At 52.7% G+C, this 49229-nt stretch carries 38 protein-coding genes; 28 read left to right on the top strand and 10 right to left on the bottom strand.

Annotated elements, in window-relative coordinates:
• The coding region (locus tag ACSZO4_RS06995) for a transposase (RefSeq protein ID WP_437888167.1) at positions 1-280 on the top strand (280 nt) is incomplete at its 5' end.
• 147 nt (positions 281-427) lie between these two features.
• On the opposite strand, the gene trxB is transcribed toward ACSZO4_RS06995, so the two are convergent.
• Positions 428-1396 carry a thioredoxin-disulfide reductase gene (trxB, locus tag ACSZO4_RS06990; protein WP_437888166.1) on the bottom strand — a complete coding sequence of 323 codons (969 nt, stop codon included), beginning with the start codon at positions 1394-1396 and terminating at the stop codon, positions 428-430.
• A 551-nt stretch (positions 1397-1947) separates the two neighbouring features.
• Here trxB and lrp point away from each other — a divergent pair.
• The 7 genes from lrp (at position 1948) to ACSZO4_RS06955 (ending at position 13737) form a co-directional block, all read left to right on the top strand.
• Positions 1948-2442 (top strand): leucine-responsive transcriptional regulator Lrp, encoded by a 495-nt coding sequence (gene lrp / locus ACSZO4_RS06985; RefSeq protein ID WP_002439523.1) that lies wholly within the window; start codon positions 1948-1950, stop codon positions 2440-2442.
• 110 nt (positions 2443-2552) lie between these two features.
• Positions 2553-6188 (top strand): DNA translocase FtsK 4TM domain-containing protein, encoded by a 3636-nt coding sequence (locus ACSZO4_RS06980; protein ID WP_437888165.1) that lies wholly within the window; start codon positions 2553-2555, stop codon positions 6186-6188.
• A gap of 120 nt (positions 6189-6308) precedes the next feature.
• Positions 6309-6920, top strand: a complete 612-nt coding sequence (gene lolA, locus ACSZO4_RS06975) for an outer membrane lipoprotein chaperone LolA (protein ID WP_437888163.1) — start codon at positions 6309-6311, stop codon at positions 6918-6920.
• 9 nt (positions 6921-6929) lie between these two features.
• Complete coding sequence (rarA, locus tag ACSZO4_RS06970) at positions 6930-8273, top strand: replication-associated recombination protein RarA (protein WP_437888161.1); 1344 nt, start codon at positions 6930-6932, stop codon at positions 8271-8273.
• Between the two features lie 93 nt (positions 8274-8366).
• Positions 8367-9659: a serine--tRNA ligase gene (serS, locus tag ACSZO4_RS06965; protein WP_437888159.1), complete on the top strand. Its 1293-nt coding sequence runs from the start codon at positions 8367-8369 to the stop codon at positions 9657-9659.
• Positions 9660-9858: 199 nt separating this feature from the next.
• The gene (dmsA, locus tag ACSZO4_RS06960) at positions 9859-12300 is read left to right on the top strand and encodes a dimethylsulfoxide reductase subunit A (RefSeq protein ID WP_437888157.1); all 2442 of its coding nucleotides are present in this window, start codon (positions 9859-9861) and stop codon (positions 12298-12300) included.
• A gap of 288 nt (positions 12301-12588) precedes the next feature.
• Entirely contained in the window at positions 12589-13737 is a 1149-nt protein-coding gene (locus tag ACSZO4_RS06955; protein WP_437888155.1) for an MFS transporter, read from the top strand.
• Positions 13738-13768: 31 nt separating this feature from the next.
• Here ACSZO4_RS06955 and ACSZO4_RS06950 read toward each other — a convergent pair whose 3' ends face one another.
• The 8 genes from ACSZO4_RS06950 to ycaO form a co-directional block, all read right to left on the bottom strand.
• The gene (locus ACSZO4_RS06950; RefSeq protein ID WP_437888153.1) at positions 13769-14155 is read right to left on the bottom strand and encodes a hypothetical protein; all 387 of its coding nucleotides are present in this window, start codon (positions 14153-14155) and stop codon (positions 13769-13771) included.
• Complete coding sequence (locus ACSZO4_RS06945; RefSeq protein ID WP_437888151.1) at positions 14136-14696, bottom strand: LemA family protein; 561 nt, start codon at positions 14694-14696, stop codon at positions 14136-14138. The genes ACSZO4_RS06950 and ACSZO4_RS06945 overlap by 20 nt, the downstream gene beginning before the upstream one ends.
• Positions 14693-14938, bottom strand: a complete 246-nt coding sequence (locus tag ACSZO4_RS06940) for a hypothetical protein (RefSeq protein ID WP_437888149.1) — start codon at positions 14936-14938, stop codon at positions 14693-14695. The genes ACSZO4_RS06945 and ACSZO4_RS06940 overlap by 4 nt, the downstream gene beginning before the upstream one ends.
• Positions 14939-14990: 52 nt before the next feature.
• On the bottom strand, positions 14991-15422 hold the full coding sequence (locus ACSZO4_RS06935; RefSeq protein WP_437888147.1) for a hypothetical protein: 432 nt from the start codon (positions 15420-15422) through the stop codon (positions 14991-14993).
• Positions 15423-15688: 266 nt separating this feature from the next.
• Complete coding sequence (gene pflA, locus ACSZO4_RS06930; RefSeq protein WP_437888145.1) at positions 15689-16429, bottom strand: pyruvate formate lyase 1-activating protein; 741 nt, start codon at positions 16427-16429, stop codon at positions 15689-15691.
• 204 nt (positions 16430-16633) lie between these two features.
• Complete coding sequence (pflB, locus tag ACSZO4_RS06925) at positions 16634-18916, bottom strand: formate C-acetyltransferase (protein WP_437888143.1); 2283 nt, start codon at positions 18914-18916, stop codon at positions 16634-16636.
• Positions 18917-18967: 51 nt separating this feature from the next.
• Complete coding sequence (focA, locus tag ACSZO4_RS06920; protein WP_437888141.1) at positions 18968-19825, bottom strand: formate transporter FocA; 858 nt, start codon at positions 19823-19825, stop codon at positions 18968-18970.
• Between the two features lie 407 nt (positions 19826-20232).
• Positions 20233-21993, bottom strand: coding sequence for a 30S ribosomal protein S12 methylthiotransferase accessory factor YcaO (ycaO, locus tag ACSZO4_RS06915; protein WP_437888139.1), 1761 nt, complete (start codon positions 21991-21993; stop codon positions 20233-20235).
• 454 nt (positions 21994-22447) lie between these two features.
• Here ycaO and serC point away from each other — a divergent pair, with 454 nt between their 5' ends.
• The 13 genes from serC to ACSZO4_RS06850 all read left to right on the top strand — a co-directional run bounded on the left by serC (position 22448) and on the right by ACSZO4_RS06850 (position 37464).
• Positions 22448-23536: a 3-phosphoserine/phosphohydroxythreonine transaminase gene (serC, locus tag ACSZO4_RS06910; protein ID WP_437888137.1), complete on the top strand. Its 1089-nt coding sequence runs from the start codon at positions 22448-22450 to the stop codon at positions 23534-23536.
• Between the two features lie 71 nt (positions 23537-23607).
• Positions 23608-24891 (top strand): 3-phosphoshikimate 1-carboxyvinyltransferase, encoded by a 1284-nt coding sequence (gene aroA / locus ACSZO4_RS06905; RefSeq protein WP_437888135.1) that lies wholly within the window; start codon positions 23608-23610, stop codon positions 24889-24891.
• Positions 24892-25025: 134 nt separating this feature from the next.
• Positions 25026-25790: a M48 family metallopeptidase gene (locus ACSZO4_RS06900; RefSeq protein WP_437888133.1), complete on the top strand. Its 765-nt coding sequence runs from the start codon at positions 25026-25028 to the stop codon at positions 25788-25790.
• Between the two features lie 171 nt (positions 25791-25961).
• On the top strand, positions 25962-26645 hold the full coding sequence (cmk, locus tag ACSZO4_RS06895) for a (d)CMP kinase (RefSeq protein ID WP_437888131.1): 684 nt from the start codon (positions 25962-25964) through the stop codon (positions 26643-26645).
• A gap of 111 nt (positions 26646-26756) precedes the next feature.
• Positions 26757-28433 (top strand): 30S ribosomal protein S1, encoded by a 1677-nt coding sequence (rpsA, locus tag ACSZO4_RS06890; protein WP_437888129.1) that lies wholly within the window; start codon positions 26757-26759, stop codon positions 28431-28433.
• Positions 28434-28649: 216 nt separating this feature from the next.
• A complete protein-coding gene (gene ihfB / locus ACSZO4_RS06885; protein ID WP_437888128.1) occupies positions 28650-28937 on the top strand; it encodes an integration host factor subunit beta in 288 nt (95 codons plus the stop codon).
• Between the two features lie 219 nt (positions 28938-29156).
• Positions 29157-31421: a ComEC family protein gene (locus ACSZO4_RS06880; RefSeq protein ID WP_437888126.1), complete on the top strand. Its 2265-nt coding sequence runs from the start codon at positions 29157-29159 to the stop codon at positions 31419-31421.
• 36 nt (positions 31422-31457) lie between these two features.
• Positions 31458-33206, top strand: coding sequence for a lipid A ABC transporter ATP-binding protein/permease MsbA (msbA, locus tag ACSZO4_RS06875; protein WP_437888125.1), 1749 nt, complete (start codon positions 31458-31460; stop codon positions 33204-33206).
• Positions 33203-34180 carry a tetraacyldisaccharide 4'-kinase gene (lpxK, locus tag ACSZO4_RS06870; protein WP_437888123.1) on the top strand — a complete coding sequence of 326 codons (978 nt, stop codon included), beginning with the start codon at positions 33203-33205 and terminating at the stop codon, positions 34178-34180. The genes msbA and lpxK overlap by 4 nt, the downstream gene beginning before the upstream one ends.
• Before the next feature lie 40 nt (positions 34181-34220).
• Positions 34221-35450 carry a winged helix-turn-helix domain-containing protein gene (locus tag ACSZO4_RS06865; protein WP_437888122.1) on the top strand — a complete coding sequence of 410 codons (1230 nt, stop codon included), beginning with the start codon at positions 34221-34223 and terminating at the stop codon, positions 35448-35450.
• Positions 35451-35504: 54 nt separating this feature from the next.
• On the top strand, positions 35505-35687 hold the full coding sequence (locus tag ACSZO4_RS06860) for a Trm112 family protein (RefSeq protein WP_437888120.1): 183 nt from the start codon (positions 35505-35507) through the stop codon (positions 35685-35687).
• Complete coding sequence (gene kdsB, locus ACSZO4_RS06855) at positions 35684-36430, top strand: 3-deoxy-manno-octulosonate cytidylyltransferase (protein ID WP_437888119.1); 747 nt, start codon at positions 35684-35686, stop codon at positions 36428-36430. Before ACSZO4_RS06860 ends, kdsB begins: the two co-directional genes overlap by 4 nt.
• A gap of 140 nt (positions 36431-36570) precedes the next feature.
• Positions 36571-37464, top strand: a complete 894-nt coding sequence (locus tag ACSZO4_RS06850; RefSeq protein WP_437888118.1) for a YcbJ family phosphotransferase — start codon at positions 36571-36573, stop codon at positions 37462-37464.
• Here the strand turns inward: ACSZO4_RS06850 and elyC are convergent.
• Entirely contained in the window at positions 37441-38220 is a 780-nt protein-coding gene (gene elyC / locus ACSZO4_RS06845; RefSeq protein WP_437888116.1) for an envelope biogenesis factor ElyC, read from the bottom strand. The two genes, ACSZO4_RS06850 and elyC, sit on opposite strands and share 24 nt — an antisense overlap.
• Before the next feature lie 118 nt (positions 38221-38338).
• Between elyC and cmoM the strand changes: the two genes are divergently transcribed.
• From cmoM to ACSZO4_RS06810, 7 genes are all read left to right on the top strand, one after another.
• Positions 38339-39133 (top strand): tRNA uridine 5-oxyacetic acid(34) methyltransferase CmoM, encoded by a 795-nt coding sequence (cmoM, locus tag ACSZO4_RS06840; protein WP_437888114.1) that lies wholly within the window; start codon positions 38339-38341, stop codon positions 39131-39133.
• Positions 39126-40448, top strand: a complete 1323-nt coding sequence (gene mukF / locus ACSZO4_RS06835) for a chromosome partition protein MukF (RefSeq protein ID WP_437888113.1) — start codon at positions 39126-39128, stop codon at positions 40446-40448. The genes cmoM and mukF overlap by 8 nt, the downstream gene beginning before the upstream one ends.
• The gene (gene mukE / locus ACSZO4_RS06830) at positions 40429-41133 is read left to right on the top strand and encodes a chromosome partition protein MukE (RefSeq protein WP_437888112.1); all 705 of its coding nucleotides are present in this window, start codon (positions 40429-40431) and stop codon (positions 41131-41133) included. Before mukF ends, mukE begins: the two co-directional genes overlap by 20 nt.
• A complete protein-coding gene (mukB, locus tag ACSZO4_RS06825) occupies positions 41133-45581 on the top strand; it encodes a chromosome partition protein MukB (protein WP_437888110.1) in 4449 nt (1482 codons plus the stop codon). Before mukE ends, mukB begins: the two co-directional genes overlap by 1 nt.
• A gap of 179 nt (positions 45582-45760) precedes the next feature.
• Positions 45761-47623 (top strand): L,D-transpeptidase, encoded by a 1863-nt coding sequence (gene ldtD, locus ACSZO4_RS06820; protein ID WP_437888109.1) that lies wholly within the window; start codon positions 45761-45763, stop codon positions 47621-47623.
• Between the two features lie 185 nt (positions 47624-47808).
• Positions 47809-48357, top strand: a complete 549-nt coding sequence (locus ACSZO4_RS06815) for a DUF882 domain-containing protein (protein ID WP_437888107.1) — start codon at positions 47809-47811, stop codon at positions 48355-48357.
• A gap of 28 nt (positions 48358-48385) precedes the next feature.
• On the top strand, positions 48386-49033 hold the full coding sequence (locus ACSZO4_RS06810; protein ID WP_437888105.1) for an MBL fold metallo-hydrolase: 648 nt from the start codon (positions 48386-48388) through the stop codon (positions 49031-49033).
• The last annotated feature ends 196 nt before the right edge of the window (positions 49034-49229 follow it).

Raw genomic sequence — 49229 nt, 5'->3', positions numbered from 1 at the left:
AGAGGCAAAAGAAGAGGCAAACGCGCTGCGGCTGACGAAATGGGGCAAAAAGGTGTATGCCCGGCGTAAGGAAACGGTGGAGCGGAGCTTCGCGGATGCGAAACAACATCACGGGCACCGGTACGCGCGGTTCCGTGGCCTGATGAAAGTGCAGATGCAGTGCCTGCTTGCGGCGACGGCGCAGAATATGAAGAAGATGGCGCTGCTGGCGCTTCTTTATCAGTTTTTACTGGTGTTGGCGGGTTCAGCGGGACATAAGAGGCTGAAAACAGCGCAGTAGAAAAGCCGGGGCAGAAAGACAGGAAAATATCGCGATCGCGACCTGCGGTCGCTACAAAAACAAAACCCCACGAAAAACGTGGGGTTCGTCAGCAATCTGAGGCGACTTATAGTCGCCTTATTTACCTTTGTTACTGACTTGTAAAGATTATTTACTGTTCTGCGCCAGTCCGTCGAGATAGCGTTCAGCATCCAGCGCGGCCATACAACCGGTACCGGCAGAGGTGATCGCCTGACGATAAATATGATCCATTACGTCACCGGCAGCGAAGACACCCGGAATACTTGTTTGGGTCGCGTTGCCATGAATGCCTGACTGGACTTTGATATAGCCGTTTTCCAGCTCTAACTGGCCTGCAAAGATAGCGGTGTTCGGGCTATGGCCAATAGCAACAAACAGACCTGCTACCTCCAGTGACTCAACGTTGTCACTGTTTTGCGTGTCACGCAGACGCAGTCCGCTGACCCCCATCTGATCGCCGGTCACTTCTTCCAGCGTACGGTCGGTATGCAGCACGATATTACCGTTTGCCACTTTTTCCATCAGACGTTTGATCAGGATTTTCTCTGCACGGAAAGAATCACGGCGGTGAATCAGATGCACTTCAGAAGCGATATTTGCCAGATACAGTGCTTCCTCAACGGCGGTGTTACCCCCACCGATAACGGCAACTTTCTGGTTACGGTAGAAGAAACCGTCGCAGGTCGCACAGGCGGAAACGCCACGGCCCTTAAAGGCTTCTTCTGAAGGTAAGCCCAGATAACGTGCGGATGCTCCTGTCGCGATAATTAACGCATCGCAGGTATATTCACCGCTGTCGCCCGTCAGGCGGAAAGGACGATTCTGCAGATCAACCGTATTGATATGATCGAACAGAATTTGCGTCTCGAATTTTTCGGCATGTTCATGCATGCGCTCCATCAGCAGCGGCCCGGTCAGGTGGTTCGGATCCCCTGGCCAGTTTTCCACTTCGGTCGTGGTGGTGAGCTGACCGCCTTTCTCCATCCCGGTAATCAATACCGGTTCCAGATTGGCGCGTGCAGCATAGACCGCAGCGGTATAGCCCGCAGGGCCTGAACCCAGGATAAGCAGCTTACTGTGTTTGGCCGTACCCATGAAATCCTCATTTTTATTTGCAGACATGGCTCAGGATTGTAGGGAATTTGTGGGCGTAAAAAAAGAGTTCAGCGGTTTTGTTAACGATATGTGTAATAGATAAAGCCGATGATAAATTTCAAGCTAAGAATCGAAATATAACAATTTCTACTGAAAATTGGTCAGTTATAAGGTGATAACATGAGTATTCACTGAGCGTGATGATGAATATCTGGCATGTTGTACTAAAAAAAGATGTTTTGCTTTGACAATCCCCTGCGCATTTGCGAAAACATCAAAGGAAGAAAAAAGCAGTGTTTCGCGCGTGACGCAAATTCATGCATGCAAATACCAATTTTACCGGGCTAGTGAAATCTACGCATGGTGTGGACAGATGCCATTCGTGATGTCGATAGCTGCCGTCAGGCAACGGACTTCTTAATACTGACCCTGGGATTACGTCGTGTTAATTCAATAACACAGTGCACGTAAAGCGACGGGCAAAGACTCTGAACAGTGAAGTGCACAGGGTCAAGACAGGAGTAGGGAAGGAATACAGAGAGACAATAATAATGGTAGATAGCAAGAAGCGCCCTGGCAAAGATCTCGACCGCATTGATCGTAATATTCTGAACGAATTGCAAAAAGATGGGCGTATTTCCAACGTCGAGCTTTCTAAGCGAGTGGGACTTTCCCCAACGCCGTGCCTTGAGCGTGTGCGTCGACTGGAAAGACAGGGTTTTATTCAGGGCTACACAGCGCTGTTGAACCCGCATTATCTGGATGCATCACTTCTGGTTTTTGTTGAGATTACTCTGAATCGTGGCGCACCGGATGTGTTTGAGCAATTTAACTCCGCAGTACAAAAACTTGAAGAAATTCAAGAGTGTCATCTGGTATCAGGTGATTTCGACTACTTGTTGAAAACACGTGTGCCTGATATGTCTGCCTATCGTAAGTTGCTGGGGGAAACTCTGCTGCGACTGCCTGGCGTGAATGACACCCGTACTTATGTGGTGATGGAAGAAGTCAAACAGAGCAATCGTCTGGTTATCAAGACGCGCTAATACGGAACAGGTGCAAAATCGGCTTTTTTTGATTACACTCCTGTTAATCCATACAGCAACAGTGCCGGGGTTTCCCGGCGCTGTTGCCCGTTTTAGCTGGAGCGCCTTACTTGAGCCAGGAATACACAGAAGACAAAGACGTCACACTTACCAGGTTGAGCAGCGGGCGTCGACTCCTTGAGGCATTACTGATCCTCGTAGCCTTGTTTGCCCTCTGGTTGACGGCAGCACTTATCAGTTTTAATCCCTCCGATCCCAGTTGGTCACAAACGGCCTGGCATGAGCCTATCCATAATCTGGGGGGGCAACCAGGCGCATGGCTGGCTGATACCTTATTCTTTATTTTTGGCGTCATGGCCTACACCATTCCGCTGATCATTATCGGTGGCTGCTGGTTTGCTTATCGTCACCGGGCAAGTGAAGAATATATCGACTATTTTGCCGTCTCTTTACGGTTGATTGGGGCGCTTGCCTTGATCCTTACCTCCTGCGGTCTCGCCGCTATCAATGCTGATGATATCTGGTACTTCGCCTCTGGCGGGGTCATTGGCAGCCTGCTTAGCACCACGTTGCAACCCCTTCTGCGCAGCAGTGGAGGCACTATTGCGTTGCTTTGCGTCTGGGCGGCGGGGTTAACGCTATTTACCGGTTGGTCGTGGGTCACCATCGCAGAAAAAATTGGTAGCGTGATCTTAAGTATTCTGACCTTTGCCAGCAATCGTACCCGTCGGGATGATACCTGGGTCGATGAAGAAGAATACGAGGACGAAGATTATGAGGATGACGATGAATCCGCCAAAGCGCCTCACCAGTCACGTCGTGCTCGTATTATGCGTGGCGCGCTGGCACGGCGTAAGCGGATAGCTGAAAAGTTCAGCAATCCAATGGGACGTAAGACCGATGAGGCCTTGTTCTCCGGTAAGCGGATGGATGATGAAGAGAACGACGAGGTTGAATATTCTACCCGTGGTGTTCCGGCAGATGCTGATGACGTGCTCTTCTCCGGCAATAGCGCCATCCAGGCGCAAACAGATCCTTATGATCCCCTGCTCAGTGGATACCGGGTAACCGAGCCTCTGGCCGCTGCCGCTGCCGGGATGATCGCAGCGCAAAGCCATGCCGCGCCCTCTGCGCCTGTGGCCTATGCTGTGGAGCAAACGACGACATGGCAGCCGGAAACGCCGGAGCCATTGCCGCAATCCGCCGCCGTTGTCGGGCAAGTGCCGCTTTCTCACTATGTCGCGCCGGAGCAGGAAGGGGAGTGGCAGCCGCCTCAGCCGGTTGTGGCTGAGCCGGTGGAGTATCAGGCTTATCAACCTGAGCCGGAATATGTGGCACCTGAGCCGCTGATGGAGCCTGAACCTGAACCAGAGATGGCAGAGGTTAAACAGACGCGCCCTCCGCTGTATTATTTTGAAGAAGTGGAAGAGAAACGTGCTCGTGAGCGCGAACAACTTGCCGCCTGGTACCAGCCAGTCCCTGACCCTGTTCAGGAGCCCGTTCATCCGGTTGCGCCTGCGCCTTCTGTGAGTGCGCATGTGGTACCTGTTGCAGCGTCCGCTGTTGCGGCCAGCGTCCATGAAACATCCCCAGTGGATGGCGTCAGCCCTGTTTTCAGCCTTGCTGAAGGCGGTGCGCCGCGTCAGCAGGTCAAAGAGGGCATTGGTCCCCAACTGCCGCGTCCTAACCGGGTACGTGTGCCGACGCGTCGCGAGCTGGCCTCATACGGTATTAAATTGCCTTCCCAGCGAATGGCAGAGGAGCGCGCGCGCGCGGAACAGCGCCAGCATCATGAGCCGATGAGCGATGATGATGTTGAGATGCTGCACCAGCATGAGCTGGCGCAGCAGTTTGCCGCCAGCCAGCAGAATCGTTATGGCGAAGAGTATACCCACGACACGCCGTCAACGCCTGTTCCCCCGGCCCTGACGGAGGAGGAAGAAGCTGAAGTGGAACTGGCTCGCCAGTTTGCTTCCAGCCAGCAACAGCGTTATGCCGCAGACAGTTCTCTTCCGCCAGGGATGTTCTCGCTGGATGATTTTGAGTTTTCGCCGACCAAAGCGCTGGTCGATGACGGCCCGAGTGAACCGCTGTTCACACCGGGCGTGATGCCGGAGACAGAAGCCCAGTATGCGCCTGCGCGACCAGTCGCCGCGCCTGCTGCGCAGCCTGTTGCTCAGGTATCCACACCTGCGCCGAAAGAGAGCCTGATCCACCCGTTGCTGATGCGCAATGGCGACAGCCATCAATTGCAGAAACCCACCACGCCGCTGCCATCGCTGGATTTACTTACGCCGCCGCCTTCTGAAGTCGAACCGGTGGATACCTTTGCTTTGCAGCAAATGGCGCGTCTGGTTGAAGCCCGACTGGCCGATTTCCGCATTAAAGCCGACGTGGTGAACTACTCCCCAGGGCCTGTTATCACCCGTTTTGAATTAAACCTTGCGCCTGGGGTGAAAGCGGCGCGTATTTCCAACCTCTCCCGTGACCTTGCTCGTTCACTGTCGACCGTTGCCGTGCGCGTGGTGGAAGTTATCCCGGGCAAACCTTATGTCGGGCTGGAGTTGCCGAATAAGAAACGTCAGACCGTCTATCTGCGCGAAGTGCTGGACTGCGCAAAATTCCGCGAAAGCCCGTCGCCGTTAACCGTTGTGCTGGGCAAAGATATCGGTGGCGAGCCGGTGATTGCCGATCTGGCGAAAATGCCGCATCTGCTGGTGGCGGGTACAACCGGCTCCGGTAAGTCTGTTGGGGTGAATGCCATGATCCTCAGCATGCTGTACAAGGCACAGCCGGAAGACGTTAAGTTCATTATGATCGACCCGAAAATGCTGGAGTTGTCGGTTTATGAAGGCATCCCGCATCTGTTGACTGAAGTGGTCACTGATATGAAAGACGCGGCCAACGCCTTGCGCTGGAGCGTGAACGAAATGGAGCGTCGTTACAAACTGATGTCAGCGCTGGGTGTGCGTAACCTTGCGGGTTATAACGAGAAAATTGCTGAAGCGGCGAAAATGGGCCGCCCGATTCCGGACCCGTACTGGAAGCCGGGAGACAGTATGGATGCGGTGCATCCGGTACTGGAGAAACTGCCTTATATCGTGGTGCTGGTGGATGAATTTGCCGACCTGATGATGACCGTTGGCAAGAAAGTGGAAGAGCTGATTGCGCGTCTGGCCCAGAAGGCGCGTGCCGCGGGGATCCACCTTGTACTGGCGACGCAACGTCCTTCTGTCGACGTTATCACCGGTTTAATTAAAGCCAACATTCCAACCCGTATCGCCTTTACGGTTTCCAGTAAGATTGACTCGCGTACGATCCTCGACCAGTCCGGTGCGGAATCACTGCTTGGGATGGGTGACATGCTTTACTCTGCGACCAGTTCGAACAGTTCTCCGGTACGTGTCCATGGTGCCTTTGTGCGTGATCAGGAAGTCCATGCCGTGGTTCAGGACTGGAAAGCGCGTGGTCGCCCGCAATATATCGATGGCATCACCTCTGACAGTGACAGCGAAGGCGGTGGCGGCGGTTTTGACAGCGGCGAAGAGTTAGATCCGTTGTTCGATCAGGCGGTCAACTTTGTGACAGAAAAACGCAAAGCCTCTATCTCGGGCGTCCAGCGTCAGTTCCGCATCGGCTATAACCGTGCGGCGCGCATTATTGAGCAGATGGAAGCCCAGGGAATTGTTAGCGAACAGGGGCATAACGGTAACCGTGAAGTCCTGGCGCCGCCGCCGTTCGAATAAATGCAAAGATGGGTAAATCGGTAAAAATTAAGTCTTTTCTCCTGTCGCTCCGGGGCTGCGGCTTTTAGAGTGACAGGCAGGCTCTCCCATTTCGGGAGCGATGTATTTTAAGGAAAAATAATGAAAAAAATCGCGATGGCTTGTGTGTTAATTGGCAGCTTTATGGCCAGTAACGTATGGGCAGATGCCTCCAGCGACCTGAAAAGCCGCCTTGATAAAGTGAACAGCTTCCATGCCAGCTTTACCCAGAAAGTCACTGACGGTAGCGGCGCGGCGGTACAGGAAGGGCAAGGGGATCTGTGGGTAAAACGCCCAAGCCTGTTTAACTGGCATATGACCCAACCGGATGAAAGCGTGCTGGTTTCTGATGGTAAAACGCTGTGGTTCTATAATCCGTTTGTCGAGCAGGCTACGGCGACCTGGCTGAAAGATGCCACCGGCAACACCCCTTTTATGTTGATTGCGCGTAATCAGAGCAGCGACTGGCAGCAATACAACATCACCCAAAACGGTGATGATTTTGTCCTGACGCCGAAAACCGGCAGCGGTAACCTGAAACAGTTCACCATCAATGTGGGACGTGACGGCACCATCCATCAGTTCAGCGCCATTGAGCAGGATGACCAGAAAAGCAGCTATCAGCTTAAAGCGCAGCAAAACGGCAGCATTGATGCAGCAAAGTTCACCTTTACTCCGCCGAAGGGCGTAACGGTTGACGATCAACGTAAGTAAGAGGCATTCGTGGGCAACCTGTCGCTCGATTTTTCCGATAATGCGTTTCAACCCCTGGCCGCCCGCATGCGGCCAGAAAATTTAGCGCAGTATATTGGCCAGCAACATTTGCTGGCGCCGGGTAAGCCGCTGCCTCGTGCCATCGAAGCCGGGCATCTGCACTCTATGATTTTATGGGGGCCGCCGGGGACAGGAAAAACGACGCTGGCGGAAGTGATTGCCCGTTATGCCAGCGCAGATGTTGAACGTATCTCCGCTGTCACCTCCGGCGTCAAAGAGATCCGCGAAGCCATTGAACGGGCACGGCAGAATCGTAATGCCGGAAGGCGAACGATTCTGTTTGTGGATGAGGTCCATCGCTTTAACAAAAGCCAGCAGGATGCCTTTCTACCGCACATTGAAGATGGCACCATCACCTTTATTGGTGCCACCACGGAAAACCCTTCCTTTGAACTCAACTCGGCATTGCTCTCGCGTGCCCGCGTCTATTTGCTCAAATCTTTGACCACCGAAGATATTGAGCAGGTCCTGAGCCAGGCGATGGAAGATAAAGCTCGTGGCTACGGCGGCCAGGATATTGTGCTGCCTGTTGAAACGCGCAGCGCTATCGCTGAACTGGTCAACGGTGATGCCCGTCGGGCATTGAATACTCTGGAAATGATGGCCGATATGGCCGAACTGGATAATTCCGGCAAACGCGTGCTGCAAAAAGCATTGCTGACCGAAATTGCCGGTGAGCGTAGCGCGCGCTTTGATAACAAAGGCGACCGTTTTTACGATTTGATTTCGGCGCTGCATAAATCAGTACGTGGAAGCGCACCCGATGCCGCTTTGTACTGGTATGCCCGCATTATCAGCGCAGGCGGGGATCCGTTGTACGTTGCCCGCCGCTGCCTGGCGATTGCATCTGAGGATGTCGGCAATGCGGATCCGCGCGCCATGCAGGTGGCTATTTCCGCCTGGGACTGCTTTACCCGCGTTGGCCCGGCAGAAGGGGAGCGCGCCATTGCGCAGGCCATCGTCTATCTTGCCTGTGCGCCGAAAAGTAACGCAGTCTATACCGCTTTTAAAGCCGCGATGGCGGATGCCCGTGAGCGTCCGGATTACGATGTGCCGGTGCATCTACGCAACGCGCCCACTAAGTTGATGAAAGAGATGGGCTACGGTCAGGAGTATCGCTACGCCCATGATGAACCCAATGCCTATGCGGCTGGCGAAGTCTTTTTCCCCGAGGAAATGGCGCAAACACGCTATTATTATCCGACAAATCGGGGGCTGGAAGGAAAGATTGGCGAAAAGCTCGCCTGGCTGGCCGAACAGGATCATAAAAGCCCCATAAAACGCTACCGTTGAGAGTGTCCTTGCGGTAATGTTGTCGTTCGATCTCTGTGGCCGCAGGCTGTGGTCACTTTCTCATTATTTCAATTCGATAAGCACAGGATAAGCATGCTCGATCCCAATCTGCTGCGTACCGAGCCAGACGCAGTTGCAGAAAAACTGGCACGCCGGGGTTTTAAGCTGGATGTAGATAAGTTACGCGCGCTCGAAGAGCGTCGTAAGGTCTTGCAGGTCAACACTGAAAATTTGCAGGCAGAACGTAACTCGCGATCGAAATCCATCGGCCAGGCAAAAGCACGCGGGGAAGATATCGAGCCATTACGCCTGGAAGTGAACAAACTGGGTGAAGATCTGGATGCGGCGAAAGCCGAGCTGGAAACACTGCTGGCTGAAATCCGCGAAATCGCGCTGGCTATCCCCAATACGCCGGACGACAGCGTCCCGGTTGGCAAAGACGAAAATGACAACGTTGAAGTAAAACGCTGGGGCACCCCACGTCAGTTCGACTTTGAAGTCCGCGACCATATCACGCTGGGCGAAATGCATGCCGGGCTGGATTTTGCCGCTGCCGTTAAGCTGACCGGTTCCCGCTTTGTGGTGATGAAGGGGCAGATTGCGCATCTGCATCGTGCCCTGGCGCAGTTCATGATTGATCTGCACACGGAGCAGCATGGTTACAGCGAAACCTACGTTCCCTATCTGGTAAACCATGACACGTTGTACGGCACAGGGCAGTTACCGAAATTCGCCGGTGACCTTTTCCATACTCGTCCGCTGGATGAAGAAGCCGATAGCAGCAACTATGCGCTGATCCCGACCGCTGAGGTGCCGCTGACCAACCTCGTGCGTGATGAAATCATCGACGAAGATGACCTGCCAATTAAACTGACGGCGCACTCTCCGTGCTTCCGTTCTGAAGCGGGTTCCTACGGCCGCGATACCCGTGGTCTGATCCGTATGCACCAGTTCGACAAAGTTGAAATGGTGCAGATTGTTCGCCCGGAAGAATCGATGGCGGCGCTGGAAGAGATGACAGGGCACGCTGAAAAAGTACTGGAACTGCTGGGTCTGCCGTACCGTCGTATGGCTCTGTGCACCGGTGACATGGGCTTTGGCGCCTGTAAAACCTTCGATCTTGAAGTGTGGGTTCCTGCGCAAAATACCTATCGCGAAATCTCTTCCTGTTCGAACGTCTGGGACTTCCAGGCGCGTCGTATGCAGGCGCGTTGCCGTAGCAAATCAGACAAGAAAACCCGTCTGGTTCATACCCTCAACGGTTCTGGCCTGGCAGTTGGCCGCACCCTGGTTGCGGTGCTGGAAAACTATCAACAAGCCGACGGTCGTATCGAGATCCCGGAAGTTCTGCGTCCGTATATGCGCGGCGTCGAGTTTATCGGCTAAGTTTCACTTCTGTCCATATCAAGCGCCTGCGGGCGCTTTTTTTTTGTTCGCGTTGACCCCCGGCAATAAACCATCACAATATTTCGTTAATAATCCCTGCTGCAATTCAGGATAAAAAACTAAAAATTTCGGAATTTGTCATATCTGTATCTGCTTGACGATTCCGGTTTATTCCTATCTGTGAGCAAAGAGAGTCTTTATGGAATCGAAAAACTCTGATGGTCTGCTGGAGGCGGAAGTTACCCGGCGTGGGCTGGTTAAAACCGGCGTAATGGGTGGTCTCGCGCTGGCGAGCAGCGCCTTTACCCTTCCTTTTTCACGCAATCTCTGTGCGGCTGACCCCTTATCGGCAGCATCATCTGAACGCGTTGTCTGGAGTGCCTGCACCGTTAACTGTGGTAGCCGTTGTCCGCTGCGTATGCATGTACAGGATGGCGAAATCAGGTACGTTGAAACGGATAATAGCGGGGACGATAGCTACGACGGATTGCACCAGGTCCGGGCTTGTCTGCGCGGACGTTCAATGCGTCGCCGGGTCTATAATCCCGATCGGTTGAAATATCCTATGAAACGGGTGGGCAAACGCGGCGAAGGTAAATTTGAGCGCATTAGCTGGGAAGAGGCCTACGATCATATTGCCAACAATATGAAGCGCCTGATTAAAGATTATGGTAACGAATCCATCTATCTGAATTACGGAACCGGTACGCTGGGCGGCACGATGACCGTTGCTAACTGCCCAAATAAGACTCTGATCGCCCGGTTGATGAATTGCTGCGGCGGTTATCTGAATTTTTACGGCGACTATTCTTCTGCACAAATTACGGCGGGGCTCAATTATACCTATGGCGGTTGGGCCGACGGCAACAGTCCGTCCGATATTGAAAACAGTCAGCTGGTGGTGATGTTCGGCAATAACCCCGCTGAAACACGTATGAGCGGTGGTGGCGTCGTTTATCACCTTGAGCAGGCCCGGCAGAAATCAAACGCGCGGATGATAATCATTGATCCTCGGTACACGGATACGGGGGCAGGGCGCGAAGATGAGTGGATACCAATTCGCCCTGGCACCGATGCAGCCCTGGTTTCGGCGCTGGCGTGGGTGATGATTGACGAAAATCTGGTTGATCGGGCGTTTCTTGACAAATACTGCGTCGGTTTTGATGAAAGCACCATGCCTGCGGGTGCGCCAGCAAATGGTCACTACAAAGCGTACATTATGGGGCAGGGTAATGATGGTATCGCCAAAACCCCGCAATGGGCAGCGGCAATTACCGGGATCCCCGCTGCCAGAATCGTGCAACTGGCGCGAGAAATCGCGGGCGCAAAACCGGCCTTTATTTGCCAGGGCTGGGGTCCGCAACGTCATGCTAACGGTGAGTTGACCTCGCGTGCAATTGCGATGCTGCCCATTCTTACTGGCAACGTCGGTATTAACGGGGGAAACTCGGGCGCACGTGAAAGCACCTATGAAATGCCCTATGAATTTATGCCAATACCGGATAATCCAGTACAGGCTGGTATTTCGATGTTTATGTGGACTGATGCGATTGAACGTGGCCCGGAAATGACTGCGACACGTGATGGCGTTCAGGGGAAAGATAAGCTTGATGTGCCCATTAAAATGATCTGGAACTATGCCGGGAACTGTCTTATCAATCAGCATTCGCAGATCAACCGTACCCATAAGATTTTACAGGATGATAAAAAGTGCGAGCTGATAGTGGTGATCGATTGCCATATGACTTCCTCGGCAATGTATGCCGATATTTTGTTGCCGGACTGTACCACTTCCGAACAGATGGATATCGCGCATTCGGATTCTTGTGGAAATATGGGATACGTTATTTTTGCCGGGCAAGCGATCAAGCCGCGCTTTGAATGCAAAACCATCTATGAAATGACCAGCGAAGTGGCAAAGCGGATGGGCGTTGAGCAGGCGTTCACTGAAGGGCGTACCCAGGAAGAATGGCTGCGGCATATTCATGAACAGTCCCGTCAGGCTATTCCCGATCTGCCGTCATTTGAGGCCTTCCGCCGACAGGGAATCTTCAAACAGCGTGACCCTGAAGGGCATCATGTTGCTTACAAAGCGTTCCGTGACGATCCCGCAGGTAATCCACTCACAACCCCGTCCGGGAAAATTGAGATTTATTCAAGCGAGCTGGCTAACATTGCCGCTACCTGGGTGTTGCAGGATGATGATGTTGTCGATCCCTTGCCTGTTTATGCGCCGGGATTTGAAAATTATAGCGACCCGTTAAGTAACGAATATCCGCTACAGCTGACTGGTTTTCACTACAAATCACGCACCCATTCAACCTACGGCAATGTTGATGTGCTCAACGCTGCCTGTCGTCAGGAAATGTGGATCAACCCCATTGACGCACAACTGCGCGGGATTGCGAATGGCGACCGGGTTCGCATTCGTAACGATCGTGGCGAGGTGCACATCGAAGCTAAGGTTACGCCGCGTATCATTCCTGGCGTTGTCGCCCTGGGGGAAGGGGCATGGTATGCGCCTGACGGTAAGGGCATCGATCAGGGCGGATGCATTAACGTGCTGACTACCCAGCGACCTTCGCCGCTGGCGAAGGGGAATCCCTCACACAGTAATCTTGTTCAGGTTGAGAAGCTGTAAATCGTCGCCGATGGCCATCTAATAACCGGGTCTGGTCGGGTGTGAGATCCCGGCCAGCCAGCGAAAATCATCATGAATTTTTTCAACTAAACTTTTTGGCAGGAATGGTAAATAAATCTTATTAATCAAAAGAATGATGATAAGTCAGCATCCATAATCGGAGCGCAGGATTAGTTTTATATATCGTCGCTGAATAAAAGGCGCTGCCGCCTAAAATCGGTGGATTGACAATGTTTTTGCCAGTGGCATGATGCGCACGAATATTGAACTTCCTCACGGTTTTTATCCATGACCACCTATACCCGGCCAGTGCTTTTATTGCTCTGTGGCCTGCTTTTGTTGACTCTGGCGATAGCGGTTCTGAATACGCTCGTCCCCCTCTGGCTCGCCCATGAAAACATGCCGACATGGCAGGTCGGGATGGTTGGCTCTTCGTATTTTACCGGTAATTTGCTCGGTACTGTTATGACCGGCGGGCTGATAAAGCACCTTGGTTTTAACCGCAGCTACTATATTGCCTCGTTGATCTTTGCTGTCGGATGTGCGGGCCTTGGCCTGAATATTGGCTTCTGGAGCTGGTTAATCTGGCGATTCGTCGCCGGTATTGGCTGCGCGATGATTTGGGTGGTGGTAGAAAGCGCGCTGATGCGCAGTGGAACCACGCATAATCGTGGGCGTCTGCTCGCGGCCTATATGATGGACTATTACGTGGGTACCGTGCTGGGGCAGGTGATGGTCAGTAAATCACCGACTGAGCTGATGAGCGTATTACCCTGGTGTGTAGGTCTGGTGCTGGCGGCTATTTTACCTCTGCTGTTCACCCGCATTACCGGGAAGAGCGATGAAGTGCAGAGCTCAACATCGGTATGGCCGATGTTTCGTCTGCGCCAGGCGCGGCTGGGAGTCAATGGCTGCATTATTTCCGGCATTATTCTTGGCTCGCTGTATGGCCTGATGCCGCTGTACCTGAACCATAAAGGTATCAGCGATTCGGGGATTGGTTTCTGGATGGCGTTGATGGTCAGTTCAGGGATTATCGGGCAGTGGCCGGTCGGGAAACTGGCCGATCGTTTTGGTCGTTTGTTGGTTCTGCGCGTACAGGTATTTGTAGTGATCCTCGGTTGCGGGGCGATGCTCAGTAATGCCGCGATGGCGCCAGCGCTCTTTGTCCTTGGCACCGCCGGATTTACGCTTTACCCGGTCGCAATGGCATGGGCCTGCGAGAAAGTGGAGTATCACCAGCTGGTGGCAATGAACCAGGCTCTGTTGCTTAGTTACACCATCGGCAGCCTGCTGGGGCCAACATTTACCGCCATGTTGATGCAAAGCTATTCTGACAGCCTGCTGTTTATCATGATAGCCAGTGTCTCCTGTATCTACCTGATGATGCTGATGCGTAAAGCGGGTCAGCATCCTACGCCCGTGGCGCATGCCTGATAGCTTATGACGGTCGCAATCAGGAGTATTATTAGCGCCTGCGCGACCGTTTTTTTGTTCTGCCAGGCGCTACAACCTTGCCTGGCTTATCGTCGACGTTGTATTCGTGGTAAATGACAGCAAGATGTCGATGGTTAAAGACAACAAAACTCAGGATCCCTGTCAGCATTACCAGCCAGCATAAAAATATCTTTACCCCGCTAATCCCACTGAACATCATGATGATGGTCATTCCTGCTCCTGGAAACCAGGCGATGGCGATGGCTGCCGCACATACGGCTGACAGCCATTTCAGCCACGATATCTGCAAAAAGGAACCGAAGAATAAAAGGGCGGGTACCGGGCCAAATGCGGCTATCAACACTGCATATACGGGCTCCTTTTCCATAAACATCAAATCAAAAGGTAAGGCCAGCATACTGAGTCTCTGTTGATGAAATTTCTAATAACGGCTTTGGTTGATAACGCATCAGTTTTGCCATGATCAAATTGGGAAATTCATGAATACCGATGTTGTAGAGGGTTACGCTCTCATTAAAAAACTCACGCCGATCGGCAATCTGCTCTTCCAAAGCTGAAATACGCTGCTGGAGCTGAATAAATCCACGATTGGCCCTTAATTGCGGGTAGTTTTCTGCCACCGCAAATACGCCTTTCAGGGCATGATTTAAGTCATTACTGATAGTCACCTTATCCTCAAAGCGATTGCTGGCAAGCCATGCCGTTCGTAGCGCGGTAAGCTGCTGTAGCGTCTCTTTTTCATATTCTGCGCTGGCTTTGACGACTTTCAATAATTCGGGGAGTTCATCGACACGTTGTTTGAGCAGTACATCAATATTGGCAAAAGATTTATCGACATTGTGGCGCAGCATCACCAGTCGGTTATACAAAGACACCAGCATGCCGCCACAGCCGATAACCACAAAGACGACAATAAGAAGTGCGATTAAGTTATTCATTGCCCGGAACCTTCATAAGGTGAAGACACATTAAAGAATGACAGCAGATGTGAGTAATGAATAATCACCTGCCGATGCTGAACATCAATGGGGAGCACAAGCACTAAGGCAATAAACAACGCGATGGCAATACAATAATAGCGAGCGCGGGCCAGCACGATATTTAACTTGTCACGTCGCTTAAGGTTGCCAACGGGCGCGATACCAAAAACACGGCGCAGTGCGTCCCGCGTAATGACCATCTCACTATTGCGACGTATCGCCTTGCCGATAAGTAAATAGTCCTCGCCGTTTTCAAGGCGATACTCGCGAAGGATCTGCCTCCTGGTGCGTATTTCTTCCTTTGCGGGGAGCAGAAAAAAAATCGAGATTACTGGCGTCAATTTGCACTTTTCCCGTCGCATCCTGCAGCAGAAAAGCATTGCAACGCTTCTCTTCAAAGATAAGCCTGTAGTTTGTTTTACCGTCAGAATCCCGCTCTTCCTCCATCACCGTATGGTAATAGCCGATGCAGTTCTTGCCGCTCATAGGGGCACGAATGAGTTGCTGACTAACCAGTCTCCCTTCCAGCTCTACCAGGCCTGTCGCCATCGAACGTACCTTGCTGGTGGGGAGGCTTTGTTGATAGCGCATAAAACGGCGCTGGGGCGTGGGTAGCATAAATTTCAGCGCCACGAGCCCGACAAAAAAGAGGATGCCGTAGATGCCTGAAAAAGGGATCAGCAAAAATAATATCGCAGTGAGGAGGATAAAACCGATTCTGCCCGGTGAGTTTGAGGAGGGATTTGGGGGCATAAGCTCAACGTTCCTGTTGTCAAATGATCATCCTGATCGGTTATTCGCTCGCCGTTAAACGAATCAGGCGCTTACTATGACGAAAAAAAAAGCGTAGCGATAGCCACCAATAATGATGAATCGGGGACTTAAGGTCATGAAGACAGGCGTTACGGGCAGTCCGGATAAGGCCGTTGGCCCCATCCGGATGGCTATGATTAGTACATCACCTTGTGACCATACTGTTCCAGAATACCTTTCACGCGCTCCATGGTCTCTTTCTTCGGCGGGTGAATACCGTCAAGTTTGTACTCTTCACCCATTGCCACCCATTTGTGTTTGCCCAGCTCGTGGTAGGGGAGCAGCTCAATTTTCTCGACGTTGCCCATATCGCGGGTGAATTCACCCAGGCGGTGGGCAGAGTCGTCATCGTCGGACCAGCCGGGTACCACGACATAGCGGATCCAGACATTGATGTTCTTGTTCGACAGATATTTTGCGAATTCCAGTGTGCGGTGGTTAGAGACCCCCACCAGATTCTGGTGGATCTCATCGTTCATCTGTTTCAGATCAAGCATCACCAGGTCGGTGACTTCCAGCAATTCATCGACCACCGGATCGTAGCGACGCACAAAGCCGTTGGTATCAAGGCAGGTGTGGATGCCTTCTTTTTTACAGGCCCGGAACCAGTCACGGACAAATTCCGCCTGTAGCATGGCCTCACCACCTGATGCGGTGACGCCGCCGCCGGAGGCGTTCATAAAGTGGCGATAGGTCACCACATCTTTCATTAACTCATCAACGGTTATCTCTTTGCCGCCGTGGGTGTCCCAGGTGTCACGGTTGTGGCAATACAGGCAGCGCATCAGGCAGCCCTGGAAGAAGGTGATAAAACGGATCCCAGGGCCATCGACGGTGCCACAGGATTCAAAGGAGTGGATGCGACCAATCACTGACATTGCGGTGTATTCTCCAGATGTGACCCATCCAGGGTCTGTATTGATGCACAGCTCAATCCGGCTGTGTTAAATCTGTTTTGGCAGATATCCATGAGTATAGATAACCGACGAAGCAGACTGGTGTGGGGCGGGGTGTTAAAAAGGCCCCACTGACGTGGAGCCTTCATTGTACGCTTATTACTTCGCGATTTCAGTCAAACCGAATTACATAGTCTGAGTGAAAGTACGGGTGATAACGTCCTGCTGCTGTTCTTTAGTCAGGGAGTTAAAACGTACTGCGTAGCCAGATACACGGATGGTCAGCTGCGGATATTTTTCCGGGTTTTCCATCGCGTCGAGCAGCATTTCGCGGTTCATCACGTTCACGTTGAGGTGCTGACCACCTTCAATGGAAGACTCATGATGGAAGTAACCATCCATCAGGCCTGCCAGGTTGGTTTTACGCACTTCGTCGTCTTTACCCAGCGCATTTGGAACGATAGAGAAGGTATAAGAAATACCATCTTTAGCGTAAGCAAACGGCAGTTTAGCAACGGAGGTCAGAGAGGCAACAGCACCTTTCTGGTCACGGCCGTGCATTGGGTTAGCACCTGGTCCGAATGGCGCGCCAGCACGACGACCGTCTGGGGTGTTACCGGTTTTCTTACCATACACAACGTTGGAAGTGATGGTCAGAACAGACTGAGTCGGGATAGCGTTGCGATAGGTAGTCAGTTTCTGAATTTTTTTCATGAAACGTTCAACCAGGTCAACCGCCATGTCATCAACGCGAGCGTCGTTGTTACCAAACTGCGGGTATTCGCCTTCGATTTCGAAGTCGATAGCCAGACCGTCTTCGTCACGAATTGGTTTAACTTTCGCATGTTTGATTGCAGACAGGGAGTCAGCAGCAACGGACAGACCTGCGATACCACACGCCATAGTGCGGATAACGTCACGGTCATGCAGCGCCATCAGAGAGGCTTCGTAGCTGTACTTGTCGTGCATGTAGTGGATGACGTTCAGTGCGGTGACGTACTGTTTAGCCAGCCAGTCCATAAAGTGATCCATACGATCCATTACTTCGTCGAAGTTCAGAACGTCGCCTTTGATAGGATCAGTTTTCGGACCAACCTGGATTTTCAGTTTTTCATCAACGCCGCCGTTGATTGCATACAGCATGGTTTTCGCCAGGTTAGCGCGAGCACCGAAGAACTGCATTTGTTTACCAACAACCATCGGGCTTACGCAGCAAGCGATAGCGTAGTCATCGTTGTTGAAGTCAGGACGCATCAGATCATCGTTCTCATATTGCAGAGAAGAGGTATCGATGGAGACTTTAGCCGCGTATTTTTTGAAGTTCAGTGGCAGTTTTTCAGACCACAGAATGGTGATGTTCGGCTCCGGAGACGGCCCCATGGTGTACAGGGTGTTCAGGAAGCGGAAGCTGTTTTTGGTAACCAGGGTACGGCCATCAACGCCCATACCGGCGATAGATTCAGTTGCCCAGATCGGGTCACCAGAGAACAGTTCATCATATTCTGGGGTACGCAGGAAGCGAACCATACGCAGTTTCATGACCAGGTGGTCAACCATTTCCTGCGCTTCTTGCTCGGTGATTTTGCCTGCTTTCAGGTCGCGTTCGATGAACACGTCCAGGAAGGTAGCGGTACGACCGAAGGACATTGCTGCGCCGTTCTGGGATTTAACTGCAGCCAGGTAGCCGAAGTAAGTCCACTGAATCGCTTCCTGAGCGGAAGTTGCCGGAGCAGAGATATCGCAGCCATATTTTGCTGCCATTTCTTTGATCTGGCCCAGAGCACGATGCTGCTCGGAGATTTCTTCGCGCAGACGGATGGTGGCTTCCAGGTTAACGCCGTTTTCCATGTCAGCTTGCAGAGACAGGAACTGTGCGTATTTGTCTTTCAGCAGGAAGTCGATACCGTAGAGTGCAACGCGACGGTAGTCACCGATGATACGGCCACGGCCATATGCATCAGGCAGACCAGTCAGAACACCGGATTTACGGCAGTTCAGGATGTCTTTGGTGTAAACATCAAACACGCCCTGGTTGTGAGTTTTGCGGTAGTCGGTGAAGATTTTTTTCAGCGCAGGATCCAGCTCGCGGTTATACGCTTTGCAAGAACCTTCAACCATTTTGATGCCACCAAACGGGATAATCGCACGTTTCAGCGGAGCTTCAGTCTGCAAACCAACAATTTTCTCGAGGCTTTTGTTGATATAGCCTGCATCGTGAGAAGTAATGGTGGACGCAACAGAGGTGTCGAAATCAACAGGCGCATGAGTGCGGTTTTCCTGTTTAACACCTTCCATAACTTTGTCCCACAATGTGGTGGTCGCATCAGTTGCGCCAGCCAGGAAGGACTCATCACCTTCATATGGGGTGTAGTTTTTCTGGATAAAGTCACGTACGTTTACTTCTTTCTGCCAGTCACCTTTCGCAAAACCTTCCCAGGCTGTGGCTAACTTTTCATTAAGCTCGGACATGTAACACCTACCTTCTTAAGTGGATTTTTTATTTACTGCCTGAGACAACCATTAATGATGGTTATCGCCACGCAGGTAAATGACCCAGTATGTCAACCCAACTAACAACCCTCCACCAATGATATTCCCAATTGTTACAGGAATCAGATTATCGGTGATGAAATTTGCAATAGTCAGGTGAGAAAAGTTTTCCGGGCTGGAACCAACTGCGGTCCAGAACTCCGGGGTCGCAAAGTTACGAATCAGGATACCCATCGGGATCATAAACATGTTTGCGATACTGTGCTCAAAGCCGCTGGCAACGAACATGCCCACCGGCAGCACCATAATTAACGCTTTATCTGTCAGGCTACGACCAGAGTAGCTCATCCATACTGCCAGACAGACCATCAGGTTTGCCAGAATACCTAATGCGACAGCTTCAACAAAAGTGTGGTGCAGTTTATGGTCGGCTGTCTGCAGGACGTTTAAGCCCCAACCGCCATTTGCCACCATATATTCGCCAGATAACCATATCAATAGCACGAACAGCAATGCGCCAATCAGGTTACCGATATAGACGTTTGCCCAGTTACGTGCCAGTTGGCCCCAGGTAATACGTCCGCTGGCTTTGGCCACCACAATCAATACGGTTGAAGTGAAGAGGTCAGCGCCACAGATGACGCAAAGAATCAGCCCTAATGAGAAACAGATACCGCCAACAAGTTTAGCAATGCCGAAAGGCATCGATGCTGTACCCGTGGTGGCCGTAATATAGAAAACAAAAGCGATGGAGATAAAGACGCCCGCAGTAATGGCCAAAAAGAACGTGGTCAGCGGTTTCTTTGTTGCTTTATAAACACCTGCATCTTCGGCAACTTTTGCCATCGCAGCTGGAAGTAATAGATCAAAAGGGTTGTCAGCTTTCACACTAACTCTCTCTTTGTTTTAAGTCGGCGAGGAGATACTAACAAAGCATTATAGAAGAGAATTTGATATGGATCATATCTCGCCTGGCTAATAGGACCGCAAAGCGCGTGGTTTTACAGCGAATGCGAGTTAACTTGTTGTTTATAATTATAAAAATAAATTTTAAATTTTGCAAAAAGTGTTGAATTTTTTTATGTGGCCTCCCGAAAACCGTTAACTAAAATGGAGTAATTGCCATAAAAAGTAACAATGAGCCCTGGGTAGCTATATATGCATTTACCCATAATTAACTTAATTATTACAATTGGCACTCATTGCCGAAATATTAATAAAATGGGGCAATGAAATTGCCCCATAATATAGCGTAGACCTGTCATTAAGCCTACATATTGTCGTACTACTTGTTGTTAATTCGACCAGAACGTCCGTTTAGCACGTTGTAATTTTTCGTAAGCAGCTAACAACGCCTGATGGGCCGGGAACGCTTCCAGAGAACCATCTGCAGGCTGAAGCCCATAGAAAGGCGCTTCGCCGCTGAGGGCGGCGCTGGCAGCATCGACGGCATCGGCACCGTACATCCGCACAAAGGCATTCAGATACTGCAAAGGCTGACGCTCATCTTCCTGCGCCAGCAGCAGTAAGGTCTGCAGGCAGCGATAGTAATTGATGCGCTCTGCGCTAAAGACCGAGCCATTGAACTCAATGGTCCACTCAGCCCAGGATAACGCCTGATCCAAATCACCGCCTGCGAGGGCGAGCATGGCTTTCAGTTCACCAATACGCAGTGTGAACCAGCCGTTATCTTTGCCGGTTGCGATACCCAGCAGTTCACGGACGCGGGTGAAGTCGTCATGACCTTCTTCATCAAGCTGCTCGATAAGGTTCAGGTAATCTTCTTTCTCCCACTCACTGCCTGGCAGGGAGAGGATTGTTTCGCGCAGATGAGTACCCATGGCATTGTTGGCCAGCCACAGATCTTCCGCCGGATAGATGTCGGACATACCCGGCACCAGGATACGGCAAGCGTAGACGCCCAGATGCTCGTAGTCGGCGATGTACACTTCTTTGTCTTCTGCGTTGAAGATGGCCATCAGCGTGGCGAACTCTTCTTCGGTTGTCCCGGCGAAGCTCCAGTCAGCGAAAGGATAATCCGCATCCTGCTTAAACAGATCCCAGGAGATAGAGCCGCTGGAATCGATAAAGTGGGTTTCAAGATTGGTGTGTTCTGCCACTTCTTCATCATCGAAGGTCGGAGGCGTAAAGACATCCAGATCTTTCAGACCGCGGCCCTGCAACAGTTCCGTCACCGTACGCTCCAGCGCCACGCCAAAATCAGGGTGTGCACCAAAGGAGGCAAAGCAGGTGCCGTTAGCCGGGTTGAATAACACAACACAGATAACCGGGTATTTACCGCCAAGCGAACCGTCATACGCGAAGATCGGGAAACCTTCAGCTTCCAGTTTTTCAATAGAGGCAACGACGCCATGATAGCGCGCCAGAACTTCCGCCGGGATTTCCGGCAGGCTGATGCGTTCGCTGATAATGCGGTTTTTGATATGGCGCTCAAATACTTCGGACAGACCCTGAACGCGGGCTTCGTTCGCGGTGTTACCAGCAGACATGCCGTTGGACACATACAGGTTGCCGACGATATTCATCGGAATATAGACGGTTTGCGCGTCAGACTGACGGGTAAACGGCAGGGCGCAAATACCCCGCGCTTCATTGCCAGACTGCAAATCGACCAGCATGCCCGCAGTCAGTTCATTCTCCGGATCGTAAAATGCGCGCAGGCGGGCATCCAGGATACCTTCCGGCAGCGTCTCATCTTCTGGCAGCGGGAACCATTTTTCATTCGGATAGTGAACGAAGGGGCCATCAGCAATGGCATCGCCCAGCCAGAAGTCGGCAAAGAAATAGTTGGTGGACAGACGCTCGAAATATTCACCCAGCGCAGAAGCCAGGGCCGCTTTTTTGGTGGCGCCTTTGCCGTTGGTGAAGCATAGCGCGCTGTCTTTATCACGGATATGCACGGACCAGACGTTTGGCACCGGGTTCAGCCAGGAAGCCTCTTCAATATTAAAGCCGAGATCGAGCAGTTTTTGCTGGAAGCGAGCGATGGAATCTTCCAGGGCGGCGTCTTTGCCGGGGATATAGGTTTGCGTCATAGCAGCAGTCACTTTTTTGTACGTAAAGCGGGCGATCATACGGGTTTTATGTGACTGGCGCTATCTTCGCCGGGCGGTCGGCGAAAATAAAACTTTCCCCTGAGATTATCAAAGGTAACTGCCTGTTAACGCATAAAAATAAAAGTGTTTGATCTCTATCGCTTGTACGCAGATTTTCGTCGGCTGGCGATGCAGTCCGACAGCGGTCAGCGCAAAGATAAACTTCAATGATGTTAGTAGCGCATAAATCCAGAATGGTCGAAGGTCAACGGGATAATTCGCCTGTCCCTTATAGCCAAAATGTCGGTTTTATGACGATTCACCGGAAGAATGTTTTGTGTGAGGTGGCGCACATTTGCCGGGTCATAAGTTTTAGACATTGCGGCGCGTGTCACTGAATGATAAAACCGATATCCACTGTTATAACTTATTGCTTTTAGCGTGGTGAGGGGAAATGGCTCAGGTCTTTAATTTCAGTTCAGGTCCGGCAATGTTACCGGCGGATGTGCTTAAACAAGCTCAACAGGAGCTTTGTGACTGGCAGGGTCTTGGTACATCGGTGATGGAAATCAGCCACCGTGGCAAAGAATTTATCCATGTGGCGGAAGAGGCAGAAAAGGATTTTCGTGACCTGCTGAATATCCCCTCGAACTATAAAGTACTGTTTTGCCATGGCGGCGGCCGCGGTCAGTTTGCAGGCGTTCCGCTGAATATTCTGGGCGATAAAACCACTGCCGATTATGTTGATGCCGGTTACTGGGCGGCAAGTGCGGTAAAAGAAGCGAAAAAATACTGCGCTCCTAACGTTATTGACGCCAAAATCACGGTTGATGGCCTGCGCGGCGTGAAGCCAATGAGCGAGTGGCAACTGAGCGATAACAGCGCTTATCTGCACTACTGCCCGAACGAAACTATCGACGGTATTGCCATTGATGAAACGCCGAACTTTGGCAATGACGTGGTGGTGGCGGCGGACTATTCATCAACGATCCTTTCTCGCCCACTGGATATCAGCCGTTACGGCGTGATTTATGCCGGTGCGCAGAAAAACATCGGCCCGGCGGGTTTAACACTGGTGATCGTTCGTGACGATTTGCTGGGTAAGGCGCATCAGGCATGCCCGTCGATTCTGGATTACAGCATCCTGGCCGAAAATGACTCCATGTTTAACACCCCGCCGACCTTCGCCTGGTATCTGGCCGGGCTGGTGTTTAAATGGCTGAAAAACAACGGCGGCGTTGCTGCGATGGATAAGGTTAACCAACAAAAAGCCGATCTGCTTTACGGCGTTATCGACAGCAGTGATTTCTATCGTAACGATGTGGCGAAAGCGAACCGTTCACGTATGAATATTCCGTTCCAGTTGGCCGACAGCGCGCTGGACAAACTCTTCCTCGAAGAGTCGCTGGCTGCAGGCCTGCATGCCCTGAAAGGTCACCGTGTGGTCGGTGGTATGCGTGCTTCAATCTATAACGCTATGCCGCTGGAAGGCGTGAAAGCACTGACCGAGTTTATGGCTGACTTCGAACGTCGCCGCGGCTAATTTCGCTTTTCCTCATACCCCCGTGGCGTGCTGCGGGGGTTTTTATTCCGTTTTGTTGAGAGTTAAGTTTCATGGAATCCCTGACGTTACAACCCATCGCGCGGGTCGATGGCACCATCAATCTGCCTGGTTCTAAAAGTGTTTCCAACCGCGCCTTGTTGCTGGCCGCCTTTGCACAAGGCACCACCGTCCTGACCAACCTGCTGGACAGTGACGATGTGCGCCATATGCTCAATGCGCTCAGTGCGTTAGGCGTTTCCTTTACCCTGTCAGCCGATCGCACCCGTTGCGAAGTGACGGGTAACGGCGGTCCACTGGTCGCGGATAAGCCACTGGAGTTGTTCCTTGGGAACGCCGGTACCGCAATGCGTCCGCTGGCTGCCGCACTTTGCCTTGGCAGTAACGACCTGGTGCTGACCGGTGAGCCGCGTATGAAAGAGCGTCCGATTGGTCACCTGGTGGATGCGCTGCGTCAGGGTGGGGCACAGATTGAGTATCAGGAGCAGGAAAATTATCCGCCGTTGCGTCTTCGCGGTGGCTTTACCGGCGGTGATGTTGAGGTTGATGGCAGCGTCTCCAGCCAGTTCCTGACGGCATTGCTGATGACTGCGCCGCTGGCAACTCAGGACACCACTATCACCATTAAGGGTGACCTGGTTTCCAAACCTTATATCGATATCACTTTGCACCTGATGAAAACCTTCGGCGTTGAGGTGGATAACCAGGATTACCAGCGCTTTGTCGTGCGTGGGAATCAGCGTTACCAGTCTCCAGGCCATTATCTGGTCGAGGGGGACGCTTCTTCTGCCTCCTATTTCCTTGCGGCCGGCGCCATTAAGGGCGGTACGGTAAAAGTTACGGGTATTGGCCGTAACAGCGTGCAGGGGGATATTCGTTTTGCTGATGTGCTGGAAAAAATGGGCGCTCAGGTGACCTGGGGCGATGATTTTATCTCCTGTACTCACGATAAACTGAACGCGATTGATATGGATATGAACCATATTCCTGATGCGGCAATGACCATCGCTACGGCGGCGCTGTTTGCTCGTGGCACCACCACGATGCGTAATATTTACAACTGGCGTGTGAAAGAGACTGACCGCCTGTTTGCGATGGCGACAGAGCTGCGTAAGGTCGGGGCTGAAGTGGAAGAGGGTGAGGATTATATTCGCATCACGCCGCCGGCTCATATTCAGTATGCGGAAATTGGTACCTGGAACGATCACCGTATGGCGATGTGTTTCTCGCTGGTGGCACTGTCAGAAACGCCTGTCACCATTCTCGATCCGAAATGTACGGCGAAAACCTTCCCGGATTACTTCGAACAACTGGCGCGTATCAGCCAACCTGCCTGATTATTCGTGCCGTCATAGCATATTGCCTGGCGGCACGCACCTGTCATTTTTTGGTTGTTTGCTCAGCATCTGATAGTGTTACTCTTTGTGTGCTTTATCGACACAATTCAATTGATTAATACAAGGATGATGGAATGAAAAATAAAAAAATACTCTTAAGCTGCCTGGTCGCGGCAGCGCTGGTCTCTGGCTGTAAAACAATGAGTCTTGATCCTAATACGCTGGCGAAATCCGGGATGTCTGCTTATAAAGCGGCGACCCTCAGCGACGCGGATGTCAAAAAACTGTCCGATGAAGCCTGCGTGGAGATGGATAAGCAAAACACCATCGCACCGGCTTCCAGCACCTATACCAAACGTCTGGCAAAAATTTCAAAAGCGCTGGGAAGCTCTATTGACGGCACGGCGGTGAACTACAAGGTGTATCAGACCAAAGACGTTAACGCCTGGGCGATGGCTAACGGATGTATCCGCGTTTACAGCGGCCTGATGGATATGATGACCGACAATGAAGTTGAAGCTGTTCTCGGTCATGAAATGGGCCACGTTGCTCTGGGGCATACCCGTAAAGCGATGCAAACAGCTTATGCCACCCTGGCTGCGCGCGATGCCATCTCTGCCAGCAGCGCCGCAGGTGCTCAGCTTTCGAACTCCCAGCTTGGCGATCTGGCTGAAAACATGATTAATTCCGCGTTCTCCCGTAGCCAGGAGTCTGATGCGGATGATTTCTCCTATGACTTGCTGAAAAAACGCAACATCAGCACTCAGGGTCTGGTTACCAGCTTCGAGAAACTGGCGAAACTGGATGCGGGTTCAGAAAAATCGATGTTTGATTCACACCCGCCTTCAACAGAGCGTGCGCAGCATATTCGCGATCGCATTGCGGCCGATAAAAAGTAAATCATTGTCACTTTCAGGCTGGCGTTCTGCCAGCCTTCTATAATTGCGCAAACCTTCTTCACATTGTCTCAATCATTCTGTTATTTGCACGCAGGAGTAACGGTCATTCACGTTGCAGCGTATAATGCGCGGCGTTCATGTTAACGGTATGCCTTAACGAAGGAGAAAAAGATGACAGCAATTGCCCCGGTAATCACCATTGATGGGCCAAGCGGTGCGGGAAAAGGCACCCTGTGCAAAGCAATGGCGGAAGCGTTGCAATGGCATCTACTGGATTCAGGCGCAATCTATCGGGTGCTGGCGCTGGCTGCACTGCATCATCATGTGGATGTTACCTCCGAAGATGTGCTGGTTCCCCTGGCCGCTCACCTGGATGTGCGCTTTATCTCAACCGATGGCAACCTTGAAGTGATCCTTGAAGGGGAAGACGTGAGCGGCGAAATCCGCACCCAGGATGTGGCGAATGCAGCCTCTCAGGTTGCGGCTTTCCCCCGTGTGCGCGAAGCATTATTGCGCCGTCAACGTGCGTTTCGTGAAGCGCCGGGTCTGATCGCCGATGGACGAGATATGGGAACCGTTGTTTTCCCTGACGCGCCGGTAAAAATATTCCTTGATGCTTCCTCTGAAGAGCGCGCGCATCGCCGCATGCTTCAGTTGCAGGAAAAGGGCTTTAGTGTTAACTTTGATCGCCTTTTGGCAGAGATCAAAGAACGTGACGACCGCGATCGTAATCGTCCCGTTGCGCCGCTTATTCCCGCTGCCGATGCTTTAGTACTGGATTCCACCAGTTTAAGTATTGAGCAAGTGATTGAAAAAGCGTTACAATATGCGCGCCAAAAACTGGCCCTCGCGTAAGCGACCGAATTTGTAGTACCCCCGCAGCAATGGAATGTGAGCGGGTATGTTAAACAACCCCATCCGGCACGGAGCCAGGTGGACGTTAAATATGAAACCTGAAGATTAAACATGACTGAATCTTTTGCTCAACTATTTGAAGAATCCTTAAAAGAAATCGAAACCCGCCCGGGTTCCATCGTTCGTGGTGTTGTTGTTGCTATCGACAAAGATATCGTACTGGTTGACGCCGGTCTGAAATCTGAGTCCGCCATTCCGGCAGAGCAGTTCAAAAACGCCCAGGGCGAACTGGAAATCCAGGTTGGCGACGAAGTTGACGTTGCTCTGGATGCAGTGGAAGACGGCTTCGGTGAAACCCTGCTGTCCCGTGAAAAAGCTAAACGTCACGAAGCTTGGATCACGCTGGAAAAAGCTTACGAAGAAGCTGAAACTGTGGTCGGTATCATCAACGGCAAAGTTAAAGGTGGCTTCACTGTTGAGCTGAATGGTATTCGCGCGTTCCTGCCAGGTTCCCTGGTTGACGTTCGTCCAGTTCGCGACACGCTGCACCTGGAAGGCAAAGAGCTTGAGTTCAAAGTAATCAAGCTGGACCAGAAACGTAACAACGTTGTTGTTTCCCGTCGTGCTGTTATCGAATCCGAAAACAGTGCAGAACGCGATCAACTGCTGGAAAACCTGCAGGAAGGCATGGAAGTCAAAGGTATCGTTAAGAACCTCACTGACTACGGCGCATTCGTTGATCTGGGCGGCGTTGATGGCCTGCTGCACATCACCGACATGGCGTGGAAACGCGTTAAGCACCCGAGCGAAATCGTAAACGTTGGCGACGAAATCACTGTTAAAGTGCTGAAGTTCGACCGCGAGCGTACTCGTGTCTCCCTGGGCCTGAAACAGCTGGGCGAAGATCCATGGGTCGCTATCGCTAAGCGTTATCCGGAAGGTACCAAACTGACTGGCCGCGTGACCAACCTGACCGACTACGGCTGCTTCGTTGAAATCGAAGAAGGCGTTGAAGGCCTGGTACACGTTTCCGAAATGGATTGGACCAACAAAAACATCCACCCGTCCAAAGTTGTTAACGTTGGCGATGTAGTGGAAGTTATGGTTCTGGATATCGACGAAGAACGTCGTCGTATCTCCCTGGGTCTGAAACAGTGCAAAAACAACCCATGGCAGCAGTTCGCGGAAACCCACAACAAGGGTGACCGTGTTGAAGGTAAAATCAAGTCTATCACTGACTTCGGTATCTTCATCGGCCTGGACGGCGGCATCGACGGCCTGGTTCACCTGTCTGACATCTCCTGGAACGTTACAGGCGAAGAAGCAGTTCGTGAATACAAAAAAGGCGACGAAATCGCAGCTGTTGTTCTGCAGGTTGACGCAGAGCGTGAGCGTATCTCCCTGGGTGTTAAACAACTCGCAGAAGATCCGTTCAACAACTACGTTGCTATGAACAAGAAAGGCGCGATTGTTAACGGTAAAGTGACTGCAGTTGACGCGAAAGGCGCAACCGTAGAACTGGCTGACGGCGTTGAAGGTTACCTGCGTGCTTCTGAAGCATCACGTGACCGCGTAGAAGACGCGACTCTGGTTCTGAGTGTTGGCGACGACGTTGAAGCTAAATTCACCGGCGTTGACCGTAAAAACCGTGTTGTAAGCCTGTCTGTACGTGCTAAAGACGAAGCTGACGAGAAAGATGCTATCGCTACTGTTAACAACAAACAGGAAGACGGTAACTTCTCCAACGCTATGGCTGAAGCCTTCAAAGCTGCTGCTAAAGGCGAGTAATTCCTCCGCCTGATTTGAGTCACAGCGAGCCGCTGAATACGAAACCCCGGTTTATTTCCGGGGTTATCTGGTAAAGCGTTGCTTATGTGAACCGAAGTATGACGAGGATACTTGACAGATTACAGATTTCGTCCTGTAATCAAGCACAAAGGGCGGCTATGGCCGCCCTTGTTTAAGCTGTTAAGCTAATTTGCCTTGAAGGAAACCGGAGGAATCATGACCAAGTCAGAATTGATTGAAAGACTTGCCAGCCAGCAATCGCATATTCCCGCTAAAGCCGTGGAAGATTCGGTCAAAGAGATGCTGGAGCATATGGCCTCTACTCTTGCCCAGGGTGAGCGTATTGAGATCCGCGGTTTCGGTAGTTTTTCTCTGCACTATCGTGCACCTCGCACCGGACGTAACCCAAAAACGGGCGATAAAGTGGATCTGGAAGGGAAGTACGTTCCGCACTTTAAGCCGGGTAAAGAATTACGTGACCGCGCCAATATTTATGAGGAGTAAGTTTCGCTGTCAGTGAAACTTCTTCATCGCAAAAAAGCACCCCAGGGGTGCTTTTTTCGTTTCTGCTTTTCACTTTTCTGATAACCCGAACCTGCTCGCAAAATCTCTGTTCCGCAATGCAAAAGAGCAGATCCTCCTCTGCATCCGCCGCAGAGTATAAATTCCCGAACAGACACCCTGCATACCTCCATTCACAATCGCCACAACAAGGAGGTGTGGATGCCATTACCTGCACTGGCTTTTTGCCTCAATCTGGGGATGTTGCCATTACTGTTTTTACCGGCGTTGCCCGAACTCGCTTTCCTGTGGGCCATTTTGCCTGTCGCATGCCTGCTCGCATGGTTTCGCCACCCGCTGCTGCGCTATTCCGGGATGACGCTGCTGTTTTTTGTCTGGGGTGTGCTGGCGGCATTGCAGCTTGTCTGGCCAATGGAACACTTACCGGGAGAAAACCGGCAGGTGAGGGTGGTGATTACCGACACCGACAAGGCAACAACCCACTACGCGAAAATCACTCATCTGAATGGAAAACGGCTGTTTCCTGCCCCTGGTATTGTGCTTTATGGCGAGTACCTGCCTGAAGCTGTATGTGTCGGCCAGCAGTGGAGCATGACCATCCGGGCGCGCGCCATTCATGGACAGCTCAATGATGGCGGCTTTGATACCCAGCGACACGCCTTGTCCAACCATCAACAACTGACCGGGCGTGTTGTAAAAGCAACAGTGATAAACCGTCACTGCAACTGGCGCGGGCGTTTTGTCAATTCGCTGAAAAACCGGCTTGAGCCTTTCGCCTGGCAGTCCGTCATCCTGGCATTAGGACTGGGGGAGCGCTCCTCGCTCGACGTGGATACCAAAAACATTATGCGGGAAACCGGAACCGCCCTTCTGATGGCGATATCAGGGCTGCATATTGCCATCACCGCTATCATCGGCGGGCTCATAACCCGCGCAATACAGCTGCTGTTTCCGGTGCACTGGATCAACTGGCAACTGCCGTTGTATGTGGGGGTTATCTTTGCGGGCTGGTATACATGGCTGACTGGCATGCAGCCGCCTGCCTTTCGCACCGCAATATCGCTGATCGTCTGGGCAGCCTTACGACTCTCTGGCAGGCAATGGACATCCTGGCAGGTCTGGAGCTGCTGTGTGGCAGGTATTTTATTGGTTGATCCTGTTGCAATTCTGTCGCAAAGCCTGTGGTTGTCGGCTTTTGCTGTCGCGGCACTGATCTTCTGGTATCAATGGTTACCGCTATCAACCAACAGGTTTGCATGGTGGTATCGCTGGCTGGTTGAGCTGGTCTATCTGCAAGCCGGTATGACATTGCTGCTGTTGCCGTTACAGATCTTCTCTTTTCACGGCATCAGTATAAGCTCGCTGGTGGCGAACATGCTGGCGGTTCCACTGGTGACATTTGTCACCGTCCCTTTGATTCTGTCAGGCATGCTATTACACCTTACCGGGCCGCAGTGGGCAGAGTTTGCTCAGTGGTGGCTTTCCGACGCATCACTGAAAGTTCTGTTCGGGTTTCTGCATACGTTGCCGCAAGGGTGGGTGGAAGTGGATGCCCGCTGGCAGTGGTTTGCCTGGCTGCCCTGGCTGTGGCTGGTCGTGGTGCGACTGAACCTCTGGAGAACCTTTCCGCTGCTTTGTATCGGGGGGATGATTACCCTGATGCTGCCCCTGTTTCGTGGCGAGAAAGAGGATAGCTGGCAGGTCCATATGCTGGATATCGGCCAGGGGCTGGCGATGGTGATTGAACGTAACGGCAAAGCTATCCTCTACGATACGGGATTAGCCTGGCCTGGTGGTGACAGTGCGCAGCAGCTGATTGTTCCCTGGCTGCGTTGGCACCATTTGCAACCTGAAGGAATAATCCTCAGCCATGAGCATCTGGATCATCGTGGCGGGCTGAATACATTGCTGCGAACCTGGCCTGCACTATGGGTACGAAGTTCTGTCGGCTGGGATAATCATCTCCCCTGTTTTCGCGGTGAAACATGGCAATGGCAGGGGCTGACCTTTAGTGCGCACTGGCCGCTCAACGGCGCGACACACAAAGGAAATAATCGCTCATGTGTGGTGAAAGTCGATGATGGCATCCATAGTATATTGCTTACCGGCGATATCGAAACGCCGGCAGAGTTCGCGCTGTTAAAGCGCTACTGGCAGCATCTGGCGTCGACTGTCATTCAGGTTCCCCACCATGGGAGCAATACGTCATCCGCGCTGCCATTTATTCAAAGGGTGAATGGCCACGCCGCGCTGGTTTCAGCTTCACGCTATAATTCCTGGCGGTTGCCCTCGGCAAAAGTGAAAAATCGTTATCTGCAACAAGGCTATAGCTGGTACGACACACCGCATCATGGGCAGGTTAGCGTGACATTTTCTGCGCAAGGCTGGGCAATCTTTAGCTTACGAGAGCAAATTTTGCCTCGTTGGTACCATCAGTGGTTTGGCGTCCCTGGCGATAACGGGTAGAATATGCGGCTATTTCAACAAGTGCTGGTTTTTTGAATGCATAACGACAAAGATCTCTCAACATGGCAAACGTTCCGTCGCCTTTGGCCCATGATTGCGCCGTTCAAAACGGGGTTGTTCGTCTCGGGAGTAGCGTTAATCCTTAACGCAGCCAGCGATACGTTTATGTTATCGCTGCTTAAGCCATTACTGGATGATGGTTTTGGTAAAACGGATCGCTCAGTTTTGTTATGGATGCCGCTGGTAGTTATCGGACTGATGATTTTACGCGGTCTCACCAGCTATGTTTCAAGTTACTGTATTTCCTGGGTATCAGGGAAAGTCGTCATGACCATGCGCCGCCGTCTGTTTAGCCACATGATGGGGATGCCGGTCTCATTTTTTGATAAACAATCGACGGGCACGTTACTGTCCCGCATCACCTATGATTCCGAACAGGTTGCTTCATCTTCTTCCAGCGCCTTGATTACCGTTGTGCGTGAAGGTGCGTCCATCATCGGTTTGTTCATCATGATGTTCTATTACAGCTGGCAGTTGTCGATCATCCTGATTGTGCTGGCACCGGTGGTCTCCTTCGCCATTCGTGTGGTCTCGAAGCGATTTCGTAATATCAGCAAAAATATGCAAAACACGATGGGGCAGGTGACAACCAGTGCGGAGCAGATGCTGAAAGGTCATAAGGAAGTGCTGATGTTTGGCGGTCAGGGTGTGGAAACCAGCCGTTTTGACAAAGTCAGCAACAAGATGCGTTTGCAGGGGATGAAAATGGTTTCGGCATCCTCCATTTCCGATCCGATTATCCAGCTTATTGCCTCGCTGGCTCTGGCATTTGTGCTTTATGCCGCGAGCTTCCCAAGCGTTATGGAAACCTTGACCGCCGGTACCATTACCGTGGTCTTTTCCTCAATGATTGCCCTGATGCGTCCGCTGAAATCCCTGACTAACGTCAATGCGCAGTTCCAGCGCGGTATGGCGGCATGCCAGACACTGTTCGCGATCCTCGACAGCGAGCAGGAAAAAGACGAAGGTACGCGCGTTATTGACCGTGCGCAGGGCGACATCGAGTTTCGCAATGTCACTTTTACCTATCCTGGTCGTGAAACACCGGCGCTGCGTAATATCAGCCTGAAAATTCCGGCGGGTAAAACAGTGGCGCTGGTTGGCCGTTCCGGCTCCGGTAAATCGACAATAGCCAGCCTTATCACCCGTTTCTACGATATTGATGAAGGCCAGATCCTGATGGATGGCTATGATTTGCGCGAGTATAAACTGACCTCGCTGCGTGACCAGGTTGCGCTGGTGTCGCAAAACGTCCATCTTTTCAACGATACCGTGGCCAATAACATCGCTTATGCCCGTACCGAGGAGTTTGACCGTTCGCAGATAGAGCAGGCCGCGAAAATGGCTTATGCCATGGACTTTATCCGTAAAATGGATGATGGACTGGATACCATTATCGGGGAAAACGGCGTGTTGTTGTCTGGTGGTCAACGCCAGCGCATCGCGATTGCCCGCGCGCTGCTTCGCGACAGCCCGATCCTCATCCTCGATGAAGCCACATCCGCCCTGGATACCGAATCAGAACGTGCGATTCAGGCGGCACTCAACGAACTGCAAAAAAACCGCACATCCCTTGTGATTGCGCACCGTCTGTCCACCATTGAGCAGGCAGATGAAATTGTCGTCGTTGAAGATGGGCGTATCGTCGAGCGGGGAAGCCATGCAGAGCTTCTGGAGCATCGTGGCGTGTACGCGCAGCTACATAAAATGCAGTTTGGCGAATGATCTCCCGCATCTGGTCCGGTGAATCGCCGCTCTGGCTGCTGCTGTTGCCGCTCTCCTGGCTGTATGGCCTGGTGAGCGGTATCATCCGGCTGAGCTGGCGACTGGGATTGCGAAAATCCTGGCGTGCGCCTGTACCAGTGGTGGTGGTGGGTAATCTGACGGCGGGTGGCAATGGCAAAACACCGGTTGTTGTCTGGCTGGTTGAGCAGTTGCAGCAACGCGGCGTTCGTGTCGGGGTTGTCTCCCGGGGATATGGCGGAAAGGCAGCGCAGTATCCATTATTGCTCACCCCTGAAAGTACGCCGGCAGAAGCGGGGGATGAACCGGTGCTTATCTATCAGCGCACCGGCGCTCCGGTGGCTGTTTCTCCTGCCAGAGTGGATGCAGTGAAAGCGCTTCTGGCTCATGAGCCGGTGGATCTCGTCGTCACGGATGATGGATTGCAGCACTACCATTTGTTTCGTGATAAAGAAATTGTGGTGATCGACGGTGTCCGTCGTTTTGGCAATGGCTGGTGGTTGCCTGCCGGGCCTATGCGTGAACGGGCATCACGGCTTAAAACGGTTGATGCGGCAATAACCAACGGTGGAGTGGCATTTCCCAATGAGATCGCGATGCAACTTCAGCCAGGGAAAGCGGTGAATCTGCGAACGGGTGAGCGCTGTGATGTTCGCGAACTGCGTCATCCTGTTGCCATGGCGGGTATTGGTCATCCTCCCCGATTCTTTGCAACCCTCGCCCAGTGTGGCGTGGTAGCGGAAAACACCTTTGCCCTTGCCGATCATCAGGCTCTGACTCATGCCGATGTTGGCCGGCTTGTTAAAGCGGGGCAAACCTTGATCATGACGGAGAAGGATGCGGTTAAATGCCGGGGGTTTGCCGAGGAAAACTGGTGGTATTTGCCCGTCGAGGCACATCTTTCAGAGATACAGGCGGAAAAACTGCTACAGGAATTGTTAATCCTGGTGCGCTGATATAACTCACTGGCGCGCCACGTTCTCTATCGGGAAGACTATGTCCGTTGCGCGCATATCATTGCAAACTGCTCGTCATCTCCATCTTGAAGCCCAGGGACTGCTAAAAAAACCAGGGCGCAAAGCCAGGCCAGGCGATATTCTCTCCACTATAGCGCGGATGTCGCTGCTGCAAATTGATACCATTAACATTGTTGCCCGCAGCCCTTATCTGGTGCTCTTCAGCCGCCTGGGTCATTACTCGCCCGTCTGGCTGGATGAGGCGCTGGCGCGCGGCGAATTAATGGAATACTGGGCACATGAAGCCTGCTTTTTACCGCGCAGTGATTTTGAACTGGTCCGCCACCGGATGCTTGCTCCGGATAAGATGGGCTGGAAGTACTCTCAGGAATGGATGCAGGAGCACGGCGAAGAGATTGACATGCTGCTGGCCCACATGCAGCAGCATGGCCCTGTACGTTCTGCTGACTTCGCGCATCCGCGTAAAGGCGCTGGCGGTTGGTGGGCGTGGAAACCTCATAAGCGTCATCTGGAAGGACTCTTTACTGCGGGCAAAGTGATGGTAATTGAGCGGCGCAATTTTCAGCGGGTCTACGATCTGACCAGTCGCGTGATGCCGGACTGGAACGATGAGCGCGATCTTTTGCCCCAGGCGCAGGCAGAATATCGGATGCTTGCAAACAGTGCGCGCAGCCTTGGCCTTTTTCGTGCCCAATGGCTGGCGGATTACTATCGCCTGCGACAACCGGCATTACCGGCGTTGCTCGAGAGAATGCAGGCAGAAAACCTTATCGTGCCAGTGAATGTTGAAACACTTGGCCCGGCCTGGCTGCATACCAGCCTGCTACCCCTCCTGGAACAAGGAACCTCCGATAAGTTAAAAGCCACGCACAGCGCGGTGCTCTCCCCATTTGACCCCGTCGTCTGGGATCGCAAACGCGCCGAACAACTTTTCAATTTTAGCTACCGCCTCGAGTGCTATACGCCTGCGCCAAAAAGGCAGTTTGGTTATTTCGTATTGCCGCTGTTGCATTGCGGGCAACTGGTGGGAAGAATGGACGCCAAAATGCACCGCCAGCAGGGAATACTGGAGGTTATCGCACTCTGGCTTGAGCCTGACGTCAAACCAGGTCATCGCCTTGAGAAAGGGCTGCTGGCTGCCATCAGCGATTTTGCCCGCTGGCAGGGAGCGGAACGGATAACTTTTGGCCGTCTTCCTGACGGTCTTTTCGCTGATGCGCGAAGCGGGCTGGAAATAGACGCGGTCTGATAAATGATTATGTTAATATTTAACGATTAAATATCCGGCCCATCAGGAGGAAAAATGGATCATCGGTTGCTGGAAATCATTGCCTGTCCGGTTTGCAACGGCAAACTTTATTACAGCCAGGATAAACAAGAATTAATCTGCAAACTGGATAGCCTGGCTTATCCGGTGCGCGAAGGGATCCCAGTACTGCTGGAAACAGAATCCCGCCCACTGACAGAGGAAGAGAGTCGCCCATGAGTTTCGTCGTTATCATCCCAGCTCGCTATGCTTCAACCCGTTTGCCGGGTAAACCGTTAGTCGATATCAATGGCAAACCGATGGTTGTGCATGTGCTGGAACGTGCACGTGAGTCAGGTGCTGCCCGCATTATTGTGGCAACCGATAACACTGATGTAGCAAAAGCGGTTGAAGCGGCAGGCGGTGAAGTTTGTATGACCCGTGTCGATCATCAATCCGGTACCGAGCGTCTGGCAGAAGTGGTCGAGAAATGTGGTTTCAGCGACGATACTGTCATTGTGAATGTGCAGGGTGATGAGCCGATGATCCCGCCGACCATTATTCGCCAGGTCGCTGAGAATCTGGCTGCGCGTGCGGTTGGGATGGCAACGCTTGCCGCCCCCATTCACAGTGCCGAAGAAGCCTTTAATCCGAATGCCGTAAAAGTGGTTCTCGATGCCGAAGGCTATGCACTGTACTTCTCCCGAGCCACCATCCCCTGGGATCGTGACCGTTTTGCCGTGTCCCGTGAAACCATCGGCAATACGTTGCTGCGCCATCTGGGCATTTATGGTTACCGCGCCGGTTTTATTCGCCGCTATGTTAACTGGGAAGCCAGTCCGCTGGAAAACATTGAGATGCTCGAGCAGCTACGCGTGCTCTGGTATGGCGAAAAAATCCATGTGGCGGTTGCTGCTGAAATACCCGGCACCGGCGTCGATACGCCGGAAGATCTGGAACGCGTTCGCGCGGAAATGCGTTAGTTTTTGCCTGCCATCCCCTCTGCCCGGAGGGGAATTGTCTTTTTCCTGAATATTCTCATCCTGATTTGATCTCATCAGGGTGACATCCCTTCGCCAGGCGCTCATTATAAAAGCAGTGGTATTCATGAGGGCAATCTTATATGGAACAATTGCGCGCTGAACTTAGCCACCTGCTGGGTGAAAGGCTGAGCCGGATGGAATGTGTCAGTGAACGACCTGACACGGCATTATGGTCTCTGTATGACAGTCAGGGAAACCCGATGCCCTTGCTGGCGAGAAGTTTCACCACCCCTGGGCTTGCGCGCCAGTTGGCATGGAAAATCTCAATGCTGGCACGCAGCGGCACGGTGCGCATGCCAGTTGTTTATGGCGTGATGACCCATGAAGAGCATCCCGGGCCCGATGTGTTACTGATTGAGCGTCTGCGCGGTGTGCCGGTAGAAGCGCCTGCCCGCACCCCTGAGCGCTGGGAGCAACTGAAGGATCAAATCGTTGAAGGGCTGCTGGCCTGGCACCGGCAGGACAGCCGGGGCTGTGTCGGTACCGTGGATGGCGCTCAGGAAAATATCTGGCCATCATGGTATCGCCAGCGTATTGAGGTGCTATGGTCGACGCTGAATCAATATCAGAATACCGGCCTGACGATGCAGGACAAACGTATCCTGTTTCGCACCCGTGAGTGTTTGCCGGCATTATTTGACGGCTTTAATGATAACTGCGTACTGGTCCACGGTAATTTTAATCTGCGCAGTATGCTCAAAGATGCGCGCAGCGATCAGCTGCTGGCAATGGTCGGGCCTGGGATCATGCTCTGGGCCCCGAGAGAATATGAGCTATTTCGCCTCGCGGATGGGCCGCTTTCGGAAGGGCTGCTCTGGCACTATCTCCAGCGGGCGCCTGTTGCAGAGGCCTTTATGTGGCGGCGCTGGCTGTATCTGCTGTGGGATGAAGTGGCACAGCTGGTGAACACCGGCCACTTCAACCGTAGCAGTTTCGATTTAGCTTCTAAATCACTGCTGCCCTGGCTCGCCTGAGTCCCCTTTAAGCCACTGCCAGACCCGCCCCAGAGTCTCATATCCCACCCGGTCGCTGTGCATCAGCCAGACCGGGGAGGGGATAACGCGTTCCCAGGGATTGAGCGGCGATTCAATGGCCAGCTGGTTGGCGGGAGCCGGTAATGGGTGCAGGCCGGCATTGCGGAAGAAGATCAGGGCTCTGGGCATGTGTGACGCGGAAGTGACCAGCAGGAAAGGAGTATCGCCGATGGCCTGTTTAACGGCTGCGGCTTCTTCCTCAGTGTCTTTTGGCGTATCAAGCGTCATGATCTCACTGCGCGGAACCCCCAGACTCTCCGCGACCCGGGCGCCAGCTTCAGCAGTGCTGACGGGGTTAGTCCGCGCCGCCGCGCCGGTAAAGATAAGCCTGGCGCCAGGGTTTTCCCGCCACAGTCGAATCCCCTCTGTCAGGCGTGGTAAGCTGTTGTTGATCAGATTCGAGCTGGGGGCCCAGTCCTCATTCCAGGTATAACCTCCACCCAGGATCACCACATACTTCACCTGCTGACCACCACGCCAGGTGGGGTAGCTGTTCTCAATCGGCCTGAGCATTTTATCCGCAACCGGCTGCAGGCTAAGAAGCAACAAAAGCAGCCAACTGAGCGTGACAATTCCCTTCCCGGTCTTCTGCCAGCGGCTGAACCAGATCAGCAATAACCCCTGACCTGCCAGAAACAACAAAAAGGGCAGGGGGAGCATCAGCCCGCCAATGTATTTTTTGAGGATGAAAAGCACAGCTTCCGTCTCCTTTTTGACCATACAGCTTGCGTTTAGCGGCGATCTTACACCAGGTGGGTTCATTCTCCGCCTGCCTGTGACAAAATAGCGGTTTTGTCAGGATCGTGGAGCGGTTATGCAGGATCGTAATTTCGACGACATCGCCGAGAGGTTCTCGCGTAATATTTATGGCACGACCAAGGGCCAGCTGCGCCAGGCGATCCTTTGGCAGGACCTTGACAGACTACTCAACCAGTTGGGCGATCGTAAACTCCGCGTGCTGGACGCTGGCGGGGGAGAAGGACAGACGGCAATCAGGATGGCGCAGCGTGGCCATCATGTGACGTTATGCGATGTGTCGCAAGAGATGATCGCCCGGGCAAGCAGCGCGGCGCAAGAGAAAGGTGTGAGCGGTAACATGCATTTTGTACAATGCGCTGCTCAGGATATTGCACAGCATTTGGAATCGCCTGTTGATCTGATATTGTTCCATGCGGTACTGGAATGGGTGGCAATGCCAGTGGATGTATTACGTGCTTTATGGTCAGTGCTGGTGCCTGGTGGCGCGTTGTCGTTGATGTTCTACAATGCAAACGGCCTGTTGATGCACAATATGGTGGTAGGGAATTTTGACTATGTGCAGGCAGGTATGCCTAAAAAGAAAAAGCGCACATTGTCCCCGAATTATCCGCGTCGCCCGGAAGAGGTTTACGGCTGGCTCAGTGAGATCGGCTGGCAAATCACCGGCAAAACCGGTGTCCGCGTATTTCACGATTATCTGCGAGAGAAGCGTAAGCAGCATGATTGTTATGCCGCGTTGCTTGAACTTGAAACGCAATATTGCCGTCAGGAGCCCTGGATTAGCCTGGGCCGTTATATTCACGTGACCGCGCTCAAGCCGCAGAGAGAGAAAAGGATGAACGATGAGTGAAATTTCCCAGACGGTTCCCGAACTGGTTGCCTGGGCCAGAAAAAATGATTTTTCCATAGCTTTGCCCGTGGACAGACTCTCATTTTTGCTGGCGGTCGCCACGTTAAACAGTGAACGACTGGATGGCGAAATGAGCGAAGGAGAGCTGGTGGACGCATTTCGTCACGTCAGCGACGCATTTGAACAAAGCAGTGAAACCATCACTCAGCGTGCTAATAACGCCATCAATGATATGGTGCGTCAGCGTTTGTTAAATCGCTTTACCAGCGAAATTGCTGAAGGCAATGCCATCTATCGTCTGACCCCACTGGGGATCGGCATCACTGACTACTATATTCGCCAACGTGAGTTTTCCACCCTGCGCCTCTCTATGCAGCTGTCTATCGTGTCAGGGGAGTTGAAACGCGCTGCCGATGCTGCCGATGAAGGTGGGGATGAATTCCACTGGCATCGTAATGTTTACGCGCCGCTGAAATATTCGGTCGCGGAGATTTTCGACAGTATCGACCTGACGCAACGTGTCATGGATGAACAGCAGCAACAGGTGAAAGACGATATTGCGCAACTGCTGAACAAAGACTGGCGGGCAGCTATTTCCAGCTGTGAACTGTTGCTGTCAGAAACCTCAGGAACGCTGCGTGAGCTGCAGGATACGCTGGATGCCGCTGGCGATAAGCTACAGGCCAACCTGCTGCAAATTCAGGATGCGCTGCTGGCGCACAACGATCTTGAGTTTATCGACCGGCTTATTTTTGATCTGCAAAGCAAACTGGATCGCATCGTCAGCTGGGGTCAGCAGGCAATCGACTTGTGGATCGGCTACGACCGCCACGTGCATAAATTTATTCGTACCGCGATAGATATGGATAAAAACCGCGTATTTGCCCAGCGTCTGCGTCAGTCTGTTCAGTCCTATTTCGATGCTCCATGGGCGCTCACCTACGCCAGCGCCGACAGGTTGCTGGATATGCGTGATGAAGAGATGGCGCTCAGCGATGCAGAAGTCACAGGCGAACTGCCGACAGATCTGGAATACGAAGAATTCAACGAAATTCGCGAACAACTTGCCGCGATGATCGAAGAACAACTCGCCATCTATAAAACCAGAAAAACGCCACTGGATTTGGGCCTGGTTGTGCGCGAGTATTTACTGCGATATCCCCGGGCACGGCACTTTGATATTGCAAGGATCGTGATTGATCAGGCGGTGCGCCTTGGCGTGGCGCAAGCAGATTTCACCGGACTGCCGGCAAAATGGCAGCCGATTAATGATTACGGAGCCAAGGTACAGGCGCATGTCATTGACAAATATTGAACAAATGATGCCGGTTAAACTGGCCCAGGCATTATCTAACTCCCTTTTCCCTGCGCTCGACAGCGCACTGCGTGCGGGTCGTCACATTGGGCTTGATGAACTGGATAATCACGCTTTCCTGATGGATTTTCAGGAATATCTGGAAGAGTTTTACGCGCGTTATAACGTGGAGTTGCTGCGCGCTCCGGAGGGATTTTTCTATTTGCGCCCTCGCTCAACCACTCTGATCCCGCGCTCGGTACTGTCTGAACTCGATATGATGGTGGGTAAAATCCTCTGTTATCTCTATCTCAGCCCGGAGCGTCTGGCCAATGAAGGGATTTTCACCCAGCAAGAGCTGTATGACGAATTGCTGTCGCTGGCGGAAGAGAGCCGTCTGCTGAAGCTGGTGAATAACCGTTCGACCGGCTCCGATCTTGACCGGCAGAAATTGCAGGAAAAAGTGCGTTCGTCGCTGAACCGTTTACGCCGTCTTGGCATGGTCTGGTTTATGGGGAATGACAGCAGTAAGTTTCGCATTACCGAATCGGTGTTTCGCTTTGGTGCGGATGTTCGCTCCGGCGATGATGCGCGTGAAGCGCAGCGCCGTTTGATCCGCGATGGCGAAGCGATGCCCGTCGAAAATCGCCTGTTGCTCAATGACGAGCCAGAAGAAAACCAGCCGGATAGTGGAGAGGAAGAATAATGATTGATCGCGGTAAATTTCGCTCACTGACGCTGATTAACTGGAACGGTTTCTTTGCCCGTACTTTTGACCTGGACGAACTGGTTACCACCTTATCCGGGGGTAATGGCGCCGGGAAATCCACCACCATGGCGGCCTTTGTCACGGCGTTGATCCCGGATCTGACGCTGCTGCATTTTCGTAACACCACCGAAGCGGGCGCCACGTCAGGCTCAAGAGATAAAGGCCTGCACGGAAAGTTAAAAGCAGGGGTCTGCTACGCGGTGCTGGATGTGATCAACTCCCGCCACCAGCGTGTGCTGGTCGGTGTCCGTCTGCAACAAGTGGCCGGGCGCGATCGTAAAGTTGACATTAAACCTTTTGCAATCCAGGGATTGCCGACGGCCTTCTTGCCCACACAGCTATTAACCGAGACTCTGAACGAACGCCAGGCTCGCGTGCTGCCGCTGCCGGAAGTCAAAGACAAACTTGATGCAATGGAAGGCGTGCAGTTTAAGCAGTTCAACTCCATCACTGATTACCACGCGCTGATGTTTGATCTGGGTATCGTTGCCCGTCGTCTGCGTACGGCTTCTGACCGCAGCAAGTTCTACCGCCTGATTGAAGCCTCGCTGTACGGCGGTATCTCCAGCGCCATTACCCGCTCACTACGTGATTATCTGTTACCGGAAAACAGCGGTGTACGTAAGGCTTTCCAGGATATGGAAGCCGCGCTGAGAGAAAACCGACTGACGCTGGAGGCGATTCGCGTTACGCAGTCGGACCGCGACCTGTTCAAACATTTGATCAGCGAAGCGACAAACTACGTGGCAGCGGATTATATGCGCCACGCCAACGAGCGGCGTATACATCTGGATAAGGCGCTGACCGATCGCCGGGATCTCTTCACCTCCCGCCAGCAGCTGGCGGCCGAGCAGTTCAAACATGTGGATATGGCGCGTGAGCTGTCTGAACACAATGGGGCTGAAGGCGATCTTGAGGCCGATTATCAGGCCGCCAGCGATCATCTGAATCTGGTGCAAACGGCGCTGCGTCAGCAGGAAAAAATCGAGCGTTACGCTTCAGATCTTGAAGAGCTGCAGATCCGTCTTGAGGAGCAAACCGAAGTCGTCGCCGAAGCGACCGACAGACAGGAAGATAACGAAGCCCGGGCGGAAGCGGCTGAGCTGGAAGTTGATGAGCTGAAAAGTCAGCTGGCAGATTATCAGCAGGCGCTGGATGTACAACAAACCCGCGCTATCCAGTACAACCAGGCTATCCAGGCACTGCAACGTGCCAGAGATCTGTGTAAGTTACCCGATCTGACGTCTGAAACGGCTGATGAATGGCTGGAAACCTTCCAGGCAAAAGAGCAGGAAGCGACCGAAAAACTGCTGGTGCTCGACCAGCGAATGAGCGTTGCGCAAACCGCACATAGCCAGTTTGAGCAGGCGTATCAACTGGTGGTTGCCATTAATGGTCCACTGGCGCGCAGCGAGGCCTGGAGCGTGGCCCGTGAACTTCTGCGAGATGGCGCGAATCAACGTCATCAGGCCCTCGATGCCCAGTCGCTGCGTATGCGTCTGAACGAGCTGGAGCAGCGGCTGCGTGAACAGCAGGATGCCGAACGACTGCTGGCTGAATTTTGTAAGCGTCAGGGTAAGCAATATGACGCCGATGAACTGGAATCTCTGCATCAGGAGCTGGAAGCACGCATTGCAGACCTGGCGGATACGGTGGCTACGGCGGGCGAACAGCGTATGGCCCTGCGTCAGGAGCTTGAGCAGCACCAGTCGCGAATTCAGACGCTGACCAGACAGGCCCCGATCTGGCTGGCGGCGCAAAGCAGCCTGACTCAGCTATGCGAGCAAAGCGGTGAACAGTTTGAATCCGGTCAGGATGTTACCGAATACCTCCAGCAGTTGCTGGAGCGTGAACGTGAAGCTATCGTTGAACGCGATGATGTCGGGGCGCGCAAACGTGCCGTTGATGAAGAGATTGAACGCCTGAGCCAGCCCGGCGGGGCGGAAGACGGTCGTCTGAATACGCTGGCAGAACGCTTTGGCGGCGTACTGCTTTCTGAAATCTATGATGACGTCAGCCTTGAGGATGCGCCTTATTACTCTGCGCTTTATGGCCCGTCACGCCATGCCATTGTGGTGCCTGATTTATCTCTCGTCTCGGAAATGCTCGAAGGTCTCGATGATTGCCCGGAAGATCTCTATCTGATTGAAGGGGACCCGCAGTCCTTTGACGATAGCGTCTTCAGCGTTGACGAGCTGGAAAAAGCCGTTGTCGTCAAAATTGCCGACCGCCAGTGGCGCTATTCGCGCTTCCCGAGCGTACCTTTGTTTGGTCGTGCAGCGCGTGAAAGCCGTATTGAGAGCCTGCACACTGAACGTGAAGCCCTTGCGGAACGTTTTGCGACCCTGTCGTTCGATGTGCAAAAAACTCAGCGTCTGCATCAGGCGTTCAGCCGCTTTATCGGCAGCCATCTTGCTGTTGCGTTTGAGGCCGATCCGGAAGCCGAAATACGCGGACTGAACAGCCGTCGCGGTGAGCTGGAGCGGGCGCTGAATACCCACGAAAGTGACAACCAGCAAAACCGTACCCGGTTTGAGCAGGCCAAAGAGGGTGTTGCGCAGCTTAATCGCCTGTTGCCGCGTCTGAGTCTGTTGGCTGACGATACGCTGGCGGATCGGGTCGATGAGATCCAGGAACGGCTGGACGAGGCTCAGGAGGCCGCCCGGTTCATTCAGCAGTTTGGCAACCAGCTGGCGAAGCTGGAGCCGATCGTCTCAGTATTGCAAAGCGATCCGCAACAGTTTGAGCAGTTAAAAGAAGACTACGCCCTGTCGCAGCAGGTACAGCGTGATGCCCGTCAGCAGGCGTTCGCCCTGACGGAAGTGGTTCAGCGTCGGGCGCATTTCAGTTACTCCGATTCTGCGGAAATGCTCAGCGGCAATAATGACCTCAATGAGAAACTGCGCCAGCGTCTGGAGCAGGCTGAAGGGGAGCGTACCCGCACGCGTGAAGCGCTGCGCAGTCATGCCGCACAGCTCAATCAATACAATCAGGTGCTGGCTTCCCTGAAAAGCTCTTACGATACGAAAAATGAGCTGCTCAGCGATCTGCAAAAAGAGCTGCAGGATATCGGCGTCCGTGCCGACAGCGGTGCGGAAGAACGCGCGCGTATTCGTCGGGATGAGCTGCATGCACAGCTCTCCGCCAACCGCGCACGCCGTAATCAGCTGGAAAAAGCGCTGACCTTCTGCGAAGCGGAAATGGACAATCTGACCCGCAAATTACGCCGTCTGGAACGCGACTATCACGAAATACGTGAGCAGGTGGTGACCGCGAAGGCCGGCTGGTGCGCGGTGATGCGAATGGTGAAAGATAATGGCGTTGAGCGTCGTCTGCATCGTCGTGAGCTGGCTTACCTGTCCGGTGATGAGCTGCGTTCCATGTCGGATAAGGCACTCGGTGCGCTGCGTCTTGCGGTGGCGGATAACGAACATCTGCGCGACGTGTTGCGGATGTCTGAAGATCCGAAGCGCCCTGAACGCAAAATTCAGTTCTTTGTGGCGGTCTATCAGCATCTGCGCGAGCGTATTCGTCAGGATATTATTCGCACCGATGATCCGGTGGAAGCCATCGAGCAGATGGAAATCGAACTCAGTCGTCTGACGGAAGAGCTGACGTCCCGTGAGCAGAAGCTGGCTATCAGCTCACGCAGTGTGGCGAACATTATTCGTAAGACTATCCAGCGCGAGCAGAACCGTATTCGCATGCTGAACCAGGGTCTGCAAAGCGTCTCCTTTGGTCAGGTTAACAGCGTACGACTGAACGTGAATGTGCGTGAAACCCATGCCACCCTGTTGACGGTGCTCTCCGAACAGCACGAGCAGCATCAGGATCTGTTTAACAGCAATCGTCTGACCTTCTCGGAAGCACTGGCGAAGTTGTATCAGCGCCTGAACCCGCAAATCGACCTTGGGCAGCGTACACCGCAGACCATTGGTGAGGAGCTGCTCGATTACCGTAACTACCTGGAGATGGAAGTTGAGGTTAACCGTGGCTCTGATGGCTGGTTGCGTGCAGAGTCTGGCGCACTGTCGACCGGGGAAGCTATCGGTACCGGGATGTCGATTCTGGTGATGGTTGTGCAAAGCTGGGAAGATGAAGCCCGTCGTCTGCGCGGCAAAGACATCTCCCCATGCCGACTGCTGTTCCTTGATGAAGCAGCCCGTCTGGATGCCCGCTCCATTGCGACCCTGTTCGAGCTGTGTGAACGTCTGGAAATGCAGCTGATTATTGCGGCGCCGGAGAACATCAGCCCGGAAAAAGGGACGACCTATAAGCTGGTGCGTAAGGTGGTTAACAATAACGAACATGTTCATGTAGTGGGGCTGCGTGGTTTTGCCGCACAGCTGCCGGAAACGTTGCCGGGGACGGCTGACGCATCCTGATGAATGGTTCATGCAAGGGCGGCTGTTATGCCGCCCTTTCTCATTTCTGAAGCTCCTTTCCGGGCAGCAGTCACCTTTAAACTTCTTTACATTTGCCTGGGCAAATGCTTTTTTGTCTTTATATACTTAGAGAAAGATTGATCTGTCGTTGCGATTACTGAAGAAACAGGGGGCAAGGGATGTTGCTAACAAAGTCGTATGGTCGTCGGATGTCCGCATTAAGTTTGTGCCTGGCATTCGCATTTGCTCCGCTGTTTAACGTACAGGCTGATGAGCCTGAAGTTGTACCGGTTGACAGTTCCGCCACCACTGGCGATCAACCTACGGCGTTAACCCAACCGCTGGAGCAATCTCGCGCAACAGCAATGATGGCCGGGTTAACCCCTTTCCCAACTGCAAATGCAGCGGCAACTGCACGTTCGGCATTGCAGGCCGAACTGCCCGCTAACTGGACACCCGTCTATATGAACGCCCTGGCCGGGCTGTACGCCGCCCGGGAGATGAAGCCGCTGTGGGAAAACCGTGAGGCGGTGCAGGCGTTTTCGCAGCAGCTTGCAGAAGTGGCTATTGCGGGTTTTCAGCCGCAATTTACCACCTGGGTTGAGTTGCTGACCGATCCTGGCGTCACGGGTATGGCAAGAGACGTGGTGCTGTCAGATGCCATGCTTGGCTATCTGCACTTCGTTGCCGGTATTCCGGTTAAAGGAAATCGCTGGTTATACAGCAGTAAACCTTATGTGCTTGAGATGCCGTCGTTGTCTGCGATTAACCAGTGGCAGGTCGCTCTCGATAAAGGCGATATGTCCGGTTTTATCGCCAGCCTTGCACCGCATCATCCGCAATATGGCGTTATGCACCAGTCGCTGCAAAGCCTGGTGGCGGATAACAACCCCTGGCCACAACTCACCGCCACCACCTCTTTGCGCCCGGGTCAGTGGAGTAATGATGTGCCTGCGCTGCGCGAGATTTTACAGCGTAGTGGGATGATGGATGAACAGCCGAAAATTACCCTCCCAGGCGATACATCCGCCGATGCGGTTGTCAGCCCGTCCGCTGTTGCCGTTGAGGCGACGCAATCCGTGAAAGCGGCCCCTCAACAGCAGGGCAAAAAGAATCTGTCGGCGGCTGTGGTACGCAGCGAGTACGACCCTAAACTGGTGGCGGCGGTGAAACGCTTTCAGACTGCACAGGGCCTGCATGCGGATGGGGTAATAGGTACGGCAACCCGTAACTGGCTTAATGTGACGCCAGCGCAGCGTGCCGGTGTGCTGGCGCTGAATATTCAACGTCTGCGCCTGTTACCTGCTAAATTGTCGACGGGGATTATGGTGAACATCCCGGAATATTCGTTGGTCTATTACCAGAACGGCAATGAGGTGCTGGCATCCCGGGTTATCGTTGGCCGCCCGGATCGTAAAACGCCGATGATGAGTAGCGCACTGAATAATGTGGTCGTCAACCCTCCGTGGAACGTACCGCCGACGCTGGCGCGCAAAGATATTCTGCCAAAAGTCTGGAATGATCCGACTTATCTTGAACGCCATGGCTATACGGTGCTGCGTGGCTGGAACAGCAAAGAGGCTATCGATCCCGCAATGGTGGACTGGGCGACCATTACGCCATCGAACCTGCCGTTCCGTTTCCAGCAGGCGCCGGGCGCACAGAATTCTCTGGGGCGTTATAAGTTCAATATGCCGAGCTCTGACGCCATCTATCTGCATGATACGCCCAACCATAACCTTTTTCAGAAAGATGCCCGTGCGTTGAGCTCAGGCTGCGTGAGGGTGAACAAAGCATCCGAGCTGGCCAATATGCTGTTGCAGGATGCCGGCTGGAATGACTCACGCATTTCGACTGCGTTAAAAGAAGGGGATACCCGCTACGTTAATATTCGGCAGAATATTCCGGTCAATCTCTATTATTTAACCGCTTTTGTTGGTGCCGACGGGCGTACGCAGTATCGTACAGATATTTACAATTACGATCTCACCGCGCGATCTGGCGCACAAATTTTGGCGAAAGCTGAACAATTAATCAGGTAAATGAAGACGTTCTGAAAATAGCGTTGTCGTAATTACTGGTGAAAACGGGCCTGCTCAGCTGTAAGGCCCGTGTTTCCTGGGGTCTGGCTGCCTTGACGTCGGCGTTGTTGCCCGGTAAGGTGCCCTGGTGCGCAATAAAAGTGCATAAAATACGATCACTTTGCTTTCTTGAAGACCTGAAAATCATGGACAAATTTGACGCTAATCGCCGCAAATTGTTGGCGTTAGGTGGTATTGCCCTTGGTGCAGCCATCTTACCTCAACGTGCATTTGCAACCCTGGCAACACCACGCCCGCGTATTTTAACGCTGAGTAATCTTAATACCGGAGAGTCTATTAAGGCCGAGTTTTTCGATGGCAAGGGCTATATTCAGGATGAATTAGTAAAGCTGAACCATTTTTTCCGTGATTATCGCGCGAATAAAATCAAAACCATCGATCCGCAATTGTTTGACCAGCTTTTCCGCCTGCAAGGTTTATTGGGAACGCGCAAGCCTGTACAGCTGATTTCAGGCTATCGTTCAGTGGATACCAATAACGAGCTCCGTGCCCACAGTCGTGGGGTCGCCAAAAAGAGCTACCATACCAAAGGGCAGGCGATGGATTTTCACATCGAAGGGATTTCTCTGAGCAATGTTCGCAAAGCTGCGTTATCTCTGCGCGCCGGTGGTGTAGGATATTACCCCAGCAGTGACTTTGTGCATATTGATACCGGGCCGGTTCGGCACTGGTAATCCTCAGACAGAAACAGACAGGAGCAGCATGAACTATCGCATTATTCCGGTTACGGCATTCTCGCAAAATTGTTCGTTAATCTGGTGTGAACAGACCCGGCTTGCTGCCGTCGTCGATCCTGGTGGCGATGCGCAGCGCATCATGCAGGAAGTGGATGCCTCCGGCGTCACCTTAACCCAGATCCTGCTCACTCACGGTCATCTTGATCATGTGGGAGCCGCCGCAGAACTGGCGCAGCACTATGGCGTGCCAATTGTCGGACCGGAAAAAGAAGATGAGTTCTGGTTGCAGGGGTTACCCGCTCAGAGCCGTATGTTTGGCCTGGAAGACTGCCAGCCGTTGACGCCCGATCGTTGGTTAAACGAAGGGGAGACGGTGAGTGTCGGGCAGGTTAACTTACAGGTGCTGCATTGCCCGGGCCATACGCCGGGCCATGTGGTCTTTTTCGATGCTCAGTCCCGGTTGCTGGTCTCCGGTGACGTCATCTTTAAAGGCGGCGTCGGGCGCAGTGATTTCCCGAAAGGGGATCATGGGCAATTGATCAATTCCATCAAAAGTAAGTTACTCCCGCTGGGTGATGATGTGACCTTTATTCCTGGTCACGGCCCAATGTCCACGCTGGGTAATGAGCGTTTGCATAACCCGTTCCTGCAAGACGAACTGCCTGTCTGGTAAAACAAAAAAAGCCGCGAAAGCGGCTTTTTTTATCTCTTTGACCCGTCCTGAATAGCGTTGACCCGTTCCTGACTTAAATCCGGAGAACGTGATGATGACTGAGTTCAAACGCACCCAACGCGATTATCCTCTATCCTTTAAAATAGCCGTTGTTGAGCAGGTCGAAAAAGGCGAGATGACCTATAAACAGGCCCAG

This window comes from Phytobacter sp. V91, assembly GCF_965644225.1.
Classification (GTDB): domain Bacteria; phylum Pseudomonadota; class Gammaproteobacteria; order Enterobacterales; family Enterobacteriaceae; genus CBFFRJ01.
Note: the sequence above shows the minus strand (reverse complement) of the source record. Positions and strands in the feature narration are given on the sequence as shown.

What these genes read in the sequence shown, in the direction of transcription:
- trxB (WP_437888166.1), bottom strand. Translation starts at nt 1,396, where the DNA reads ATGGGTACGGCCAAACACAGTAAGCTGCTTATCCTGGGTTCAGGCCCT.
- lrp (WP_002439523.1), top strand. Translation starts at nt 1,948, where the DNA reads ATGGTAGATAGCAAGAAGCGCCCTGGCAAAGATCTCGACCGCATTGAT.
- lolA (WP_437888163.1), top strand. Translation starts at nt 6,309, where the DNA reads ATGAAAAAAATCGCGATGGCTTGTGTGTTAATTGGCAGCTTTATGGCC.
- serS (WP_437888159.1), top strand. Translation starts at nt 8,367, where the DNA reads ATGCTCGATCCCAATCTGCTGCGTACCGAGCCAGACGCAGTTGCAGAA.
- dmsA (WP_437888157.1), top strand. Translation starts at nt 9,859, where the DNA reads ATGGAATCGAAAAACTCTGATGGTCTGCTGGAGGCGGAAGTTACCCGG.
- ACSZO4_RS06955 (WP_437888155.1), top strand. Translation starts at nt 12,589, where the DNA reads ATGACCACCTATACCCGGCCAGTGCTTTTATTGCTCTGTGGCCTGCTT.
- ACSZO4_RS06950 (WP_437888153.1), bottom strand. Translation starts at nt 14,155, where the DNA reads ATGCTGGCCTTACCTTTTGATTTGATGTTTATGGAAAAGGAGCCCGTA.
- ACSZO4_RS06945 (WP_437888151.1), bottom strand. Translation starts at nt 14,696, where the DNA reads ATGAATAACTTAATCGCACTTCTTATTGTCGTCTTTGTGGTTATCGGC.
- ACSZO4_RS06940 (WP_437888149.1), bottom strand. Translation starts at nt 14,938, where the DNA reads ATGGTCATTACGCGGGACGCACTGCGCCGTGTTTTTGGTATCGCGCCC.
- pflA (WP_437888145.1), bottom strand. Translation starts at nt 16,429, where the DNA reads ATGTCAGTGATTGGTCGCATCCACTCCTTTGAATCCTGTGGCACCGTC.
- pflB (WP_437888143.1), bottom strand. Translation starts at nt 18,916, where the DNA reads ATGTCCGAGCTTAATGAAAAGTTAGCCACAGCCTGGGAAGGTTTTGCG.
- ycaO (WP_437888139.1), bottom strand. Translation starts at nt 21,993, where the DNA reads ATGACGCAAACCTATATCCCCGGCAAAGACGCCGCCCTGGAAGATTCC.
- serC (WP_437888137.1), top strand. Translation starts at nt 22,448, where the DNA reads ATGGCTCAGGTCTTTAATTTCAGTTCAGGTCCGGCAATGTTACCGGCG.
- aroA (WP_437888135.1), top strand. Translation starts at nt 23,608, where the DNA reads ATGGAATCCCTGACGTTACAACCCATCGCGCGGGTCGATGGCACCATC.
- ACSZO4_RS06900 (WP_437888133.1), top strand. Translation starts at nt 25,026, where the DNA reads ATGAAAAATAAAAAAATACTCTTAAGCTGCCTGGTCGCGGCAGCGCTG.
- cmk (WP_437888131.1), top strand. Translation starts at nt 25,962, where the DNA reads ATGACAGCAATTGCCCCGGTAATCACCATTGATGGGCCAAGCGGTGCG.
- rpsA (WP_437888129.1), top strand. Translation starts at nt 26,757, where the DNA reads ATGACTGAATCTTTTGCTCAACTATTTGAAGAATCCTTAAAAGAAATC.
- ihfB (WP_437888128.1), top strand. Translation starts at nt 28,650, where the DNA reads ATGACCAAGTCAGAATTGATTGAAAGACTTGCCAGCCAGCAATCGCAT.
- ACSZO4_RS06880 (WP_437888126.1), top strand. Translation starts at nt 29,157, where the DNA reads ATGCCATTACCTGCACTGGCTTTTTGCCTCAATCTGGGGATGTTGCCA.
- msbA (WP_437888125.1), top strand. Translation starts at nt 31,458, where the DNA reads ATGCATAACGACAAAGATCTCTCAACATGGCAAACGTTCCGTCGCCTT.
- lpxK (WP_437888123.1), top strand. Translation starts at nt 33,203, where the DNA reads ATGATCTCCCGCATCTGGTCCGGTGAATCGCCGCTCTGGCTGCTGCTG.
- ACSZO4_RS06865 (WP_437888122.1), top strand. Translation starts at nt 34,221, where the DNA reads ATGTCCGTTGCGCGCATATCATTGCAAACTGCTCGTCATCTCCATCTT.
- ACSZO4_RS06860 (WP_437888120.1), top strand. Translation starts at nt 35,505, where the DNA reads ATGGATCATCGGTTGCTGGAAATCATTGCCTGTCCGGTTTGCAACGGC.
- kdsB (WP_437888119.1), top strand. Translation starts at nt 35,684, where the DNA reads ATGAGTTTCGTCGTTATCATCCCAGCTCGCTATGCTTCAACCCGTTTG.
- ACSZO4_RS06850 (WP_437888118.1), top strand. Translation starts at nt 36,571, where the DNA reads ATGGAACAATTGCGCGCTGAACTTAGCCACCTGCTGGGTGAAAGGCTG.
- cmoM (WP_437888114.1), top strand. Translation starts at nt 38,339, where the DNA reads ATGCAGGATCGTAATTTCGACGACATCGCCGAGAGGTTCTCGCGTAAT.
- mukF (WP_437888113.1), top strand. Translation starts at nt 39,126, where the DNA reads ATGAGTGAAATTTCCCAGACGGTTCCCGAACTGGTTGCCTGGGCCAGA.
- mukE (WP_437888112.1), top strand. Translation starts at nt 40,429, where the DNA reads ATGTCATTGACAAATATTGAACAAATGATGCCGGTTAAACTGGCCCAG.
- mukB (WP_437888110.1), top strand. Translation starts at nt 41,133, where the DNA reads ATGATTGATCGCGGTAAATTTCGCTCACTGACGCTGATTAACTGGAAC.
- ldtD (WP_437888109.1), top strand. Translation starts at nt 45,761, where the DNA reads ATGTTGCTAACAAAGTCGTATGGTCGTCGGATGTCCGCATTAAGTTTG.
- ACSZO4_RS06815 (WP_437888107.1), top strand. Translation starts at nt 47,809, where the DNA reads ATGGACAAATTTGACGCTAATCGCCGCAAATTGTTGGCGTTAGGTGGT.
- ACSZO4_RS06810 (WP_437888105.1), top strand. Translation starts at nt 48,386, where the DNA reads ATGAACTATCGCATTATTCCGGTTACGGCATTCTCGCAAAATTGTTCG.